At 66.3% G+C, this 55,472-nt stretch carries 55 protein-coding genes and 1 pseudogene (2 of these 56 cut by a window edge); 28 read left to right on the top strand and 28 right to left on the bottom strand.

All coding sequences use genetic code 11. The annotated features are described in order from the left end of the window. Both AUL36_RS04790 and AUL36_RS04785 read left to right on the top strand, forming a co-directional pair. A protein-coding gene (locus tag AUL36_RS04790; RefSeq protein WP_062218539.1) for an ABC transporter ATP-binding protein crosses the window boundary here: on the top strand, positions 1-843 show its 3' portion. The gene continues 189 nt to the left of window position 1, outside the view; only the last 843 of its 1,032 coding nucleotides appear in the window; its start codon lies off the left edge, out of view; the stop codon is at positions 841-843. Next, positions 836-1,882, top strand: a complete 1,047-nt coding sequence (locus AUL36_RS04785; RefSeq protein ID WP_062218537.1) for an ABC transporter ATP-binding protein — start codon at positions 836-838, stop codon at positions 1,880-1,882. Before AUL36_RS04790 ends, AUL36_RS04785 begins: the two co-directional genes overlap by 8 nt. A 33-nt stretch (positions 1,883-1,915) precedes the next feature. Here the strand turns inward: AUL36_RS04785 and AUL36_RS24525 are convergent. The 5 genes and pseudogenes from AUL36_RS24525 to AUL36_RS04765 form a co-directional block, all read right to left on the bottom strand. Next, positions 1,916-2,116 (bottom strand): annotated as a pseudogene (locus AUL36_RS24525) (type II toxin-antitoxin system HicA family toxin). Next, entirely contained in the window at positions 2,116-2,361 is a 246-nt protein-coding gene (locus AUL36_RS04780) for a DUF1902 domain-containing protein (protein ID WP_062218601.1), read from the bottom strand. The pseudogene AUL36_RS24525 and the gene AUL36_RS04780 overlap by 1 nt, the downstream one beginning before the upstream one ends. Positions 2,362-2,439: 78 nt before the next feature. Further along, entirely contained in the window at positions 2,440-3,231 is a 792-nt protein-coding gene (locus tag AUL36_RS04775; protein ID WP_058601373.1) for an ATP-binding cassette domain-containing protein, read from the bottom strand. Positions 3,232-3,233: 2 nt separating this feature from the next. Then, on the bottom strand, positions 3,234-4,310 hold the full coding sequence (locus AUL36_RS04770) for an ABC transporter permease (RefSeq protein ID WP_058601372.1): 1,077 nt from the start codon (positions 4,308-4,310) through the stop codon (positions 3,234-3,236). Positions 4,311-4,514: 204 nt separating this feature from the next. Beyond that, entirely contained in the window at positions 4,515-5,540 is a 1,026-nt protein-coding gene (locus AUL36_RS04765) for a sugar ABC transporter substrate-binding protein (protein ID WP_058635272.1), read from the bottom strand. 225 nt (positions 5,541-5,765) lie between these two features. On the opposite strand from AUL36_RS04765, the gene AUL36_RS04760 reads away from it, so the two are divergent. Next, positions 5,766-6,989 (top strand): ROK family transcriptional regulator, encoded by a 1,224-nt coding sequence (locus AUL36_RS04760; RefSeq protein ID WP_306302823.1) that lies wholly within the window; start codon positions 5,766-5,768, stop codon positions 6,987-6,989. A 12-nt stretch (positions 6,990-7,001) separates the two neighbouring features. On the opposite strand, the gene AUL36_RS04755 is transcribed toward AUL36_RS04760, so the two are convergent. The 3 genes from AUL36_RS04755 to AUL36_RS04745 all read right to left on the bottom strand — a co-directional run bounded on the left by AUL36_RS04755 (position 7,002) and on the right by AUL36_RS04745 (position 10,236). Next, positions 7,002-7,442, bottom strand: a complete 441-nt coding sequence (locus tag AUL36_RS04755; RefSeq protein ID WP_244497030.1) for an NfeD family protein — start codon at positions 7,440-7,442, stop codon at positions 7,002-7,004. A gap of 20 nt (positions 7,443-7,462) precedes the next feature. Next, a complete protein-coding gene (locus AUL36_RS04750) occupies positions 7,463-8,476 on the bottom strand; it encodes an SPFH domain-containing protein (protein ID WP_062218533.1) in 1,014 nt (337 codons plus the stop codon). 152 nt (positions 8,477-8,628) lie between these two features. After that, positions 8,629-10,236: a bifunctional metallophosphatase/5'-nucleotidase gene (locus AUL36_RS04745; protein ID WP_062218531.1), complete on the bottom strand. Its 1,608-nt coding sequence runs from the start codon at positions 10,234-10,236 to the stop codon at positions 8,629-8,631. A gap of 190 nt (positions 10,237-10,426) precedes the next feature. Here AUL36_RS04745 and AUL36_RS04740 point away from each other — a divergent pair, with 190 nt between their 5' ends. From AUL36_RS04740 to AUL36_RS04730, 3 genes are all read left to right on the top strand, one after another. Further along, a complete protein-coding gene (locus AUL36_RS04740) occupies positions 10,427-12,607 on the top strand; it encodes a malate synthase G (RefSeq protein WP_062218529.1) in 2,181 nt (726 codons plus the stop codon). A gap of 97 nt (positions 12,608-12,704) precedes the next feature. Continuing rightward, positions 12,705-13,160, top strand: coding sequence for a YqaA family protein (locus AUL36_RS04735; RefSeq protein WP_374700734.1), 456 nt, complete (start codon positions 12,705-12,707; stop codon positions 13,158-13,160). A gap of 223 nt (positions 13,161-13,383) precedes the next feature. After that, positions 13,384-14,052, top strand: coding sequence for a ceramidase domain-containing protein (locus AUL36_RS04730; RefSeq protein ID WP_062218527.1), 669 nt, complete (start codon positions 13,384-13,386; stop codon positions 14,050-14,052). Positions 14,053-14,279: 227 nt separating this feature from the next. Here AUL36_RS04730 and AUL36_RS04725 read toward each other — a convergent pair whose 3' ends face one another. Further along, entirely contained in the window at positions 14,280-15,047 is a 768-nt protein-coding gene (locus tag AUL36_RS04725) for a L,D-transpeptidase (protein ID WP_058601365.1), read from the bottom strand. Between the two features lie 237 nt (positions 15,048-15,284). Between AUL36_RS04725 and AUL36_RS04720 the strand changes: the two genes are divergently transcribed. Then, the gene (locus AUL36_RS04720) at positions 15,285-15,704 is read left to right on the top strand and encodes a MerR family transcriptional regulator (RefSeq protein ID WP_058635176.1); all 420 of its coding nucleotides are present in this window, start codon (positions 15,285-15,287) and stop codon (positions 15,702-15,704) included. A gap of 364 nt (positions 15,705-16,068) precedes the next feature. After that, on the top strand, positions 16,069-17,880 hold the full coding sequence (locus tag AUL36_RS04715; protein ID WP_062218525.1) for an acyl-CoA thioesterase: 1,812 nt from the start codon (positions 16,069-16,071) through the stop codon (positions 17,878-17,880). Between the two features lie 102 nt (positions 17,881-17,982). Here the strand turns inward: AUL36_RS04715 and AUL36_RS04710 are convergent, their stop codons facing one another. From AUL36_RS04710 to AUL36_RS04695, 4 genes are all read right to left on the bottom strand, one after another. Beyond that, positions 17,983-20,334, bottom strand: coding sequence for a putative bifunctional diguanylate cyclase/phosphodiesterase (locus tag AUL36_RS04710; RefSeq protein ID WP_244497029.1), 2,352 nt, complete (start codon positions 20,332-20,334; stop codon positions 17,983-17,985). Positions 20,335-20,631: 297 nt separating this feature from the next. Further along, positions 20,632-20,811: a hypothetical protein gene (locus tag AUL36_RS04705; RefSeq protein ID WP_062218523.1), complete on the bottom strand. Its 180-nt coding sequence runs from the start codon at positions 20,809-20,811 to the stop codon at positions 20,632-20,634. 195 nt (positions 20,812-21,006) lie between these two features. After that, positions 21,007-21,831, bottom strand: coding sequence for an outer membrane protein (locus tag AUL36_RS04700; protein ID WP_058601361.1), 825 nt, complete (start codon positions 21,829-21,831; stop codon positions 21,007-21,009). A 687-nt stretch (positions 21,832-22,518) separates the two neighbouring features. Further along, positions 22,519-23,418 (bottom strand): bestrophin family protein, encoded by a 900-nt coding sequence (locus AUL36_RS04695; RefSeq protein WP_062218521.1) that lies wholly within the window; start codon positions 23,416-23,418, stop codon positions 22,519-22,521. 238 nt (positions 23,419-23,656) lie between these two features. Between AUL36_RS04695 and AUL36_RS23650 the strand changes: the two genes are divergently transcribed. After that, a complete protein-coding gene (locus AUL36_RS23650) occupies positions 23,657-23,815 on the top strand; it encodes a hypothetical protein (RefSeq protein ID WP_156418258.1) in 159 nt (52 codons plus the stop codon). A 92-nt stretch (positions 23,816-23,907) separates the two neighbouring features. Here the strand turns inward: AUL36_RS23650 and AUL36_RS04690 are convergent, their stop codons facing one another. The 9 genes from AUL36_RS04690 to AUL36_RS04650 form a co-directional block, all read right to left on the bottom strand. Continuing rightward, positions 23,908-24,177 carry a DUF2312 domain-containing protein gene (locus AUL36_RS04690; RefSeq protein ID WP_058601359.1) on the bottom strand — a complete coding sequence of 90 codons (270 nt, stop codon included), beginning with the start codon at positions 24,175-24,177 and terminating at the stop codon, positions 23,908-23,910. Positions 24,178-24,252: 75 nt separating this feature from the next. Next, positions 24,253-25,329, bottom strand: coding sequence for an ROK family protein (locus AUL36_RS04685; RefSeq protein WP_062218519.1), 1,077 nt, complete (start codon positions 25,327-25,329; stop codon positions 24,253-24,255). A 97-nt stretch (positions 25,330-25,426) separates the two neighbouring features. Next, positions 25,427-25,873: a DUF1810 domain-containing protein gene (locus tag AUL36_RS04680; protein ID WP_062218517.1), complete on the bottom strand. Its 447-nt coding sequence runs from the start codon at positions 25,871-25,873 to the stop codon at positions 25,427-25,429. Next, a complete protein-coding gene (locus AUL36_RS04675; RefSeq protein ID WP_062218515.1) occupies positions 25,870-26,673 on the bottom strand; it encodes an SDR family NAD(P)-dependent oxidoreductase in 804 nt (267 codons plus the stop codon). The genes AUL36_RS04680 and AUL36_RS04675 overlap by 4 nt, the downstream gene beginning before the upstream one ends. Further along, positions 26,670-27,839 carry a zinc-dependent alcohol dehydrogenase gene (locus AUL36_RS04670; RefSeq protein WP_058601356.1) on the bottom strand — a complete coding sequence of 390 codons (1,170 nt, stop codon included), beginning with the start codon at positions 27,837-27,839 and terminating at the stop codon, positions 26,670-26,672. Before AUL36_RS04670 ends, AUL36_RS04675 begins: the two co-directional genes overlap by 4 nt. A gap of 170 nt (positions 27,840-28,009) precedes the next feature. Next, complete coding sequence (locus AUL36_RS04665) at positions 28,010-29,173, bottom strand: YihY/virulence factor BrkB family protein (protein ID WP_062218513.1); 1,164 nt, start codon at positions 29,171-29,173, stop codon at positions 28,010-28,012. Between the two features lie 135 nt (positions 29,174-29,308). Beyond that, positions 29,309-31,039: a gamma-glutamyltransferase gene (gene ggt, locus AUL36_RS04660; protein ID WP_062218511.1), complete on the bottom strand. Its 1,731-nt coding sequence runs from the start codon at positions 31,037-31,039 to the stop codon at positions 29,309-29,311. A gap of 97 nt (positions 31,040-31,136) precedes the next feature. Next, a complete protein-coding gene (locus tag AUL36_RS04655) occupies positions 31,137-32,141 on the bottom strand; it encodes a M23 family metallopeptidase (protein WP_062218509.1) in 1,005 nt (334 codons plus the stop codon). 97 nt (positions 32,142-32,238) lie between these two features. After that, complete coding sequence (locus AUL36_RS04650; RefSeq protein ID WP_062218592.1) at positions 32,239-33,654, bottom strand: nucleobase:cation symporter-2 family protein; 1,416 nt, start codon at positions 33,652-33,654, stop codon at positions 32,239-32,241. 190 nt (positions 33,655-33,844) lie between these two features. On the opposite strand from AUL36_RS04650, the gene pncB reads away from it, so the two are divergent. The 9 genes from pncB to AUL36_RS04605 all read left to right on the top strand — a co-directional run bounded on the left by pncB (position 33,845) and on the right by AUL36_RS04605 (position 41,553). Further along, positions 33,845-35,149: a nicotinate phosphoribosyltransferase gene (gene pncB, locus AUL36_RS04645; protein WP_058601352.1), complete on the top strand. Its 1,305-nt coding sequence runs from the start codon at positions 33,845-33,847 to the stop codon at positions 35,147-35,149. Positions 35,150-35,285: 136 nt separating this feature from the next. Continuing rightward, a complete protein-coding gene (locus tag AUL36_RS04640) occupies positions 35,286-36,110 on the top strand; it encodes a ferredoxin--NADP reductase (RefSeq protein WP_062218507.1) in 825 nt (274 codons plus the stop codon). Between the two features lie 68 nt (positions 36,111-36,178). Beyond that, positions 36,179-37,021, top strand: coding sequence for an alpha/beta hydrolase (locus AUL36_RS04635; protein WP_062218505.1), 843 nt, complete (start codon positions 36,179-36,181; stop codon positions 37,019-37,021). 27 nt (positions 37,022-37,048) lie between these two features. Then, positions 37,049-37,297, top strand: a complete 249-nt coding sequence (locus AUL36_RS04630; RefSeq protein WP_058601349.1) for an Lrp/AsnC ligand binding domain-containing protein — start codon at positions 37,049-37,051, stop codon at positions 37,295-37,297. Next, the gene (gene kynU, locus AUL36_RS04625) at positions 37,290-38,555 is read left to right on the top strand and encodes a kynureninase (RefSeq protein ID WP_374700732.1); all 1,266 of its coding nucleotides are present in this window, start codon (positions 37,290-37,292) and stop codon (positions 38,553-38,555) included. The genes AUL36_RS04630 and kynU overlap by 8 nt, the downstream gene beginning before the upstream one ends. Then, positions 38,552-39,454, top strand: a complete 903-nt coding sequence (locus AUL36_RS04620; RefSeq protein ID WP_062218503.1) for a dihydroneopterin aldolase — start codon at positions 38,552-38,554, stop codon at positions 39,452-39,454. Before kynU ends, AUL36_RS04620 begins: the two co-directional genes overlap by 4 nt. Positions 39,455-39,679: 225 nt before the next feature. Beyond that, the gene (locus tag AUL36_RS04615) at positions 39,680-40,330 is read left to right on the top strand and encodes an amino acid kinase family protein (RefSeq protein ID WP_058601347.1); all 651 of its coding nucleotides are present in this window, start codon (positions 39,680-39,682) and stop codon (positions 40,328-40,330) included. 18 nt (positions 40,331-40,348) lie between these two features. Beyond that, complete coding sequence (locus AUL36_RS04610) at positions 40,349-41,185, top strand: urease accessory protein UreD (protein ID WP_062218501.1); 837 nt, start codon at positions 40,349-40,351, stop codon at positions 41,183-41,185. Positions 41,186-41,250: 65 nt separating this feature from the next. After that, the gene (locus AUL36_RS04605) at positions 41,251-41,553 is read left to right on the top strand and encodes an urease subunit gamma (protein WP_019998062.1); all 303 of its coding nucleotides are present in this window, start codon (positions 41,251-41,253) and stop codon (positions 41,551-41,553) included. Positions 41,554-41,625: 72 nt separating this feature from the next. Here the strand turns inward: AUL36_RS04605 and AUL36_RS04600 are convergent, their stop codons facing one another. After that, positions 41,626-41,844 carry a hypothetical protein gene (locus tag AUL36_RS04600; protein ID WP_062218499.1) on the bottom strand — a complete coding sequence of 73 codons (219 nt, stop codon included), beginning with the start codon at positions 41,842-41,844 and terminating at the stop codon, positions 41,626-41,628. A gap of 299 nt (positions 41,845-42,143) precedes the next feature. Here AUL36_RS04600 and AUL36_RS04595 point away from each other — a divergent pair, with 299 nt between their 5' ends. Then, positions 42,144-42,713, top strand: coding sequence for a HupE/UreJ family protein (locus AUL36_RS04595; protein WP_058601344.1), 570 nt, complete (start codon positions 42,144-42,146; stop codon positions 42,711-42,713). Position 42,714: 1 nt separating this feature from the next. Then, positions 42,715-43,020, top strand: coding sequence for an urease subunit beta (locus AUL36_RS04590; protein ID WP_062218497.1), 306 nt, complete (start codon positions 42,715-42,717; stop codon positions 43,018-43,020). A 94-nt stretch (positions 43,021-43,114) separates the two neighbouring features. Here the strand turns inward: AUL36_RS04590 and AUL36_RS04585 are convergent, their stop codons facing one another. The 3 genes from AUL36_RS04585 to AUL36_RS04575 all read right to left on the bottom strand — a co-directional run bounded on the left by AUL36_RS04585 (position 43,115) and on the right by AUL36_RS04575 (position 45,422). Beyond that, positions 43,115-44,107, bottom strand: coding sequence for a GGDEF domain-containing protein (locus AUL36_RS04585; RefSeq protein WP_062218496.1), 993 nt, complete (start codon positions 44,105-44,107; stop codon positions 43,115-43,117). Between the two features lie 220 nt (positions 44,108-44,327). Further along, positions 44,328-44,795: a hypothetical protein gene (locus AUL36_RS04580; RefSeq protein ID WP_156418257.1), complete on the bottom strand. Its 468-nt coding sequence runs from the start codon at positions 44,793-44,795 to the stop codon at positions 44,328-44,330. Positions 44,796-44,969: 174 nt separating this feature from the next. Further along, positions 44,970-45,422 (bottom strand): hypothetical protein, encoded by a 453-nt coding sequence (locus AUL36_RS04575; protein ID WP_062218492.1) that lies wholly within the window; start codon positions 45,420-45,422, stop codon positions 44,970-44,972. A gap of 117 nt (positions 45,423-45,539) precedes the next feature. Between AUL36_RS04575 and ureC the strand changes: the two genes are divergently transcribed. The 8 genes from ureC (at position 45,540) to AUL36_RS04535 (ending at position 52,203) form a co-directional block, all read left to right on the top strand. After that, positions 45,540-47,252 (top strand): urease subunit alpha, encoded by a 1,713-nt coding sequence (ureC, locus tag AUL36_RS04570; RefSeq protein WP_058635155.1) that lies wholly within the window; start codon positions 45,540-45,542, stop codon positions 47,250-47,252. A 17-nt stretch (positions 47,253-47,269) separates the two neighbouring features. Continuing rightward, positions 47,270-47,788, top strand: coding sequence for a DUF29 domain-containing protein (locus tag AUL36_RS04565; RefSeq protein WP_244497028.1), 519 nt, complete (start codon positions 47,270-47,272; stop codon positions 47,786-47,788). 33 nt (positions 47,789-47,821) lie between these two features. Next, positions 47,822-48,316, top strand: a complete 495-nt coding sequence (locus tag AUL36_RS04560; RefSeq protein ID WP_062218488.1) for an urease accessory protein UreE — start codon at positions 47,822-47,824, stop codon at positions 48,314-48,316. Then, positions 48,291-49,007 carry an urease accessory protein UreF gene (locus AUL36_RS04555; RefSeq protein WP_244497027.1) on the top strand — a complete coding sequence of 239 codons (717 nt, stop codon included), beginning with the start codon at positions 48,291-48,293 and terminating at the stop codon, positions 49,005-49,007. The genes AUL36_RS04560 and AUL36_RS04555 overlap by 26 nt, the downstream gene beginning before the upstream one ends. Continuing rightward, positions 49,004-49,669: an urease accessory protein UreG gene (gene ureG / locus AUL36_RS04550; RefSeq protein ID WP_058601335.1), complete on the top strand. Its 666-nt coding sequence runs from the start codon at positions 49,004-49,006 to the stop codon at positions 49,667-49,669. Before AUL36_RS04555 ends, ureG begins: the two co-directional genes overlap by 4 nt. Next, positions 49,666-51,003 (top strand): 8-oxoguanine deaminase, encoded by a 1,338-nt coding sequence (locus tag AUL36_RS04545; protein WP_062218484.1) that lies wholly within the window; start codon positions 49,666-49,668, stop codon positions 51,001-51,003. The genes ureG and AUL36_RS04545 overlap by 4 nt, the downstream gene beginning before the upstream one ends. A 123-nt stretch (positions 51,004-51,126) precedes the next feature. Further along, entirely contained in the window at positions 51,127-51,426 is a 300-nt protein-coding gene (locus AUL36_RS04540; RefSeq protein WP_058601333.1) for an alkylphosphonate utilization protein, read from the top strand. A 99-nt stretch (positions 51,427-51,525) separates the two neighbouring features. Next, entirely contained in the window at positions 51,526-52,203 is a 678-nt protein-coding gene (locus AUL36_RS04535) for an HAD family hydrolase (RefSeq protein WP_202814738.1), read from the top strand. Positions 52,204-52,294: 91 nt separating this feature from the next. Here the strand turns inward: AUL36_RS04535 and AUL36_RS04530 are convergent, their stop codons facing one another. Both AUL36_RS04530 and AUL36_RS04525 read right to left on the bottom strand, forming a co-directional pair. Continuing rightward, positions 52,295-54,904 (bottom strand): membrane-bound PQQ-dependent dehydrogenase, glucose/quinate/shikimate family, encoded by a 2,610-nt coding sequence (locus AUL36_RS04530; protein ID WP_082655557.1) that lies wholly within the window; start codon positions 54,902-54,904, stop codon positions 52,295-52,297. A 130-nt stretch (positions 54,905-55,034) separates the two neighbouring features. Then, positions 55,035-55,472: the end of a phosphatase PAP2 family protein gene (locus tag AUL36_RS04525; RefSeq protein ID WP_082655555.1), read on the bottom strand. The gene runs 492 nt beyond the window's last position; only the last 438 of its 930 coding nucleotides appear in the window; its start codon lies off the right edge, out of view — the gene reads right to left on this strand; it ends in the stop codon at positions 55,035-55,037.

Genomic DNA, 55,472 nt, shown 5'->3' with positions numbered 1-55,472 from the left:
GCCAAGAACGGGCGCACCGAAGGCGCGGCGAAGCTGGAGGGCACGGACCTTCTGACGCTGCGCGCGCGCGATCTCGACCGCGTGCGCGGGCGCGACATGGCCATGGTCTTCCAGGACCCGATGACCGCTCTCAACCCGGTCTTGAAGATCAAGCGGCAGCTGGCCGAGACGCTGGAAGTCCACAAGGGCCTGAAGCGCCGCGCGGCGGAAGCCGAGGCGCTGGCGATGCTCAAGCGCGTCGGCATTCCCGACGCCGAGCGGCGCATCGAGCAATATCCGCACGAATTGTCGGGCGGCATGCGCCAGCGCGTCGTGATCGCCATGGCGCTTCTGTGCCGGCCCAAGGTCATCGTTGCCGACGAGCCGACGACGGCGCTGGACGTGACGATCCAGGCGCAGATCCTCGACCTCTTCGCGGAACTGACGGGTGACAAGACGGCGCTGGTTCTCATCACGCATGATCTCGGCGTGGTGGCGGGCGTCGCCGATCGCATCGCCGTCATGTATGCCGGGCGCATCGTGGAGGAGGGGCGCGTGGAGGATGTTTTCGCCGCGCCCGCCCATCCCTATACGGCCGCACTTCTGGGCTCCATCCCGCGTGTGGATCGGGACGCCGGGGCCGTCGAGCCCATTCCCGGCCGCCCGCCCAACCTGATCCGCCCCCCATCCGGCTGCGCCTTCCATCCGCGCTGCACCTTTGCCGTGGACCGCTGCAAGGCCGAGCGCCCGCCTTTGGAGCGTGTGGCGCGCGAGGGCGCGGGGCCGCGCCGGGCCGCCTGCTGGCGCGCCTTCGTGGACGCCGCCAAGGGCACGGCCGCGCAAGGAGACCTCGCCCATGTCTGAGATCAAGACGGAATTCCTCGACGTTCGTCATCTCTCGACCGAGTTCAAACTGAAGGGCAAGGGCTTCTTCCCGAAGGTCCAGACGGTGAAGGCCGTGCGCGACATATCCTTCACGGTGCGGGAGGGCGAGACGCTCGGCATTGTCGGCGAGTCCGGCTGTGGCAAGTCCACGCTCGGCCGTTCCATCCTGCGGCTGGTCGAGCCGACCGCCGGTCAGGTCGTCTGGCAGGGGCGCAATCTCGCCGAACTCTCCGAGGCCGAGATGCGCCGGGCCCGGCGCGACCTCTCGATCATCTTTCAGGACCCGATCGCCTCGCTCGACCCGCGCATGACGGTGGGCGAGATCATCGCCGAGCCGCTGCGCGTCGCCGAGCCCGGCCTGTCGCGCGCCGAGCGCCGCGCGCGGGTGGAAAAGGTCATGGGCGAGGTCGGGCTGGTCTCCGACATGATCAATCGCTACCCGCATGAATTCTCGGGCGGGCAGGCGCAGCGCATCGGCATCGCGCGCGCCATCATCACCGAGCCCAAGCTCATCGTCTGCGACGAGCCGGTCTCGGCGCTCGATGTCTCGATCCAGGCGCAGATCGTCAATCTTCTGGCGGACCTGCGCCGTAGGCGCGGCCTGACACTGCTCTTCATCAGCCACGATCTCTCGGTCGTGCGCCTCGTCTCGGACCGTATCCTCGTGCTTTATCTCGGCCGCGTGGTCGAGGAGGGGACGCGGGCGGAGGTCTTCGAGAACCCGGCGCACCCCTATGCGCGGGCGCTTCTCTCGGCCGCGCCGATCCCGGACCCGGCCATCGCGCGCACGCGCAGGCGCACCGTCCTGCAGGGCGATCCGCCGTCACCCGTCAACCCGCCGTCCGGCTGCGCCTTCCGCACGCGCTGCCCGATTGCCGAAAGCGTCTGCGCCGAAGTTCCGCCGGACCTGACCCCCGTCTCCGACACGCACCGCGCCGCCTGCCATTTCGCGGGCGAAGAGGCCGCCCAGCGGATGAAGGCGAAGGAAGCGTCGGGGCTGGTGGCTCTGGCGGGGTGAGCGCGGAGCCGAAGGCCATCGAAGCTTGATGCCTTAAAACGCCTTCGGCAAACCCGCCTGCTTCAGGATGGCGTTGGCCGTGTGCCGACTGGCGACGCCGACTTGCACCGGAAACGAATGGTTCGTGACCGGACTATGCTAGATTTCGTGGCTGCCCTTCCCCTGTCGCAGGAGATAGCAACCTGCCGCCAGAAGGAGGTGGCGAAGGTCTCGGTCGAAGGTTCGGGGTGCCATCAAGCTGCCGCGGCATGAGACACGATATCCTGCAGGACGCTCAATTGCAGGAAGACGGAGGACGGGTCGAGACCCGGATGATTGTCCGGCAGGAGATCGGCGGCCATTTCCGACAGGCGAACCAGAAGAAGGTCGAGGCTTTCGGCTTCCGCCGTCATGGGAACGGCATCGCAGGTGCCGACCCACACATCCGCCTCTTCGTCCCGAAAGGCCGTTACCGTGAAGATGGTCGGGCGCTGGCTCATGGTGCGATCCTCATGAAAACGGCTCCGAAGATAGAAACTTCGGAGCCGCAATCCTAGAGCCGTTCCGTCGTCGGGCGATCAGGCCGCCATCATCTCCGCTTCCGGCGTCTTCGCGCCGGTCATCAGCGCCACGGCGTCGGACATGGAGATGGACTTGGGGTCCACCACGCAGAGGCGCTTGGACAGGCGGTGGATGTGGATGCGGTCGGCGATCTCGAAGACATGGGGCATGTTGTGCGAGATGAGCACGATGGGGAGGCCCCGCGAGCGCACTTCGAGGATGAGGTCGAGAACCTTGCGCGATTCCTTCACGCCGAGCGCGGCGGTGGGCTCGTCGAGGATCAGCACCTTGGAGCCGAAGGCGGCGGCGCGGGCGACCGCCACGCCCTGGCGCTGGCCGCCCGAGAGCGTTTCCACCGCCTGGTCGATGTTCTGGATCGTCATGAGGCCGAGTTCGGAGAGCTTCTCACGCGCGATCTTGCGCATCTTGGGCTTGTCGAGCATCCGCAGCCATTGGCCGAGCGGGCCGGTGCGGCGGATTTCGCGCCCCAGGAACATGTTGTCGGCGATCGAGAGGGCCGGCGACAGCGCGAGCTGCTGGTAGACCGTCTCGATGCCGGCGTCGCGCGCGGCCTGCGGGTTGGCGAAGGAGACCGGCTTGCCGTCGAGCAGGATCTCGCCGGCGTCCGGCGTCACCGCGCCGGACAGGGCCTTGATCAGGGTCGACTTGCCGGCGCCGTTGTCGCCGATCACGGCGAGGATTTCGCCGGGATAGAGGTCGAAATCGGCGTTGTCGATGGCCACCACGCGGCCATAGCTCTTGCGAAGATTGCGGGCGCGCAGGACGGGTTGGGTGCCGAGATGGGACATGGTCAGGCCGATACCTTCCGGATCCACTGATCGGCCGCGACGGCCAGAATGATGAGAGCGCCCACGGTGAGGCGGGTCCATTGCGGGTCGGTGCCGTAGATGCGCAGGCCCATGGCGAAGACGCCGACGATGAGAGCGCCGACCAGCGTTCCGATCACCGAGCCGCGACCGCCGAAGAGCGAGGTGCCGCCGATGACCACCGCCGTGATCGCCTGGATATTGGCCTCATAGCCCGAGGTCGGCGAGACGGAGCCGATGCGCCCGATCAGGGCCCAGCCGGCGAAGGCGCAGATCAGCCCGGATACGGCGTAGACGGAGATCAGAACCTTGTTGGAGCGGATGCCCGACAAGCGCGCCGCGTCCTCGTCGTCGCCAATGGCGTAGACATGCCGGCCCCAGGCCGTGTTGTTGAGGATATAGTAGAAGAGCGCGACGAGCAGCAGGACGGAGACCACTGCATAGGTGAAGACCGCGCCGCCGATCTGGAACGTGTTGCCGAGGAACTGGAGAAGCGGAGCGGCCGCTTCCACGTCCTGTGCACGGATCGTGGCGTTCTGCGTGTAGATGAAGTTCACGGCCTCGAACACGAACCACATGCCGAGCGTCACGATAAAGGGCGGCAGGCGCACCTTGGCGACGAGAACACCGTTGATCGCGCCGCACAGCGTGCCGACCGCGAAGCCGATCAGAAGCGCGAGCGGGGCGGGAACGCCGTTCACCACGGCGAGATTGCCCATGATGACCGAGGACAGGACCATAATCGCGCCGACCGAGAGGTCGATGCCGGCGGTCAGGATGATCAGCGTCTGCGCGACGCCGACGATGCCGACGATCGCCACCTGCTGAAGGATCAGCGTCATGGTGAAGGCGTTGAAGAAGCGCCCGCCGATCAGCGATCCGAAAATGCCGATGCCGACCAGAAGCACGATCACCGGCACCATGGTCGGGTTGCCGTGCAGGAAATGCTGGAGATGCTGAAGGGGCGTGCGCTTGTGTCCGCTGAACTCGGCGACGCGCGTGTCGCTCTTGTTCAGCTGGGACTCGAATTCGCTGCCCTTGGGAGTGGTCGTCTCGCTCATGCGCCAAGGCCTCCGGAAGGGTGTGAGATCGCTCGAAGCGGGGCTAGCGCCCCGAGCCCCCGCTATCCTTCAAGACGCGTCCCGAATCGAACGGGACCGAGCGCCTCGACTGATCCGGGGCACGCCGTCAAAGGAGGAGGGGACCAAGGGGCATCGGCCCCTTGGCAAAGGTTGCGGGGGGAACGAACGCCCCCCGCGATGGGCTCAGCCCCAGCAGGCCTTGGACGCGGCTGCCGAGTCCATGGACTTCACGCCGTCCACCGGCTTGTCGGTGACGAGATCGACGCCCGTGTTGGTGATGTCGAGACCGGCCGAAGCTTCTGGCTTCTTGCCCGATTCGGCGAAGGTCTTGACCGCCTCGACGCCCATCGCCGCCATTTTCAGCGGATACTGCATGGAGGTCGCGCCGATGACGCCGGCCTTGACGTTGGCGATGCCGGGGCAGCCGCCGTCCACCGAGACGATCGTCACCTTGTCGGCGACGCCCAGGCTCTTGAGAGCCTCGTAGGCGCCGGCGGCGGCCGGCTCGTTGATCGTGTAGACGAGGTTGATCGAAGGATCCTTCTGGAGAAGATTCTCCATGGCCTGACGGCCGCCTTCCTCGTTGCCGTTGGTGATGTCGTGGCCGACGATGCGCTTGTCGCTTTCGTCACCGACGATGGCCTTGTCCTTCACGTCGATGCCGAACCCTTCCATGAAGCCCTGGTCGCGCAGGACGGCGACGGAGGGCTGCTGCGGGGTGAGGTCGAGGAAGGCGATCTTGGCGTTGGCCGCTTCCGCGCCCATCTTGGCCTTGGCCCACTGGCCGATCAGCACGCCGGCTTCGTAATTGTCGGTGGCGAAGGTCGCGTCGGCCGAGTTCAGCGGCTCCAGCGGCGTGTCCAGCGCGATCACGATGAGGCCCGCGTCGCGCGCCTTCTTGACGGCGGGCACGATGCCCTTGGTGTCGGACGCGGCGATCAGAATGCCCTTGGCGCCGCCCGCGATGCAGCTTTCGATCGCCTGCACCTGGCTGTCGGAATCGCCGTCGACGCGGCCGGCATAGGACTGCAGCTTGATGCCGAGTTCCTTGGCCTTGGCCTCGGCGCCTTCCTTCATCTTGACGAAGAACGGATTGGTGTCGGTCTTGGTGATGAGACAGACAGTCATCGGGCTCTGGGCCGAGGCCGAGCCGGACAGCGCGAGAAGACCGAAGGCGCCCACGGCGGCGGACGCAAAGAGATGACGCAGATTCACCAGAAACCCTCCCGAGAATGACCAGCCGCTCTCCGGGCTGGCCCGAACCGGCCTCCTCGCCGTGTTCGAATAGCCGGATCAGACACGATCTCGAACGGGCTGTCAATCAATAACTCACCGAGATTTATTTATTGACAGTTCGGCAAGGTCTCCGTCATGGTCGCGTCACGAACCCGCAGGGACAGGGCGGGCGTCGACGGGGAGGGTCGACAGGTGGTGATGGAAATGTCGACGTCGGTGGCAGATAGCCGGACGGCCGAGCGGGACGAGTCCCTTCGAGGATCGAACCAGGCGGGGCTACGCGCTCATAACGAGCGCGCCGTGCTGTCGCTCATCCGCCGCCATGGAGAATTGGCGAAGTCCGAGATCGCGCGTTTGTCGCGCCTGTCGCCGCAGACGGCCTCCGTGATCATGCGCTCGCTGGAAGCGGACGGGCTGGTTCTGGCGGGCGAGCCGCGGCGCGGGCGCGTCGGCCAGCCCTCGGTCCCGATGCGTCTCAACCCGGACGGGGCCTTCGCCTTCGGCCTCAAGCTCGGTCGGCGCACCAGCGAAATGGTGTTGATGGATTTCGTCGGCCGTGTGCGCGAAAGTCGGGCGATTCTCTATCGCTTTCCGCGCCGCGCCGAGGTGATGCGCTTCGTGGAGGAGGCGAGCACCGAGCTGCGCCAGTCGCTCGGCCCGGCCCTGCGGCGGCGCATTGTCGGCCTGGGCGTCGGGATGCCCTACGAGATCTGGTCCTGGGCGGAAGCGAACGGCGCGCCGCCCGGCGAGATGGACGAGTGGAGCACGGTGGATTTCGGCGCCGAGCTGGAGCGCGCCACCGGCGAAGCCGTGTTCATCGCCAATGACGTGACCGCCGCCTGCGGCGCGGAACAGGCCTTCGGCACGGACGTCTCGGCCAATTTTGTGTATTTCTTCGTCGGCGCCTTCGTGGGCGGCGGCATCGTCATGGACGGGGCGCTGGTGCCCGGCCGGGTCGGCAATGCCGGCGCGCTCGGCTCCATGCCCGTGCCGACGCGGCTCGGCGAGCGCCGACAGCTCATCCATGTCGCCTCCGTCCATGTTCTGGAGCGCATGGTGGAAGCCTCCGGGCGCTCGGCGGTCGAACTCTGGCGGCACGAGGCGGACTGGACGGGGCTGGGGCCGCTTCTGGACGAGTGGGTCGAAACCGCGGCCGAAGGGCTCGCCTATGCGATCGCCTCATCGCTCGCGGTTTATGATTTCGAGCGCGCGGTGATCGACGGCAGTTTCCCGCCGCCTGTGCGCGCCCGTCTCGTGGAGGCGACGCGCGCGGCCTTGGAGCGCTTCGACTTTCAGGGCCTCCAGCCGATCGCGGTCACGGAAGGCTCGATCGGCCGCTCGGCGCGCGAGGTCGGCTCGGCGAGCCTGCCCTTCTTCGCCAAGTTCCTGCTGGATCACCGGGTGCTTCTGGCCGAGCGGTAAGCGCCGCTGGGCTCAAGCGGGTGTCTTTGGCTCCGCCGGCCGCACGCGCAGGATCGAGCCTTCCGCCGCCTCGATCACGACCGGGGCGCCGGCGGCGAGGTCCGGCCCTTCGACGCTCCACCAGCCATCGTCCACCGCGACGCGCCCGCGCCCGTTGCGGATCTCCTCGCTGACCACGGCCCGCCGCCCGACAAGCCGCGCCGTGCGCTCGTTCAAAGGCGCCTCGCCCGCCGGCTTGGCGCGGCGACCATAGAGGCGATGGCCGAGAAGGGTGGCGACGCCCGTCACCAGCGCGAAGCCGATCCATTGGCTCTGCCAGCTGAAGGCGGGCAGCCAGAGCGCGTTGATGCCGATGACCAGCGCGCCAATGCCGGGAAACAGGAGATAGACACCCGGCAGGAGAAGCTCTCCCATGAGCAGCGCGAGGCCCGCGATCAGCCAGGCATAGCTCAACGTGAACCCATCCATTCCGGTTACGCCCCGGCGCGTGGGGGAACGGTGGCGGGCGGACGCCGCGTGCTGGCCTGCGGCACGGCGGAGGCAGGCGCGGCGTCGGGAAAGCTCGCACGGGCCAGCTCCGCGATGCCGCCGATCGAGCCGATCAGCGAGGAGGCTTCGAGCGGCATGAAGATGACGCGCTGGTTGGGCGCGGAGGCGATCTTGGCGAGCGCCTCGGTGTAGCGCTGCGCCACGAAATAATTGATCGCCTGCACGTCGCCCGCCGCAATGGCTTCGGAGACCATGCGCGTCGCCTTGGCTTCGGCTTCCGCCAGTCGCTCGCGCGCCTCGGCTTCGCGATAGGCGGCCTCGCGCTTGCCTTCGGCTTCCAGAATCTGCGCCTGCTTCTCGCCCTCGGCGCGCAAGATCTTGGCGTTGCGCGCGCCTTCGGCCTCGAGGATTTCGGCCCGCTTCTCGCGCTCGGCCATCATCTGCCGCGCCATGGAATCCACGAGATTCTTCGGCGGGTTGATGTCCTTGATCTCGATGCGCGTGATCTTGATGCCCCAGCCATGGGCCGCCTGGTCCACCACGCGCAGGATGCGCTCGGAGATCGTGTCGCGGTTGGACAGGAGGTCGTCGAGGTCCATCGAGCCCATGACCGAGCGCAGATTGGTCATGACGAGATTGAGAATGGCATATTGCAGGTTCGACACTTCGTAGGCTGCCGAGGAGGCGTCGAGGATCTGGTAGAAGGCGACGCCATCGGCCGCGACGGAGGCGTTGTCGCGAGTGATGACCTCCTGCGTCGGAACGTCGAGCACCTGCTCCATCATGTTCATCTTGTGCCCGATCCGCTCCACGAAGGGCGTGATGAGGTTGAGGCCGGGCGTCAGCGTGCGCACATAGCGGCCGAAATTCTCGACCGTGTAATTATAGCCCTGCGGCACGATCTTCACCGTCGAGGCGAGCACGAAGAGCACCGCCACGACGACAACCACGACCAGAATGCTGCCGGGTCCGAACCCGAGTTGCGCCAAGCCGTCCATCTCGCCTCCTTCATCAGTCGAAGTGGAGATTAGTCCCTGACGCCGCCGGGTCGAGCGAATTCCATGCGCTGGTGGAAGAAGCAACCCGCGCCAGCAGGCCGGAGCACCGGCGCGGGTTCCCTCATGCTGCGATGCGCCTGAGCGCGGTTTGCCTACTCGACTTCGTGGATGCGCCCGTCCGTGTAAGGCTTGTAGGCCGTGCCTTTCGCCTGGAGATAGGCGATCACGGCGTCCTCCATGTTGGGGCCGTAGTCGTAGGCATTCTGAGCCTTCTCGGCGAAGACCTTGTAGCCGTCGCCGCCCTGGCGCAGGAAGTTGTTGGAGACGACCGTATAGGTGGCCGCTGGGTCGATCGGCACCCATTCGCCGGCGGCATTCTTGACGCGCACGGCCTTGACGCGATCGACGCCCGCCTGCCCCTTGCGCGACCAGTCGAACTGGAGGCCCGCCACCTGCGGGAAGCGGCCGGCGCCGTCCTCCACCTGGCTGACGCCGTTTTCCAGCGCGGCCTTGATGTCCGCCCCGGTCAGCTGGAAGGTCGCGATCGTGTTCTGGAAGGGCAGGACGGTGAGAATCTCGCCCATGGTCACGTCGCCCGCGTCGATCGAGGCGCGCACATTGCCCCCATTGCCGATGGCGATGGTGACGCCCTGATCCTTTGTGCGGTCGAGAAGCGCGTCGGCGACGAGATCGCCCATGGCGCATTCGGCCTTGCGGCAGACCTCGCGCGCGCCGTCGATCGGCTCCGCCGTCTGGGCCACGACCTTATTGCGGATCTCCGCCAGCGGCTTGGCGAGTTCTGCGACCCGCGCCACGAAGCTCTCGTCCTCCGGCACGGAGGCATCGAGCAGGATCGGCGCGCCCTCGGCTTTGGTCACATGGCCCTGGTCATCGAAGGAGACGTCCAGCTTGCCGAGATATTTCGAATAGGCATAGGCCTGCACGATCGGCACCTTGCGTCCGTCCGGCCCCTTCACCAGGGTCGGGTAGGGGCCGGCGGCCTTGGGGTCGGTGGAGGAAAGAAGCGTGTGCGAATGGCCGCCGACGATCACGTCTAGGCCCGGCACTTCGGCCGCGAGGCGCTTGTCCACCTCGTAGCCGGAATGGCTGAGAAGGATGATCTTGTTGACGCCCTCCTTGGTCAGTTTCTCCGCCTCGCGCTTGGCCGCTTCCACCGGATCGGTGAAATTGATCGACTTGCCGGCCGCCGTCAGCTCCTGATTGTCGCGCGGGGTGAGGCCGATAATGCCGATCTTCTCTCCGTCCTTCTCGATGATGGTGGAGGGTTTGATCAGCTTGGCGAGTTCGGGCTCGCGCGACAGATCGGCATTGGCCATCAGCATCGGAAACTTCACCGCGCTCGCGAAGCTCAGCGCCACTGGCACGCCGTCGTCGAACTCGTGATTGCCGACCGCCATGGCTTCGAAGCCGAGGCGGTTCATGAACTCGGCCGAATCCTTGTCCTTGTAATAGGTGTAGAAGAGCGAGCCCTGGCTCTGGTCGCCCGCATCCAGCAGGAGGACCGGGCGGCTGCCGGCCGCCTTGCGCTCGGCCTCGATGGCGGAGGCGATGCGCGCGATGCCCCCGAAGCAGCTCTTCTCGGCCGCTTCCTTGGCCGAGCAGGGACCGTCATATTTGTTGATCGGCTCCACGCGGCTGTGGAAATCGTTGATGTGCAGGATCGTCAGGTCGAATGCCCCGGCGGGCAGGGCGGTGCCGACGAGAAGAATCGCGGCAAGGCCGAAGAGGGACGATTTCATGGGCAAGCCTTCCTCATGGATCGGAGCGGCGCCGGGACGCGCCGCCCAGCATGTTTCCCGACCGGCACCCGGTTTGGGAAGCCCGTTCCCTGCCATGTCTTGATAAAGTCCGTTTGACAGCGGCCCCTCGCATGGCCGACACAGCTTGCCGACCCGTCTTTTTCGACGACGCATGCGAGGGGAGCGCCGTATGAGCGATTATGTCGAGCTTCATGGCCTGAAGGTTTCGTCCATCCTCAAGGAGTTCGCCGAGACCGAGGCGCTGCCCGGCACCGGCATCGAGCCCGACCGCTTCTGGCAGGCTCTGGCCGATCTTCTGACCGACCTGACCCCGCGCAATCGCGAGCTTCTGGCGCGTCGTGACGCGCTTCAACTCCAGATCGACGCCTGGTGCCGCGAGCACAAGGGCGCGGCGGTGGACGGCGCGGAGGCCGAAAGCTTCCTGCGCGAGATCGGCTATCTCGTGCCCGAAGGGCCGGCCTTCTCGGTCGAGACGGAGAATGTCGATCCCGAGATCGCGACCAAGGCCGGCCCGCAGCTCGTCGTGCCCGTTCTCAATGCCCGCTTCGCGCTGAACGCGGCGAATGCGCGCTGGGGCTCGCTCTATGACGCGCTCTACGGCACGGACGCGATTTCCGAAGAGGACGGTGCCGAGCGCGGGCGCGGCTACAATGCCAAGCGCGGCGCCAAGGTCGTGGCCTGGGCGCGCGCGTTCCTCGATCGCGCCGTGCCGCTGAACGGCGCGTCCTGGACGGACGCCAAGAGCTTCGAGATCGAGAATGGCCGGCTTTGCGCGCGTCTGGGCGACGCGCGCCTCGTGCCGCTGGCCGAGCCGCAGCAGTTCGCCGGCTATCGCGGCGAGGTCGGCCAGCCGACCGCGCTGCTCTTCAACAACAATGGCCTCTATCTCGAAATCGTCATCGACCGGACCTCGCCGATCGGCAAGACCGATCACGCCGGGATCAGTGATGTCATCCTCGAAAGCGCGATCACGACGATCCAGGACTGCGAGGATTCCGTCGCGGCCGTGGACGCCGAAGACAAGGCGGCCGTCTATCGCAACTGGCTGGGCCTGATGAAGGGCGACCTTCAGGAGACCTTCCAGAAGGGCGGCGAGACCGTCACCCGCCGCCTCGAGGACGACCGCGCCTATACCGCGCCCGATGGCTCCGCGCTGACGCTGCCCGGCCGCTCGCTCATGCTGGTGCGCAATGTCGGCCACCTCATGACCAACCCCGCCGTGCTCCTGTCCGATGGCTCGGAAGCGCCCGAAGGGCTGCTCGACGCGCTCTTCACCGTCACCATCGCCCTGCACGACTTGAAGAAGAGCGAAGGGCTGCGCAACTCGCGCGCCGGCTCGGTCTATATCGTCAAGCCCAAGATGCACGGGCCGGACGAGGTGGAGTTCGCCGACGAGATCTTCGCCCGCGTCGAGGCCGCGCTCGGCCTTCAGCCCAACACGGTCAAGATGGGCATCATGGACGAGGAACGCCGCACCACGGCCAACCTCAAGGAATGCATCCGCCGCGCCCGCAAGCGCGTGGTCTTCATCAACACCGGCTTCCTCGACCGCACCGGCGACGAGATGCACACGTCGATGGAACTCGGCCCGATGATCCGCAAGGGGGACATGAAGGCCTCCACCTGGATCAAGGCCTATGAGGACCGCAACGTCGACACGGGCCTCGCCTGCGGCCTCAAGGGCCACGCGCAGATCGGCAAGGGCATGTGGGCCATGCCCGACAAGATGGCCGCCATGCTGGAGCAGAAGGTCGGCCATCCCAAGGCGGGCGCGAACACGGCCTGGGTGCCCTCGCCCACGGCCGCGACCCTTCACGCCACGCATTATCACGAGGTGGATGTCGCCGAGGTGCAGGCCAAGCTGGAGGGCCATCCGCGCACCCAACTCACCGACATCCTGACCATTCCCGTCGCCGTGCGCCCGAACTGGACGCCGGAGGACGTGCAGGCCGAACTCGACAACAATGCGCAGGGAATTCTGGGCTATGTCGTGCGCTGGGTGGATGCCGGCGTCGGCTGCTCCAAGGTGCCCGACATCAACAATGTCGGCCTGATGGAAGACCGCGCGACCTGCCGCATCTCCTCGCAGCATATCGCGAACTGGCTGCTGCACGGCGTCGTGAGCGAGGCCCAGGTGGTCGAGACCATGCAGCGCATGGCGGCCGTCGTGGACAAGCAGAACGCGGGCGATCCGGCCTACCAGCCGATGGCGCCGAATTTCGATGGCTCCATCGCCTTCCAGGCCGCGCTCGATCTCGTGCTGAAGGGGCGCGAGCAGCCGAACGGCTATACCGAGCCCGTCCTGCATCGCCGCCGCCTCGAAAAGAAGGCCGAGGCGCGCCGCGCCTAATCCCTGGCCGGGCCTCCCGCCCGACTCCTACATTTCGCCAAGACCCGGCCGGCGGCCTCTCGCCCCCGCCGGGTCTTGTCCTGTCCGGCCACGCCCCATGTCCGCGATGATCACCGAAGTCTGGCCCTATCTGGCGCTCTTTTCCTCCGCCTTCATCGCGGCAACGCTGTTTCCGGCTTCGTCCGAGGCGGTGTTGGTGGGGCTTCTGGCGAGCGGAACGGGGCAGCCCATAGCCCTCGTGCTGGTGGCGACCGCCGGCAACACGCTGGGCGCGGTGGTGAATTGGCTCTGTGGGCGCTCGCTCGCGCATTACCGGGGCCGAAGCTGGTTTCCGGCCGATGGCCCGCAATTGGCGCGGGCCGAGCGTTGGTTCACGCGATTCGGTCTGCCTTCGCTTCTCTTCACCTGGCTGCCGATCGTGGGCGACGCGCTGACGGTGATCGCCGGACTTCTGCACGTGCCGCTACGCTGGTTCGTGCCGCTCGTGGCGCTCGGCAAAGGCGCGCGCTATGTCGTGCTGGCCTTGGCGACGCTGGGCCTTTGGGGCGGCTGACCGCTCGGCAACCATCGTCGCTCCCAAGGCATCTAACACAACCTCATTGGGGCGGCTGGCCGTTTTTCGCCAGTCCATAGAGCCTGAGATTTCTCCTGCCTTTCGGACTGCAGGGAGGGCTTTGCCCCGCCATCAGGACGGGCTGCGCCCTGCACCGACGAACGAAAAGCCCTCGACCATCCTCCACGCGTCGGCTTTGTTAAGTGCTTCAGAAGGAGGCGGCATGGACTGGACCACCCCGATCGACGCCTATTGCGAGCGGACCAGCGCGGCTTTCTGGTCCGAGCCGGTCAACGCGCTGACCAATCTCGCCTTTCTTCTGGCCGCGCTCTGGGCCTTCCGGCGCTGGCGGGCGAGGGGCGGAGGCGAGCGGGCCATGCTGGCTCTGATCGGGCTCGTCGGCGTGATCGGTGTCGGCTCCTTCCTGTTCCATACCTTTGCCAACCGCTGGTCGGCTCTGGCCGATGTCCTGCCCATCGCGCTCTTCATCTTCGGCTTTTTCACGCTGGCGCTGCGGCGGCTCGTCGGCCTGTCCTGGCCGCTGACGCTGCTGGGGCTTCTCGCCTTTGTCGCCTTCGACCAATTCGTGGCACCCTTGGCCGAGCCGCTTCTCGGATCGTCGGAAGCCTATCTGCCGGCGCTACTGGCGCTCTACGGCATGGCGCTCTGGTTGATGGGCATTGGCCGAAAGGCGTCGGGGCTAGGACTTTTGAGCGCCGGCGCGGTCTTCACACTCTCGCTTCTCTTCCGCATGGCGGACGGGGCGGTCTGCCCCTCTTGGCCCTTGGGCACGCACTTCCTCTGGCATGGGTTGAACGCGGTCACGCTTGCGCTCTGCCTGCGTGTTGGGATGGCGCATGAGAGCCGCGCGACGGCGCAAAACCCAGCGTGATTCGGCTTGCAAGCCTTCGCGCGCAGAGGAGGCCGGCTGCGGCGCGGGCAGCGGAAACGCCGTCCGCTGCCCCGAGCGCGAGACACCCGGCAGCAAGGGGAACCGTAGCCTGAACAGCCCGGCGCGTCGGGCAAGGCGGGCTCCGAGACCAGCCGAGAGCGCATAAAAAAGGCCGGGCGCTTCCCCCGAAGCGCCCGGCCGGAGCGGTCCCCCGCTCTTGAAACTGTTTAGCTCTGCGGTGCCGCGCGGCGGTGATCTTCCAGCGTTTCCTTGCCCTGGAGCACGATCACGCGGGCATTCATCGGAACGCGGTCGTAGAGATCGACGATGTCCTGGTTCATCAGACGGATGCAACCCGACGAGACCGACTTGCCGATCGACCACCATTCCGGCGTGCCGTGCAGACGGAACAGCGTGTCCTTCTTGCCCTGGTAGAGATACAGAGCGCGCGCGCCGAGCGGGTTGTTGAGGCCCGGATTCATGCCGACCTCATTGCCGTAAGGCTTGAGTTCGGGGCGGCGCGCAATCATCTCGACCGGCGGAAACCACTTCGGCCAGTGCTGCTTGTCCTTGATCTGCGCTTCGCCGGACCAGGCAAAACCGGCCTTGCCGACGCCGATGCCGTAGCGCATCGCGGTGCCCTGCGGCTCGACCACGTAGAGGAAGTGGTTGTTCGTGTCGACGACAACGGTGCCGGGCTCCAGCCCTTCGCCATTGTAGACCACGCGCTGGCGCAGGAACTGTGCGTTGATCTTGTTCGCCGGGATTTTCGGAAGCTTGAAGCCGCCATCCTCGAAGGAATCATAGGCCGTCAACTCGACCGGGCCGAGCGGACCGCCCGACTTGATCTCTTCCGTCGGTGCGACATAGGCCTGGGCCATCGGCGCGACTTTGACGATGGAGGCGCGCTGCTGCTGCGTGGTCGTGCAGGCACCGAGGGCAGCCATGGCGGCGAGGCAAACGCCGAGGAGAAGCGGATTCGAGCGGGTCTTCATGAAACGTCCGGTGCAGGCTGCGGGGCGGGCGGGCAGATCATGTCGCAAGCCCCGGACAAGCAATCCCATTGAGGGTGCCCGATCCGTACGCCTCCGACCCATGTCTGGCAACGTGAAGATTAGACCGGTGCGTGGTTAAGAATTCATTGTTGCGGTGCGAGCACAGTTGACGATCCACAGGGCGGCGACATGTCTGTGCCGATCCTGTGGATACAGGGTAACACTCCGGGGGTTCGGATGAATATCGGGGAGGCTTCGCGGCGGTCCGGCCTGCCGCCGAAAACCATACGCTATTACGAGGATGTGGGTCTCGTGCGGCCCGCCCGCGCGGCCAACGGCTATCGCGACTATGGCGAGCGCGACGTGCATGTCCTGCGCTTTCTTCAGCGCTCCCGCTCGCTCGGCTTTTCGATCGACGAGGCGCGCAAGCTGCTGGCGCTCTATGGCGGAGAGGGGAGCCAGCGCGACGAAGTCCGCCGGCTGGCCAGTCGGCGCCTGATCGAGATCGACCGTAAGATCGAGGAACTTCAGACCCTTAAGCGCTCGCTCGCCTCCCTGACGCAGGATTGCGAAAAGGGACGAGGCCCCGATTGTCCGATTCTGGACGAGATCAGCGGTGAGCGCGTTCGCCTGCCCACGCGTTTGACAGGGGTCTAGAGGCAGGCCGACCAACGGCCAAACCGGCTCGACCAAAGTGGGTCCTGTCTCACGGGCTCGGCGAAGATCGATCAGGGCTGTGCTCTCAGGTTGTGGGTGCGGAAACCTGCCCGTTTTCTCACCGTGACGATGCTTGTTTGCGCAGGCGCGATAGCGACGATGCGGTCATCTGTCTGGAAATATTGATGCGAAAGGCGTTCTATTTCAACCGCACAATAAATGATCGCCCGGGTTATTGTGGTGCGCGCCGGGTGCTCACCCAATCGGGTGAAAATTTATCTGGATGGCTGATCAAAAATCATTGACGAAATGCGTCCAAACGCAGACGTTTTGATTCAGAATTTACGCGTCCAAGGCGAATATCATGCCCCATTCCGCCCTCCGTACGTCTCTCGGTTGGGTTCCGACGATTGCCTTGTCCTGGTTCTGGGGGCTCGGCTTCTTCTACGCGATCCATGTGACGCGAACCTATGGCTGGACGGGGTTCTTCGCCTTCGCGCTGGCCAACGCCTCGGGCTTCTTTCTGTTCGGGTGGGTTCTCGGCCGGCCGGGGCGCGATCCAGTAATGCTCTGGCCCCGCCTTCAAGGGCCGTTCACCGGCCTTTTCCTTCTGGCCCAGATCGCCGCCGTCGCGGTGAGCCTTCAGGCCTTCGTCGCCTATCTCGCGCCGCTGGGCGGAGTTCCGGCCATGGCGCTTCTGGCGGGGCTCGTGGTTCTGGCCGCTTGCGCCATCGGCCACGCCGTTTCGATCGGCATGATCCGACGCCTTCATGCCCTGTACCTCCCGTTGGGTGTCGGCGCGGCGCTGGTCGCCCTCGTCACGCTGCGAGGGGGAGGTCAGCCGCTTCTCGGGGCGATCGACGGGCTGGATGGCCGCTTCTTCGGTCTCGTCCTGCCGACGCTGGTGGGTTTTCTTCTCGGACCCTGGACCGATGCGCAGCAATGGCAGCGCGCGGTGGAAATCCGCAAGGCCGGCGGCTCGGTGAGGCTGGCTTACGGACTTGGGGCGGCCCTGTTCTTCGGGCTTCTGCTTCTCAATGCCGGGCTCGCGGTCGCGGCCGGGATGGTGACGCCGCCTGCGGCGTCCTCCGAGTTCTGGGAGTCGGCCTCGGTGGCGGGCGCGCTGGCCGAACGGGGCGGGGGGCTCGCAGGCAGCGCCTTTCTGGTCTGGGCGTCGATCGCGCTCCTATCGACGGTGGACGGCGCTTACGCCGCGCTCCGCTGGCTTCTGGCCGGGGTGACGGCGCGCAGCAGCAGCCCGCTTCTGGCCATCGTGCCCGCCTCGCTTGTTGCCTCGCCGCTCTGGGTTCTGGCGCTGGCCGTCGCTCTCGCTGCTCTTGCGGTGCAGGCGCAACTCCCGATGATCTATCTCATGATGCCCTTCGCCACGCTTCTCGCGGGGCCGGCGGCCTGTCTTCTGGCGCGGGTGCTGGGGCGTCGCGGGCGCTACGACAGCGTCTTGTGCTATCTGATCGGCTTCGCCTCCATGCTACTCTTCGTGATCGGCTATGCCGGGCCGGTGCCCAGCCTTCTCGCGCTCTCGGCGCTTGTCGCACTGATCGGCGCGCTGCCCATGCTGTTGCAGCCCGGCGAGCCTGAAACACAGCCGAGCAAGGCGGACGCGCCTTTGGAGCCGACAAACCAACCGGTTCAGCTCGCGCCGCTTGCGCCTGCGGGCAAGGTCGCCGAGCTTTCGGCCGCGCATGGCTTCGATGGCGACTGGTTCGTGATGCGCATGGTGCCGACCTACGACGACACCAATTCGGTCGGGAATGTCTATTTCGCCAATTACATGCGCTGGGTGGGCAAGGCGCGGGAGCTGTTCTTCAACCAGTGCATGCCCGAGTTCGATCTCGCCTCGACCTCGTTCTATGTGTTGACGCGCTCGTTCCAGCACGACTTCCGCCGCGAGGCGCAGGAGTTCGAGCCCATCATCGTGCGCATCCGCATCGAAACGCACAATCGCAAATTCGTCACCCTCGCGCACGAGATTCATAGCGAGAATCAAGGTCTTCTCGGCCGGGGCTCGCAGTCGCTGATGTTCGTGGACACGAAGGATTATCGTCCGCTCGACATTCCTGCCAGCATCATTCGAGGCTTCCTGCCTTATTGGCCGAAGACCTCCGGCCTGAATGCCCGTGGGGCAGGGGCAGCCAGCCTATCGGAAGCGCTCTAGGCGTTTCCCTGCGAAGGCTCAGTCAGCGTTGACGCTCGGGGCAGCGTTGACGCTTGTGTCAGCGTTGACGCTTGGCGAGGCCTCCGTCGGCGGGCCTCTTCGTCAGCTCACCAACCGCAGATCGGGTGCGGGGAAAGCCGTGCGCACCAGAGCGTTGGCGGCGTCCGCCGTCATGGCGCGGCCGAACAGGAAGCCCTGGCATTCGTCGCAACCGAGATCGATGAGGCAGGCCTGCTGCTCCTTGAACTCGACCCCTTCCGCGATCACCACCATGCCCAGCGCCTTGGCGAGCGAGACGATGGAGCGCACGATGGGCATATCCGCCCCCTCGCCATTGAGATCGGTGACGAAGCTGCGGTCGATCTTGAGTTTGTCGAAGGCGATGCGGCGCAGATAGGCCAGACTGGAATAGCCGGTGCCGAAATCGTCCAGCGCCAGACGCACGCCCAGCGCGCGCAGGCGCGCCAGCTTGGTGTTGACCTGAGCGGCCGCCTCCAGAAGCACGGATTCGGTGATCTCCAGTTCCAGCCTCGCAGGCGACAGGCCGAACGTCTGGAGCGCATCTTCCACGTGTTTCGGCACGTCGGTATGGCGCAGCTGGATGGGCGAGAGATTGACCGCAATGCCGATTTCCTCGGGCCAGTTGGCGGCCGTGCGACAGGCCTCGCGCAGCGCCCAATTTCCGAGAGGCATGATGACGCCCGTTTCCTCGGCGATCGGAATGAACTCCGAAGGCGGCACCTCGCCGCGCTTGGGATGGTTCCAGCGCAAAAGCGCCTCGAAACCGCAGATCGCGCCGGAGCGGGCGTGGACCTGCGGCTGGTAGTGAAGCTGGAACTCGCCCCGCTCCAGCGCCCCGCGCAGGTCCGCCGCCAAGGCGCGCTGGCGAACGAGGCGCTCGTCCATCTCGGCCTCGTAGAAACGATAGCCGTTGCGGCCCTCGCTCTTTGTTCGGTACAGCGCGAGATCGGCGCGCCGCACCAGATCCTCCCCGCCGTCGCAAGGCGAGACCGCGATGCCGATGCTGACGCCGATGCCCAGATGAATGTCGCCCAGACGGCAGGGGCGGGCGATGGTGGCGAGGATGCGCTCGGCCAGCCGCGCGACGGCCCGACGGTCGCCATTGTCGTAAAGCACCATGAACTCGTCGCCTGCGAGCCGCGCGACGAATGTGTGGGGTCCGACAAAGCTGCGCAACCGGTTCGCCACTTCCCGCAGCAGCGCATCGCCCACCGCATGGCCGAACGTGTCGTTGGCGTTCTTGAACTCGTCGAGATCGAGACACATGACCGCGAATCCGCTCGACTCGCCGCGCGCCCTATAGCTGTCCAGCGTCTGCTGAAACAGGGCGCGGTTCGGAAGGTCTGTGAGTGGGTCGTGCGTGGCGAGATAGGAGAGATGCTCCTGCGAGCGCCGCTGCGCCGTGATATCGGAGCCCACGCCCCGATAGCCCGCAAAGGCCCCGTCCTCGTCCTCGATCGGCTTGCCGCTGAGGCTCCACCAGCGCTCTTCGCCCGAAAAGCGCAGGCGGATCGCGACGCCATGGAACTCGCGCTTGTCGGCCATGGTCTGGAACAGGGCCGCCAGCTCCTTTTCCTGCGGGTTTGCGCCCGCCGCGCCGAACAAGCGCGCCATGGTCAGCCCGTGCAGGACGGTTTCGGGCAGGTCCAGCACTTCCGCCAGCCGGGGCGAGACATGCTGCATCCGCAACCCGGCGTCGGTTTCCCAAAGCCAGTCGCTGGCATGAGCCTCGAAATCGTTGAGCAGGAGATTGGTCAGCTCCTGCTGGCGCGTCAGTTCGATTTGGGTGAGGACGCGCTTGGTCACGAGGCGGCGCAGATGGAACATCGCCGTGAAGATGAAGAGCGCGTAGAAGGCCAGAAGAACCGCGACATAGAGATTGACCGGCTCGCCCGTCATGGCGAGCGCCAGGAACGAGCCGCAGACGATCGGCCCGACATAGGCCATCGAGGCACGGGGCACGGTGGCCAGACACATGCCCGTCGCGATCAGCCCGGCACAGGTGGAGGCGATGAGAAGCCGACCCTGCATATCGCTTTGCGCGAAGAGCACCACTGGCACCGATGCCAGAAGCAGGCCGGCGAGAAGCGCCGTCGCCGTCATCGCCTGACGAAACCGATGGGTGATGGGCTGCGCGTCGCCGCGCCCACGCCAGCGCCAGCAGCTCTCCAGCGTCAGGATGGCCAGCGCGACGCTGCCGATCTGAAGGCCGAGGAGATAGACCCCATAGCCGCTACGCCAGTAGAGAACGATGATGACCTGAACCACCATGAAGGCGGTGATAGCCGTCAGCGGTGCCAGGCGCAGCGCGAAATCCACGCGCTCGGTCTGCACGCTGTCCGGCAGGGGGCCGTCGCGCGCGTCGCGCGGATCGAAATCGATCAGAAACGCAGCGAGCCGCCGGAACGGGGTCATCCAGTCCAATCGGTTCATTGGTGTCCACTCCGCACGCTTTTGGGAAGCCGTGCAGCCTCGTGTCTCGCTCGCCTTCGCGCCCCGTCTGTTTGATGCAAGAGGAACCAAACCGGATCGGGACCGCATCGGCGGCCTTTCAATTGCAGAGGTCTAACGCGCGAGGCAACGCTTGGACGACTGGTAAGGTGGACACCCCTAAATCGTACTGAATGCTCTCTTAACGGCAGGTAACGAAATGCGCTCATTCTAGCTCGCCGATGCCCTGGGGCAGAAAGGCGCGTGAGGCCGTGAACCAACGTATCGCGTCGGGGCCGGTCAGTGAAGGCGCGCGGGGCGCGAGCCGATAATGTCGAGCGCCACCATGCAGGCGTCGAGAAAGGCCTGATGCGGCAGGTCGGGATGCGTCTCACGGAAGAGCTGTGTCAGCTCGTCCGGATCGTCCGTCTCTTCCGACAAACGAAGCACCGTGATGATCGGATCTTCGTCCGATGCCATGTATTCCCTCCGACCCCTATAAGGACTGACTTATAGCCAGAGAGCGGTTTGAAAAGTCCTTCGGCGCGCAAGGGCTCTGCGCGCCATCGCCGCGCGCGCCGTCAACGCTCTGTGACAACACGAAAAGGCCCGCCACGGCTTTCGCCGGGCGAGCCTTTCGAAGGGGATCGTGTGGGGAGCGCGATCCCCGCCGTATCAGTTGAAGCGGTAGGAGAGCTTCGCCGTAACGGTGTGGAAGTCGAAGTCGCCCTGGCTCCGGAAGTCGGTGAACTGGCCGGGCACCACGGCGGCGGCCGCGCCGTCGAACGGGCCGCCGTTCAGGCGAGTGAAGGAGCCGCTGTCACCGAGATTGGTGTAGAGATATTCGGCGCCGAAGGAGATGTTCTGCGTCACCTTCACTTCCATGCCGCCGCCGACCGAGTAACCCCACTCGTCCTCGTTCGTGTTGACGAGAGCCGGGAAGGCGGCGGTGACGGCCGGGCTGTTGGTGCCGAAGCGATAGTCCACCTCGCCATAGGCGAAGCCGCCCGTGGCGTAGAGCAGCGCGCTTTCGGTGACGAGGTAACCCGCGCGCAGGCGGCCGGTCACGAGATAGTCGAGGCTGCGCTCGGCGGTGTAGACGGCCGGCGTGTTGGAGAAGGCGCTGGCGCGCTGGGCGATGTCGAGCGCGTTGATGTCGGCCAGAGCGCCGACCACGAAGTTGCCGGCCTGATAGTCGTAGCCGATATGCGCGCCGCCGATGAAGCTCGACTGGAACTCGGTCGAGAAGTTCGAGCCGAAGGCGTTGGTCAGGAAGGTCGCGCCGGCGCCGGTGAAGTTCGGCACGATGGCGAGATTGTCGCCATTGTCCGGGTTGAACGCGCCGCCGCCCTGAACGCCAAGATAGAGGCCGGTCCAGTTGACGACGGGCGCGACGGCGATGGGCGCGGCCGGCTCCTGATACACGACGTCGGCGGCCAGAGCCTGCGAGGCGAGGCCGAGCGTGGCGGCGGAAGCGAGAAGGAGGGCGATGGTCTTCATGGCACAGGCTCCAGTTGCAGGGAGGCTCTTTCGGCCTCTCGTATCAGAGGGGCATGAGCGACAGGGAAGCTCGAAATCTCCCCGGCTGCTCGTGCCGTTGTGCTTCAAGATGACAGCTTATCTCCCCCGCTCAAGAGGCCGCTCGTGGGCATTTTCTAAGTGTTGCAGGAGAGTGACGTGTATTGTCGCGTCAATCCTTGGATGATGACTGCGACAACCTGTCAGTTTGAGGCGGTCAGGAGGATGAAAAGACCGAGTTTGCCGGGTTTGTCTCTCGGGAATCTACGAGAGATTACGCCGCTATAACGGTTTCGTGAGATGAGCTTGTCGCGGGCGCGAAAGTGTCTTGAAGCTTGTGGTTGCAATGCGGTGGATCGCAACAACACGAAAAGCCCGCTCCCCCAACGGGACGCGAGCTTTGCAAGGGAATGGCCCGTGAGTGAGCAGAGCCCGCTTAGCTGATGGCGGATGGAGCGCCCGATATCAGCGCGCGTTGCGCGGCTTGGGGCTCTTGTCGCCCGAAAGCTGAAGCGCGACGGAGACGAGCACCGCGAAACCGCCCATGGTCAGGATGAAGGAGAACAGGGTCGTGACGATATCCATGGCTCGAACCTTCGCTCGTATCGGAAGGTTTCAGAAACCATGCGCGCGGTTAACGAAAGCTTTCCGCGCGCCCTGCTATTGATCCTACCAAAGCACATGGTTAACCGGGCGCACGGGCGGCGGCACGTCCGGCTCGCCGCACAATTGCTCCAGATCGATCTGGATCGTGCGGCAGATCGAGGTCAGCGGCACGTCGTGGGCGCGGTTCTCGAACGGGTCCTGCAGATCGCCGCCGATCCGGTCCATGGCCAGCATCATGAAGCCGACGATGGTGGAGGCGAGCGGCGTGTAGATGCCCAAGCTGTCGACGAGGCCGACCGGCAGCAGGATGCAGAAGACCTGCACGAAGAGCGTCGGGAAATAGGCGTATTCGCGCGGCAGCGGCGTGTTCTTGATCCGCTCCATACCCCCTTGGGCATTGCTCATATCGACCAGCAACTGCTCGATCTGGGTGCGGCGGATCGAGTCCATCCAGCCTTGGCGCATCGCGTCCGACAAGAGCGCGGCCGTTTCGTTGAGGATGACATTGGGCACATTGGCGGCGGATCTCAGCCCCTCGGCCTCGCCTTCCCCCAGAAAGGGACGGATTTCCTCGAGCGCGGGCTGGCGGCGCAGATGGCAGCGCAAGGCGTTGACATAGGCGACCTGCCGCATAACGAGCGCATGGCGCAGGTCGTGGCTTTCCGGCCGCTTGTCGATGAGGTGGATCACCGCCCGGCCATAGGAGCGCGAGGCGTTGACCATGGCGCCCCAGAGCGTACGGGCTTCCCACCATCGGTTGTAGGCATTGTTGTTGCGAAAGCCGAGGAACAGCGCCAGCGCCGAGCCCAGCAGCGTCATGGGCAGGATCGGCAGTTCGAACTCGGGATGGGGTAGATAGACATAGGCGAGCGTGACGAGGACGTCCCAGACCAAAAGCAGGGCGAGCGGCCAGCCGATGTAGCGCAGCATTCGGGGCAGGCGGGCGGATTCAGGCAGGACCATAGGCGTTTCCTTGTCGTTAGCCGGGCAACGACGAGGGTCGGCTGAGGTTGCACCGCAACAAGGGGCGATGGCGGGCGATGAAGGGCTCGACCTACGGCAGGCGCCTCGGGCTGTTGACGCCTTATCTTGCTGTTAGGTCTCGGGATTTTTACGAAATGGAAAGGATTTGTCGGGCCGCCAGGGAACCCCAGCCATCATCACGCGATTATTGACCTGACGATTTCATGGATGGACGCCCATGCGCAGCCGCAGCCCTTTTCACGTTCGCTTTCTTCGATACGGCCTTCTCACCCTCAGCCTGCTCTTTGCCGGCGGCATCGTTTTTCTGGGCGTGACCAACATGACCAAGGTCGAGGCCGATCCGCTGGTGGATTATCGCCCCGTCTCGCAGAACTGACATCGCGGCATGAGAAAGCCCTCCCCGCCGGCGGGCGGAGAGGGCTTTGGAGGACGAGGGGCGCAGGGCAATCTAGCCCGCGCCGCCGGGGTTCAGGCCGCCTTGGCGGTCTCGGCCGGGGCCTCGTCCATCGCGCGCAGATAGAGGTCGAGCAGCGTTTCGTGTTCGTCGCGCTCGTCCTTGTCCTGCTTGCGCAGCTTGATGATTTCTTTCAGAATCTTGACATCGAAGCCTTCGCCCTTCGCCTCGGCGAAGACGTCCTTCTTGCCTTCCATCAGATCCTGGATTTCCTGATCCAGCTGTTCCACGCGCTCCACGAACGAGCGGATGCGGCTTCCGCCGATCCCAACCGTGTCCGACATGGTGACTCCTTCTTGAATGAATGAGCGCACTATCGCCGGCAGATGTAATCACTTCCTTAATCGTAGCGGCAGGATTCACTGCTCGAATGCAGCGTGGTTTCGGAAGGCGACATTGCCGAGCCCGGTGCCAATCGTCACCGCCGCCCAGCGCGAGACCTCCCGCATCGAGGGCGCTTCGCTGAGGCCCTGGATGACAGCGTCATTGTGAAGAAGCACCACGCTCGGCTGCCCGGCGAGCAGAGGCACGGCACGCCGGATGCGCTCAGGAAGAAAGAACCCATCCTCGCTCCAGTCCCCCGGCAGGTTCTGCACGCCGCTTGTGATCGCGCCGTCCGGGCGGATCAGGCCGGGGCAGGCCAGACCGATCACGGGCGAGAGACGCAGCCCGTGCCGCTCCGCCTCGCCGGCCATGTCGCGCAGCAGGGCGGCGATGTGCTCCACCATCTCGTCCCGGCTCGGCGTCTCGTCGGCATGGCACCATTTTTCGCGGGCGACGACGTCCGGCGCGCCAACGCCGCTCGGCAACGACACGAGGCCGCAGCGAAGATTCGTGCCACCGATATCGACGGCCAGAAACCCGTTGCCCTGCGCCAGAAGCTCGGGCGGCGCGGCATAGGCCCAGCCGATCATGCCGCCATCATCGGGCTCGTGGCTGAGCGGGGTGAGAGCGATATTCCAATCCGCCTCGCGGAGATGGGCCTGGGCGCGCCGCAAGACCTCCTGTCCGATCTCGGCCGATTGCAGCCCGCCGCCGCAGACGATGCGCTGCGTGCCGCGCCATGAGGGCGTCTGCAGGAAGCGGATGAGCGCGTCGGTCAGGTCGCGGGAGAACTCGGCGAGGGCGCGCTCCAGCGTCTCCGCCTCGGCCGCTTCATTCGGATGCCGCGCGGGGCCGCGCGAGGCTTCGTCCAACTCGTCGCGCTCCAGCTCTTCGGTCGGCTCCTCGCCGAAGGGCTTGGCGCCCCGGCCGGACAGGCGCTCGCGCCATTCGTCCAGAAGCTCGCGAAAGGCGGTCTCGCTGGCCTTGTCGCCGACGAAGCCGTCCTCCTCTCGCAGGTCGAGACTGTAGCTTTCAACGCGCAAGGAGGGGAGGTCGGCCGCGCCGTGAGGGATGTCGTCCGACGGGAGAGGAAGGTCCAAGCTGTCGGCCATCGTCTCTTTCCTCATCCTTGCTTCATGAGGTCACAATGGCGAAGGCGCGCCGGGGTTCGCCGGCTCGGCCCTCTCTCGCGGCAACGTGAAGCACCCGTCAGCCCAGCCGCCTCAGCGTTTCCTCGTCCGCCTCGCCGCCGAAGAAGCGCGCGAGCGCCTCCTCGAAGGGCTGCGCCTCCTCGCCCTCCGCCGCCTCGCGGAACAGCGTCAGGGAGGAGCGCAGCTTCATGTCGTCGGGCGAGCCGAACAGAGCGCGGGGTGAGGCGACGCCCGACGCCATGGCCGCCGCCACGGCCTCGCGCAGCCGGGAGCCCAGCACGGGATGGCCGAGATAGGCGCGCGCTTCGGCCAGCGAGCGGATCGCGTAATGGCGCGCCGTTTCGCTGCGCCCCAGCCCCGCGAGTTGCGGAAAGACGAACCACATCCAATGGCTTTCCTTGCGCCCGCGTCGGAGTTCGGCGAGGGCTCGGGCCTGTGTCGTCTCCTGCGCCGAGAGAAACCGGCCGAGATCGAACGGGTCGGCTTCAGGGCTCGCGCCGCTCATGTCTTGGCCGAGCCCGGTTCGGCCAGCTTGCGGTTCATCTCCGCCAGCATCGGGGCAGGCGTGACATTGGCGAGCGCGGCCTGAATCTTGTTCGACCATCCGCTCACCACATCGCCCTCGCCCTTCTTCAGCGCCTCATAGCCGGTGCGCGCGACCTTGGCGGGGTCTTCCTTCGGCATATCCCGCGCCATGCTCGTGTCCAGCATGTCGCCGCGCGCGAAGATCTCCGTGTCGGTCGGCCCCGGCATCAGACAGGACACCGCGACACCCGTGCCCTTCAGCTCGTTGCGCAGCGCGAAGGAGAAGCTGTTCAGGAAGGCTTTCGTGCCGTTGTAGACGGCCATGAAGGCCCCCGGCATGAAGCCGGCGATGGAGCCGGTGATCAGGATATGCCCTTCGCCTCGCACCCGCATCGCGTTGCCGACGTGATGGATCAGCGCCAGCGTGCCGGTGATGTTGGTGTTCACCATCTCCAGCGCGCGGTCGAGGTCCTGATCTAGGAAGCCCTTGCCGAGCGCCTGGCCCGCATTGGCGAAGAGAGAGTGCACCGGGCGCTCTCCAATGGCGGCGGCGAGCTGGCCGACGCCTTCCAGGCTGGAGAGATCGGCGGTCACGGCCTCGACCGCGACGCCCGAGCGCCGCAGCTCGGTGGCCACCGTCTCGATCTCGGCTTCGTCGGCGGCGATGACGAGATCGAACCCGTCGGCCGCGCAGAGACGCGCCAGTTCCAGCCCGATGCCGCTGGACGCGCCGGTGACGACGGCGAGCGGACGGCTCTGCGAATCCGTGGTCTCGCTCATGGTTTCAGCACCACCTTGATGCAGGAATCCTGCTTGTCTCGGAAGGTCTTGTAGAGATCCGGCCCGTCTTCCAGCGTGCCCGTATGCGTGATCACGAAGGACGGGTCGATCTCGCCCTTCACGATGCGCTCCATCAAAAGCGGCAGGTAGCGCTGCACGGGCGTCTGCGCCATGCGGAAGGTCAGGCCGCGATTGATCGCCGAACCCATCGGGATCTTGTCCACGAAGCCGCCATAGACGCCGACGATCGAAACCGTGCCGAAATTGCGGGTGCAGTGGATGGCCTGACGCAGCACATGCGGCCGGTCGGTGCCCATGAAGGTCGCCTGTTTCACCCGGTCGATCAGCGAGTCGAACGAGGCCATGCCATGCGCTTCGGACCCCACCGCGTCGATCGAGGCATCCGCGCCGCGCCCGTTGGTGAGATCCTGAATGCGGTCGTAGATGTCCTCGTCCATGAAGTTCAGCGTGATCGCGCCGCTTGCTTGGGCCATCGCCAGACGCTCGGGCACCGTGTCGATCGCGATGACGCGCTCGGCACCCAGCAGGAACGCGCTCTTGATCGCCATCTGGCCGACCGGGCCGCAACCCCAGACGGCGATCGTGTCGCCCGGCTGAATGTCGCAGAAATCGGCCGCCATGTAGCCGGTCGGGAAAATGTCGGAGAGAAACAGCACCTGCTCGTCGGTGAGTCCGTCCGGCACCTTGATCGGCCCGACATCGGCATAGGGCACGCGTAAGTATTCCGCCTGCCCGCCGGGATAGCCGCCCAGAAGATGCGAATAGCCGAACAGGCCGGCGGGCGAATGGCCCCAGAGCTTCTCGGCCTTGGCCTTGTCCGGGTTGGAGCGCTCGCAAGCCGAGAAGAAGCCGCGCTTGCAGAAGAAGCACTCGCCGCAGGAAATGGTGAAGGGCACGACCACCCGGTCGCCAACCTTGAGGTTTTTGGTGCCCGAGCCGACCTCGACGACCTCGCCCATCGTCTCGTGGCCGACGATATCGCCCGAATGCATGTCGGGGATCACGCCGTCATAGATATGCAGATCGGAGCCGCAGATGGCGCAGGACGTCACCTTGATGATCACGTCCTGTGCGTCCTCGATCCGGGGATCGGGCACGCTTTCGCAGCGGATGTCGCTCTTTCCGTGCCAGGTCAGCGCTTTCATGGAAATCTCCTCTCAGGCTGCGGGGGAGGGCGCTTGGCGATGTGGCCCGGCTCGTTCGAGGGATCGAAGCGAAGCCGGGCCGCCGTTGCGCTCTCTTCAAGCTTAACCGGAGGTTTCGAAGTCCAGTTCCTGAGAGTTCGTTTGGGTGGCGAACGACACCGAAGGCAGTATCAGCCCTTCGTCTCGCCCAGCGTGTCGGCCATGGTCGCGCCGCGCTGGCCCATGGGGCGGGCGGCGTGGGTGGTGGAATCGATCGCCGTCTGATGCTCCATCTCGGCGTTCAGCTCGGCCCCGATCAGTACCACGATGGTGGAAATCCAGATCCAGGTCATGAAGCCGATGGCCGCGCCGAGCGAGCCATAGGTCTCGTCATAGGAGCCGAAATTCTGGGCGTACCAGGAGAAGAGCAGGGAGAACAGGACCCAGAGCGCGGCGGCGAACAGGCTGCCCGGCGCGATCCAGCGCCAGCGCGCGGCCGAGCGGCTGGGGCCGACGCGGTAGATGATCGAAAGCCCGAGCGCGAAGAGCACGAGCAGGATCGGCCAGCGCAGAACCAGAAGCACGGTTTCCAGACTGCCCAGATGCAGAAACTCCAGGACGATCGGCAGGACGACGACGCCCGTCAGCGCCACGATGAGCGCGACGATCGTGCCGAGCGTGAAGCCGAGCGTAATGAGAGTCAGCTTGATGAAGCCGCGCTTTTCCTCTTCCTCGTAAACGATGTTCATGGCGTCGAAGAGCGTCTTCATGCCGGCATTGGCGCTCCAGAGCGCGACGCCGAGGCCGAAGATCATGCCGAAGCCCAGCTTGGCGCTTTCCTGCGAGGTGATGCGCTGCAACTGCTCGCCGATGATCTGGAGCGCGCCGCCGGGCAGAACGCCCTGAAGGCCCTGCAACTGATCGCGCACGCTGGCCGGATCGCTGAACAGACCATAGATCGAGATGAAGGCGGTGATGGCGGGAAACAGCGCCAGGAGCACGTAGAAGGTGACGCCGGCGGCGACCAGCATCAGCCGGTCGTTCGAGAATTCCTCATAGGTGCGCCAGAGAACGTCCTTCCAGCCTTTCGCCGGAATGGCCGTCGGCTTCTGGGCGGCGCGCCCGTGCGCGCTGTCGCCCATGGCCACCGACGTTTTCCCGCCCTGGCCCGAGGCCGGATCGTCGGACCAGGCGGCGGAGGCGTCCTTGCCGCCGGCCTCGCCCGGCCAGCCGCGCTCGCGCGCCCCACCCGACTTGCCGGCGATGAAGCCCAGGACGGTCAGCGCGCCCGCCGAGGCGAGGCCGAGGATGATGTCCCCTGTCGCCGAATGTTTCCGCTGCGTGTCTCCGCTCATCGCCCTTCGCGCCCCTCGCTGCTCTTCCGCGAGGCCGGCGCCGCTTCGCCGCCCTCAGAAGGGCAAACGCGGCGAAGCGGCTTTGCGATCCTCAGGGGGCGAAGTCGTGGCAAAAGGATGGCGGCGTGCGGGGCGTCAGTAGCCGATCGCCGCCCCCGCGCCGGCCCGCGCGTCGATCGCCCCGAAGAAGCGGTTGGGGCTCTGCGGATCGCGCTTGCCCAGACTCGGGCCGCCGACGAGGATGCCCGCCGCTTCGCCCCAGACCGGCCAGTTCGGGTCTTCGCGCACCACATGGCCCTTGGCGGCGAGAAGTCGGATCGTGTCGGGCGAGAGGGCGCGGGGTTCCATCGTGATTCGGTCGGGCTGCCATTGATGGTGGATGCGCGGCGCGTCCACCGCTTCCTGAATATCCATGCCGTGATCCACCACGTTCATGATGGCTTCCGCGACGATGGTGATGATGCGCGAGCCACCGGGCGAGCCGATCACCATGACGGGCTCGCCCTTCTGCGTGATGATCGTCGGGCTCATGGAAGACAGCGGCGTCTTGCCGGGCGCGATGGCATTGGCCTCGCCCTGCACCAGCCCATAGAGATTGGGCACGCCCGGTTTCTGCGTGAAATCGTCCATCTCGTTGTTCAGGAGAACGCCCGTGCCGGGCGCGACCACGCGCGCGCCAAAGGCGCCGTTCAGCGTGTAGGTCACGGCGACGGCGTTACCGTCCTTGTCGATGATGGAATAATGCGTCGTCTCGTGGCTTTCCGCTCCGACCGGCTTCATCGCGGCCGAGACACCGGCCCGGTTGGGATCGATGCGCGCGCGCACCTTGTCGGCATAGGCTTGCGAGAGCAGCGTCTCGGTCGGGTTCTTCACGAAATCGGGGTCGCCCAGCGCCGAGTTGCGGTCCACGAAAGCCTGCCGCATGGCCTCCGCCATCAGATGCACCGTCTCGGCCGAGCCGTAGCCGGTATAACTCAGCGGATAGGCTTCCAGAATATTCAGGATTTCGCAGATCACCACGCCGCCGGAGCTGGGCGGCGGCGAGGAAATGATCTCGTAGCCGCGATAGTCGCAGCGGACAGGATCGAGTTCGCGAACCTTGTAAGCCTCGAAATCGCTCCGCTCCAGAATGCCGCCATGCGCGGCGCTGGCCTGCGCGATGGCCTCGGCCGCCGCGCCCTTGTAGAACCCGTCCGGTCCGCGTTGGGCGATGGCTTCCAGCGTGCGGGCGAGGTCGCTCTGCAGCAGCCGCTCGCCCGCGCGATAAGGCTCCGTGCCGTTCTTCAGGAAGATCGCCGCCGCCGCCGGGTCCTTGGCAAGATCGGCATTTCCCTCCGCGAAGCTCGCGACATCGCCGGGCGACAGCTCGAAGCCGTCGCGCGCGAGGCGGATCGCGGGGGCGAGCAGCGCCGCGCGGTCCTTGGTGCCGAACTGCTCGCGCGCATGTTCGAAGCCGGCGACCGAGCCGGGCACGCCGACCGCGAGATAGCCATCGGTCGAAAGGGCTGGAACCGGATCGCCCTTGGCATCCAGATACATGTCCTTGGTGGCCTTGCCCGGCGCGCGTTCGCGAAAGTCGATGAAGCGCGTGGTGCCGTCCTTCAGGCGCAGCGTCATGAAGCCGCCGCCGCCGAGATTGCCGGCGGTCGGATAGACCACGGCGAGCGCATAGCCGACCGCCACCGCCGCATCCACGGCGTTGCCGCCCGAGCGCAGCACCTCGACGCCGATCTCGGACGCGAGGCGCTGGGCGGTGACGACCATGCCATGCTCGGCGGCGACCGGGGCGGGGGAGGCGGCTCCCGCCGGAAAGACCGGCAGAACCGTCAGGCACAGAAGCAGGGAAAGGCGGGTCCGACGAAACATGGCGCGTCTCCTGACCGAAAGCCGCGCGAGACCGGGCGGCGTCGGCGCACAGACTGCGTCAGCCCCGCGCGCTTGTCACGCGCGAAGCCGGGGCCCGTCAGCGGATTTCGATGCGCTGGGTTCGATGCAGAAGCGCGGTTCCGTCTCGCTCCACCGCGACATCCAGAACCCAGGTGCCCGGCGTGGGCGGGCGGCGCAGGCCCGCAAGGCCGGAATAAACGGCCTTGTTGCGGTCCAGCGGTTCCGTCAGCGTGTCCAGAACCTTGGTCCCGGCGGGATCGGTCATCTGGAAACGCACGCGGTCTCCGCCATGGAGATTGGCGAACCAGCCCCAGCCGACCGTCATCGTCGCATTCGCGCCCGCCGTCGGTGGCGGGCCGTCACTGGCAAGCTTATCGTAATCCAACACCTCGCCGGCCAGCCCCATGGCGAGAAGCTGCGTCGTCGGCCGCGCAAGAAGCTCCGCCGCCTCCGGGGTAAAGAGCGTGGCGCGCTCCGTATCGTCAGCGAGGCAGCCGCCGCCGACCGCGCGGCCGGAGATGGGGTCGATCTTGGCGCCGTTGCGGCGCACCGAAAGGTGGACGTGCGGAAACTCGGCGAGCCCCGACGAGCCGATCTCGCCAAGTGTTTGACCGGCCTCCACACGCTGGCCCGGCTTCACGCGCACGGAACCCCGCCGCATATGGCAATATTGCGTTTCCAAGCCTTGGCCGTGGTCGATCACGACGCCATTGCCGCATTCGACGGATTGGACGGCGTCCCGCAATTCCTTCGTGTTGGCGAGCCGATCCGGCATCCCGTCGCGCCCGCCCCGCACCGTGCCGCCGAGAGCGGCCACGACCGGCACGCCGCGCTCGATATCGCGCATGGAGAGGACGCGAATGTCGATCCCGTCATGCCCGTCATAGGCCGCCGTGCCGCAGAACGGGTCGCTGACGCCGGGGCCGGGGTCCATGTCCGGCAATTGCTGGACGAAACAGTCCTGCCCGATGGCGCAGGCGACGGGCAGTTGCAGTCGCCTCGTCTCGTCGGCCTCGGCCGGCGGGGCGGAAAGGGTCAGCCCGGTGAGAAGGCCGGCAAGCGCGAGGCGGCGAAGCGACATGGCGGGCGGTCCTTGCCTAGGAGTTCGCCCGGCTTGTCGCATGGCGCAGGCGCACCCGTCGAGGCTCACCCGCCCGTGTCTTCGATCCATCGCCGGCTCAGACGTGCTCGGACGCCCCGGCCACGCCGGCGGACCGGGTGCGCGCCACATCCGCCCCGTCCAGCCGGTTGAAGAAGAGGTTGAGGAGGACCGAGGCGATGGCGGCGAGCAGGATGCCCGATTCCAGAAGCGGCTGGAGGGCGCGGGGCATGTGGTGGAAGAAACCGGGCGCGACCAGCGGGATCATGCCGAAACCGATCGACAGGGCGACGATGAAGAGATTGCTTCGGTTGCTGCGGAAGTCCACGGCGGAGAGAATGCGAACGCCCGTCGCGGCCACCATGCCGAACATCACGAGCCCCGCCCCGCCGAGCACCGTGACCGGCACGGCCTCCACCAGAGCCGCCATTTTCGGGCTGAGGCCGAGAGCGAGCAGGATGACGCCGCCCGCCGCCGTGACGAAGCGCGACTTGACGCCCGTGACGCCGACGAGACCGACATTCTGCGAGAAGGACGTATAGGGGAAGGTGTTGAAGATGCCGCCGATCAGCGTGCCGACGCCATCGGCGCGCAGGCCGCGCGTGATCGACTTGCGGTCGAGCGTCCGCTCGGTCATCTCGCCGAGCGCCAGAAACATGCCGAGCGACTCGATCATCACCACGATCATGACGAGGCACATGGTCAGGATCGGCACGAGATGAAATTGCGGCCAGCCGAAATGAAAGGGCAGGACGAGGCCGAACCAGGGGGCCGCCGCCACCTTATCGAAATGCATCGCGCCCAGCATCGTCGCCACCGCCGCGCCCGCCACGATGCCGGCGAGAACCGCGACATTGGCGATGAAGCCGCGCCCCCAGCGCAGGATCGCCAGAATGACGAGGAGCACGAAAGCCGCCATCAGCAGTCCCTCCGGCGCGCCATAGGCGGGATTGGCCACCTGCACGCGCTCGCCCGTTTCCAGCACCTTCGGCAGGGTCGGCAGGCCCCCGCCCGCCCAGTTGATGCCGACGCGCATCAGCGAGATGCCGATCACGAGAATGATCGAGCCGGTCACGACAGGGGGAAACAGCGGCAACACGCGCCCGACCACGGGCGCGACGAGAATGCCGAACAGGCCCGCCGCGATGACCGAGCCGTAGATGCCGAGCAGCCCGACCTCCGGCAGCGCGCCCATGGCGAGCATCGGGCCGACCGAGGCGAAGGTGACGCCCATCATCACCGGCAGGCGAATGCCCGTGCCCCAAAGCCCGAGGCTCTGGATCATCGTGGCGATGCCGCAGGCGAAGAGATCGGCCGAGATCAGGAAGGCGACATCCTCGGGCGGCAGTTGCAGGGCACGCCCGACGATCAGCGGCACGGCCACCGCACCGGCATACATGACGAGCACATGCTGCAAGGCAAGCGGAGCGAGTCGCCCGGCGGGGAGGCGCTCATCGACCGGATGAGGGGAAGAGGGCGGTGGGGTTCGGGCCATGCGAGGGCGCTCCATGCGATTCACGGCCGGAGTAGATCACGACTTTCGTCAGGATTGTGCAAGTTATTTGATCATGCGCATGAAGCGGGCAATGCAGCATAGATAAGCCTGCCGCAGGGTCGGGCTGTCATCGCTCGTTTCGATCGGCTAAGCATCGAAGCCGAAACGAGCGTCATCGGAAAGGGCGGTCATGGTCGCCACGGATATTGCAACGCGAGTGTGGAACCACACGTTCAAGCTCGACCCGATCGTGCGCTCGCTGCTCGACACGGATTTCTACAAGCTTCTGATGCTGCAGATGGTCTGGGGCCTACACCCCAACACGCAGGTCACCTTCCGCCTGATCAACCGCACCAAGACCGTGCGCATCGCCGACGAGATCGACGAGGCGGAGCTGCGCGCCCAGCTCGACTATGCCCGCTCCGTGCGCTTTTCCAAGCGTGAGATGATCTGGCTGGCGGGTAACTCCTTCTATGGCGAGCGGCAGATCTTCCTACCGGCCTTCTTGGAATGGCTGCGCGATTTCCAGCTTCCGCCCTATGAACTCGCCAAGCGGGACGGGCAGTACGAGCTGATGTTCCACGGCCCCTGGACCCACACGATGATGTGGGAAATCCCGGCGCTCGCCATCATCAACGAGCTTCGCTCGCGCGCCGCGATGAAGGATTACGGCCGTTTCGAACTCGACGTGCTCTACGCCCGCGCCAAGGCCAAGATGTGGGAGAAGGTCGAGCGGCTGGATAAGCTGCCGGCCATCCGCATGTCGGATTTCGGAACGCGTCGCCGCCATTCCTTCCTGTGGCAGCGCTGGTGCGTCGAGGCGCTGAAGGAAAAGCTCGGCGATCGCTTCATCGGCTCATCCAACGTCTTGCTCGCCATGGAGACCGATCTCGAAGCCATCGGTACCAACGCGCACGAACTGCCCATGGTCTATGCCGCCATGGCCCGCTCCGACGCCGAGCTTCGCGATGCGCCCTACGAGGTGCTGAAGGCGTGGCAGAGCTGGTACGGTGGCAATCTTCTGGTGGTGCTGCCCGACACGTTCGGCACGGCCTCGTTTCTGGAACGCGCGCCCGGCTGGGTGGCGAACTGGACGGGTTTCCGCCCCGACTCGGCCCCGCCGATCGAAGGCGGCGAAGCGATCATGGCCTGGTGGCGCTCGAAGGGCGTCGACCCGCGCGACAAGCTGCTCGTCTTTTCGGACGGCATGGATGTCGATTCCATCGAGGAAACCTATCGCCATTTCGACGGGCGGGTGCGCATGAGCTTCGGCTGGGGCACCAATCTCACCAACGACTTTCGCGGCGTCGCGCCGGAGGACACGCCCGGCCTCCATCCGATCTCGCTGGTCTGCAAGGTCATGGACGCGGACGGGCGTCCGGCGGTGAAGCTTTCGGACAATCCGGCCAAGGCCACGGGCACGCCCGAATCCATCGAGCGCTATCGCCGCATCTTCGGCACGAAGGCGGAAATTTCGCGCGACGTGCTGGTTTGAGAATAAACGACCTTTTTTTTGGGCCCGGGATGGGTCAGGAGAGGGAGATTTCGTTTGCGGCGCGGTTTCGCGCCGCGATGCCGGTTTGGCTTGAGGTCAGCCGCGCCCCGTTTTGCTTGCTGCCGAAGGGCCCCCGATGAACGCCCCCGTCCAGACTCCGCTCGCGTCTGAAACCGCCGCCTTCCCGATCCCGGCCAATGTCTTCGCCGAGACCGTGACCGAGGTGAAGCACTATACCGACCGCCTCTTCAAGTTCCGCATGACCCGGCCCGCGAGCTTCCGCTTCCGCACCGGCGAGTTCGCGATGATCGGCCTGCCCAATGCCGAGAAGCCGGTCTTCCGCGCCTATTCGATCGCCAGCCCCTCTTGGGACGAAGAGCTGGAATTCTTCTCCATCAAGGTGCCGGGCGGCCCGCTGACCGAGCATCTCCAGAAGATCCAGCCGGGCGACACGGTTCTGATGCGCAAGAAGCCGACGGGCACGCTCGTGCTCGACGCGCTCCTGCCCGGCAACCGGCTTTATCTCTTCTCGACGGGCACGGGTATCGCGCCCTTCGCCGGCGTGATCCGCGATCCCGAAACCTACGAGAAGTTCGATCAGGTCATCCTGACGCATACGACGCGCGAGCTGGCCGAGCTGCGCTACGGGCAGGAACTGGTCGAGTCGATCAAGAGTGATGAGTTCCTGTCCGAACTCGTGGGCGACAAGCTGCTCTATCACGGCTCCGCCACGCGCGAGGGCGAGCACAAGGGCGAGCGCGTCACGACGCTGCTCGAAACCGGCAAGCTCTTCACCGATCTCGGCGTGCCACCGATGGACCCCGCGACCGACCGCGCCATGATCTGCGGCTCCATGGAGATGCTGAAGGAAACGGCCGCCCTGTGCGAGCGCTTCGGCCTCGAAGAAGGCGCCAATTCCAAGCCCGGCACCTATGTCGTGGAGCGCTCCTTCGTCGATTGATGGAGCGCGGGGCGTGACGCGGCCGGTGTCGCGCCCTATTCCTTTCCGAATGCGGGGAGGAGCGCAGCATGACCCATTGGATTCCGGTCGCCGATTTCGACGCGGCCTATGACAATTCGGGCGCCGTCCAGCGCTCCGACACGTTCGTGCCTCGCTGGCAGCGCGAAGCCTCCGCCTTCCGCGATGCGATGGAAGGGCGGCGACGCAGCGAGATCGACCTCGCCTATGGCGCGCATGAGCGCCAGAAGCTCGACCTGTTCCGGCCCGAAGGCCCCGCGCGCGGCCTCGTCGTCTTCGTCCATGGCGGATACTGGAAGGCGCTCGACAAATCCGTCTGGTCGCATCTGGCGCGCGGCGCGGTGGAATCCGGCTTTGCCGTCGCCATGCCGAGCTACCGTCTCGCGCCAGAAGCACGCCTGACCGAAATCGCAGAGGATGTGGCACAGGCGATCGCACTGGCCGCGCGTGGCATTGAGGGCGGCATCCGGCTCGTCGGCCATTCGGCGGGCGGGCATCTCGTGGCGCGCATGGTCGCCGCCGGCTCGCCTTTGCCCGGCCCCGTCCTGGCGCGGGTCGATCGCGTCGTGCCGATCAGCGGCCTGCATGATCTCAGGCCGATCCGTCGCACCCGCATGAACGATACGCTGCGCATCGACGCGGCTGAAGCGCTGGCGCAAAGCCCGGCGCTGCTTGAGCCTCTTCATATCTGCCCCATCCATGCCGTGGTCGGCGCGGCGGAACTGCCCGAGCTTCGCCGCCAGACGCATTTTCTGGCCTCCGCATGGTCCGGGCTGGGTGTTCCGGTGGAAGCGGCGGACATTCCCGATCGGCATCATTTCGATGTGATCGAAGACTTGGCTCTGTCGGGCTCGCAGATGACGAGAGTTTTGACCTCAGGCGCTTCTCTCTGATAGCTCAAGCGCTCTGGAGACACCGTGATGCAAGCGATTTTTGTTCAGTTCAAATGTCGGCCCGGTACGGCTTATACCGTGGCCGACGATCTGGTTGAGAGCGTCGAGGAGATTTCGGAAATCTACTCGACCTCGGGCCAATACGATCTTCTCGCCAAATTCTATCTGGAAGCCGGGCGCGACATCGGGCACTTCGTGACCGAGAAGCTGCAGACGGTGGATGGCGTGGTGGATACGTTCACCACCGTCGCGTTCAAGGCGTTCGGCCGTGGCTGATGTGATTCCCGCTCTCTCCGATCTCTGGACCGAGCGCGCCGAGGCCGCCGACCACGCCGACAGGCTGCGCCCCTTGCGCGCCCTGTTCCATCTGCCGGAAGGCATGACCTATCTCGACGGCAACTCGCTCGGCTGCCTGACCTATGGCGCGCGAGCCCGGTTGCGCGATGTCGTCGACCGCGAATGGGGAACGGGGCTGATCGCCTCCTGGAACCAGGCCGGCTGGGTCGACCTGCCCGCGCGCGTCGGCGCGCGCATCGCCCGCCTCGTCGGGGCGGAGGAGGGGGCGCTTGTTGCCTGCGACTCGACCTCGGTCAATCTCTTCAAGGTTCTGGCGAGCGCCCTGGCGCTGCGTCCGGGCCGTCGCGTCATCGTGTCGGAGCGCTCCAACTTCCCGACCGATCTTTATATGGCCGAGGGGCTCGCCAGTCTTCTGAACCAAGGGCACGAGCTGCGTCTCGCCGATCATGCCGACGAGATTCCGGCCCTTGTCACGGACGAGACCGCCGTCCTCATGCTGACGCAGGCGAACTATCGCACCGGCGCGCTGCACGACATGGCCGCCCTATCGCGTCTGGCGCATGAGCGCGGCGCGCTGGCGCTGTGGGATCTCGCGCATTCGGCCGGGGCTCTGCCGGTGGATCTCGCAGGCGACGGGGCGGATTTCGCGATCGGCTGCGGCTACAAATATCTGAACGGTGGCCCCGGCGCGCCGGCCTTTCTCTATGTCGCGCCGCGTCATCAGGCAGCCGCCCGCCAGCCGCTGTCGGGCTGGTTCGGCCATGCCGCGCCCTTCGCTTTCGAGGCGGGCTACCAGCCGGCGTCGGGCGTCACACGCTTCCTGACCGGCACGCCCTCGGTGCTGGCGCTTTCCGCGCTGGACGCCGCACTGGATGCGTTCGACGGCGTGGATATGGCCGCGTTGCGCGAGAAGTCCGTGGCGCTGACACGCTTCTTCATCGCGGCCGTGGAGGCGCTCTGTGCCGGGCACGGGCTGCAACTCGTTACCCCGCGCGAGCCCGCGCGGCGCGGCAGTCAGGTGTCCTTCACGCATCCGGCGGCCTATGCCCTGTGTCAGGCGCTGATCGACGAGGGCGTCGTCGGAGACTTCCGCGCGCCCGACATTCTGCGCTTTGGCTTCGCGCCTCTTTACAACAGCTTCGCCGACGCGCTTAACGCAGCGATAACCATCGCCGAACTGCTCGCTTCGAAACGCTACGAGGACGAGCGCTTCCAGCGCCGGAACACCGTGACATGACGCTTTCCAAGCCTTGCCGCCTCGCCATCGCCGTCCGCTCGCCCGAAGAAGCGCGCCGCGCGCTCGAAGCGGGCGCGGATTATGTGCTGGCGCCGGCGCGGCGGGACAGGGTGCCCGGCCAGATCATCGAGCGGCGGGTGGAGGGCCAGCCCGAGCTGTACTTCGCCATGGCCGGCGACGTCACGCTCCCGGCCGACCCTTTGCGCGTCGCCCGGCTGGAAGCGCCGGACGAGTTCGTTGCCGTGATGCGTGGTGGCTATTCGGTGATTCTGCTCGATCCGGACCGGGCGCTTCTGCGCGCCTTCTCGCTGGAAACGCTGGCCGAATTCCAGCGCGCGTGCCGCGAGGCGGGCATGGAATGCTGGTTCGGCGGTCGTCTGGAGCTTCCCGACATTCCGCGCCTTCTGGTGCTCGGGCCGGAAGCGCTGGTGTTCGAGGAGGCCGATGCCGAAACGCTGGCGCTCGGCCGGCGTATGCTGGACGCCCCGCCCGCCACCTTGGCGCCGGAGCGCGGTGCTACACCGGAGCGCAGCGCGGCGGAGACGGATCGCATCTTCGTGCGCGGTTTCACGCTGCCCTTCCGCGTCGGGGCCTATCGCTTCGAGCGCGACCGCACGCAGCGGCTCCGCTTCACGGTCGAGGCGGAAATCCGCCGCCCGAGCCGCGTCCCGCGCGAGGTCAGCGAAGTCTATTCCTACGACATCGTGACGGACGCGATCCGCCGCCTGGCCGACCAGGGACATACCGATCTGGTGGAAGCACTGGCCGAAGACCTGGCCGCCGATCTGTTGCGGGATGCCCGATTGTTGTCGGTCGAGATCCAGGTGGAAAAGCTCGATCTCGGCCCGGAAGCCGTCGGCGTCGCGATCCGTCGCTATCGCGACGAACGCACGATCTAACCTTCCGCAGCCGGGCTGCTCAAGATCTGGCCTTGCCCGAATCGGCGGCCGCGCTCGCTCGCCTAGGCGGAGCCATCGCGCCCGCTATGCGTTGGACGGGATGCAGCTATTTGCATTTTATGTGACAGGGAATCACGAAACTTTGCAAGACTGCTAAAACGTGTTCAAGCTGCGCATGAATGAGGCTCTTTTGAGCCACGCTCAGAAAATCGAGGGAGAGAGGCGATGACGAAGCCCATGCTGATCGTGAAGTTCGGCGGAAGTTCGATTGCCACGCCCGATCTGCGCAAGTGGGTCCAGTCCATCGAAAAGACCGGACGCCCGCTGGTCATCGTGCCGGGCGGCGGACCCTTCGCCAACACCGTGCGCCAGTTTCAGACCCGCATCGGCTACGATGCGGAAGCGGCCTACCGCATGACGCTGCTGGCCATGGAACAGTTCGGTCATGCGCTCGTGGCGCTTGGCGAAAAGCTGGTGCCGGCCCGCACGCTGGAAGCCATCGAATCCGCGCAGGCCCGTGGCCTCGTGCCGGTCTGGATGCCCTCCGACATGATCCTGTCGGGTCGCAACGCCGACGACACCTGGAGCGTCACGTCGGACAGCGTGGCCGCCTGGCTGGCCGCGCAGGTTCCCGGCTCGCCGCTCTGTCTCATCAAGCAGATCGACGTTCCCGCCGGCTCCAGCCTCCAGGCGATTTCGGCGGCCGGCGTGGTGGATGCCTGCTTCGTCGCGCTTCTTCACGGCTCGACTCGGGTCTATGTCGCTGGCCCGTCCGACCTTGCCATGTCTGGCCGCCGCTTTGCCGAGGGCGTTCTGCCCGGTCGCGAAGTCTCCTCCGAACAGCCGCACGGCGCGTTCGCGGAAGCCGCGCAGTAAATCTCGTCTTCCTTTTCCATGCTGGTCGATCTCTCTCGCGAAGCCGGCGACGTGCCGCCTATGCGCGCCCAGCGCGCCCAAGGCGAGGCGCGCGCCACGTTCGGCCCCGCTGGCCCGCGCGGCGAAACGCGGTTGCGGCATCTGCATCAGGCCGGTGCGCTCAAGCTGCGCTTTCCCCGCGTGGCTGAGGCCGAGGCGGTGCTGATCAATACGGCCGGTGGCCTGACGGGCGGCGACGCGCTGCGGCAGAGCTTCGAAGTGGAGCCAAGCGGTGCGCTGCGCGTGACGACACAGGCCTGCGAGCGCATCTATCGCTCCACCGGGGCCGACGCCCGTCTTACGACGCGCCTGACCGTCGCGCCGAATGCGGCGCTGAGCTATCTCCCGCAGGAAACGATTCTGTTCGACGGCGGCCGGCTCAGCCGCAGTCTCGATGTGGATGCCGCTTCCAGCAGCCGGCTCCTTTTGTGCGAAAGCGTCGTTCTGGGGCGTGAGGCCATGGGCGAGAGCGTGACGACGGGCGCTTTGCGGGATCGATGGCGTGTGCGCCGCGAGGGGCAACTCATCCTGGCCGACGATCTCAAGCTGGGTAGCGACATCGCCGAACTCACCGGCCGAAACGCTTCGCTCGGCGCGGCCCGGGCCTTCGCGACCGTGTTCTGGCAGGACGAGCGCGGGGAGGGCGTGCTGTCCGCCTTGCGCGAGGTGCTGGGGCCGGAAGGCGGCGCCAGTCATATCGACGGGTTCGGCATGGCCCGGCTCGTCGCGCCCAGCTATTATGCGCTGCGAAAGCGGCTCGTGCCGGCGCTGGCGCTGCTTTCGCAGGTCGGCCTTCCCCGCGTATGGTCGCTCTGACGAACCACTTGCCTCCGATTCGGCTGGAACAGAGTGCTCGGGACCATGGATAGGAGATCGCGTCGATGAACCTCACCCCTCGCGAGAAGGACAAGCTTCTGATCGCCATGGCCGCCATCGTGGCGCGCAAGCGTCTGGAGCGAGGCGTGAAGCTCAATCATCCCGAGGCCATCGCGCTGATCACGGATTTCGTGGTGGAGGGCGCGCGCGACGGGCGCTCGGTGGCCGATCTCATGGAAGCGGGCGCCCATGTCATCACTCGCGATCAGGTCATGGAGGGCATTGCCGAGATGATCCATGACGTGCAGGTCGAGGCGACCTTTCCCGACGGCACCAAGCTGGTAACGGTGCACGAGCCGATCCGCTAAGCGGTTCGAAGGCGCAGCGTTCGCTGGCTGGATAGGGTCAGATCGGGCGACGCGCCGTTGTGCCTGACGCGTTCATGGTAAGGGCGCTCTCAAAGCCGCCATCTGGCTGCCCGACGCTTGGGGCAGGAAGCGGAACGTGCCGGCGGCGCGGGAATAATAGGCCGGACCGCTGATGCCGTTCATCGTCACGGTGCGCACGCGGAAGGGCTCCGATACGCCGGCCGGCGAGGCGAAGCCGAGCCCAGCGGTCAAAACCGTCACGATCATGGAAAGGGCTGCGATCCGCTTCATCGGGTTTCGAGGTCCTGTCTCGGGCGCGGTTCTCAGTCCTCCGCTCCCTTTGCGCTGATCCTAGCGCGGGAGGATTTCTCTTCGGTGACGGCGCTCCCTCGCATTTGAAACACTTGCCCGGATGGTCAATTGTCCGTTTTCGAGGCAGGGGCATCGTCTGCCTTTGACATTGGCGCGGCGCGCTTTCATGCTGCTCTCCAGACTGGAGCATCGCGTTCTTGCGGGGATGGAGCGTCCATGCGAAGGGCGGTGCGGCGCGACCGAAACCGGGCGCCTGTCGACCAAATGAGGGACAAGACATGTTGAGACTGATCCTGCTGACCGCCGCCGCGCTCGGCACCGCCACGGCCCCCGCCTTCGCCCATCTGGACCCGGCCGCGCACGGCTCGTTCATGGCAGGCGTCAGCCATCCCTTGTTCGGGGCCGATCACATCCTCGCCATGGTGGCGGTGGGTCTCTGGGCCGCGCTGATCGGCGGCCGCGCTCGATGGCTGGTACCATCGGCCTTTGTCGGCACCATGCTCGTGGGCTTCGCGCTCGCGCTCTCGGGCGTCTCGCTGCCCATGGTCGAACCCGCCATTCTCGCTTCCGTCGTGGCGCTGGGGCTCCTGGTCGCGCTCGCGGTGCGCCTGCCCGTGGCGCTGTCGGCCGTTGTGGTCGGCCTCTTCGCGCTGTTCCATGGCTACGCCCATGGCGGCGAATTGGGCGGCGCGGGTGCTGCGAGCTTCGCGATCGGCTTTGCGCTCTCCACCGCCGTCTTGCATGGCGCGGGTCTTCTTCTCGGCCGCGCGCTGGGTGGCGCGGGTCTCCTGCCGCGTCTTCTGGGCGGCGCCACGGCCCTCGGTGGCCTCGTTCTCATGGTGGGCTGATATGATCCCCGGCGAAATCATCGTAGCGGATGGCGACATCGTTCTGAATGCAGGGCGCGAGGCGATCGAGCTTCACGTCGCCAATACGGGCGACCGGCCTATCCAGGTCGGCTCGCACTATCATTTCGCCGAGACCAACGGCGCTCTGCGCTTCGACCGGGAAGCCGCGCGCGGCTACCGGCTCGACATCGCGGCCGGAACGGCCGTGCGCTTCGAGCCCGGCCAGTCGCGCGACGTGCGCCTCGTGCCGCTTTCGGGCGAGCGCCGCGTCTTTGGCTTCAACGGCCGGGTGCAAGGCGCGCTCTGAAGCGGACGACCTCAGCTCCAGAAACAGGAAAGGCGCCGCGAGGCGCCTTTTTCATGATGCCCTATCTTCGCCAAGCGCGGCCGGGACAGAGATGTCAGGCGGCGACCTCGTCGTAAAAGGCGCGTTTGGAGCGGTACATGCGCCGGTCCGCACGGGCTAGCAAACTTTCCATGGTCTCGCCCGGCATCCGCCAAGCCGCGCCGATGGAGAAGTTCAAGGGGGCAACGCCGCCGCTCGCATTCTCCGCTTCGACGCCGCGTGTGAGGGCGTCCAGAAGCTGGCCCCATTGCCCTTTCTCCGCACCCTGCACCAGAACCACGAACTCGTCCCCACCCATGCGCGCCGACCGGCAGCAGGCGGGCAGGCTGGTGGAGAGAACGCGCCCCATCTTGCGGATGAGATCGTCGCCGGCCTTGTGGCCGAAATGGTCGTTCGCGTCCTTGAGGCCGTTCAGATCGATCACCGCGATCGCGACCGGCTCAGCACATGTTTCCAGCCGCTCCATTTCATCGGTCAGAAAGGTTCGGTTGAAGAGACCGCTCAGCGGATCGTGCGTGCGGGCGAACTCCAGTTGCCGCCGCGCCTGCTCGCGGTCGGACACGTCCTCGACCGAGATCAGATACCGGCCCCAGCCGGTTTCATGGCCGGGAAGAAGACGCCCGTTATAGCTGACGTCGAAGGGCAGGCCCTTCACCGTGTAATTCCTGGTGACCAAGCTCGCGCGCAAGGCCCCGTCCCACAGCTGGCAGATCACCTCGACGAAGGAGGCGATCTGATCCGGGCCGAAGATGACGCGGATATGGGCGAAGAGGTCCGCCTCGTCGGCGGCATCATAAAGGCGAAGCGTTTCGGCGTTGACGCTCACGATCCGAACGAGGGGAACGAGTTCCTCCACTCGCGTCGCGTCGCCGGCCAGATGGGCACGCAGATCGCGAATGCCGCCCGCGCGCCATTGATCGAGCCGCGCCTTCAGAAGGCTGAGATCCTGAACCCAAAGGGATGTCGGGGCGCAGTTGAAAATCGCCAGAATGTCGTCGGGGCTGAGACGGGGCGCTGGCGCAAGGGGAGGGGCTGCATCCTTCGTCATGATCCCCCTGCTACGTCCCGCTTTCTCGAACCCGTTTCGACATGGAGCGTGGCTCAACGTCCGGTCGGAGGCGAGATGCGCTTTAAGGGGATCATACAATCGAACGTATACCCGTTCGAGTGGATTCGATGCGCGCATGGATAGAGGGTTGGCGAAAGATGAAGAGGGCGCTGCCCACGGCGGGGGCTGACCGGTCGGGTGGCCAGCCCCCGTTCTTCGATCAGTTGCCGTAGCGATCCGGCGTCGCGTTCGGGCCTTGGCGCAGCGCGCTGCGGATCGAGGGCAGATCGACGTTCACCTTGGGGATCGGGATGTTGTAGAGCGCGGCGGGACCAGTTCCGGCCGTGCTCTGGAACGTGCCGCCGCCCAGGGCCGAGCCGGTCGAATTGCCGATCGTGGAGGCCGCGCCGAGATTGCCCGAACGCGCGGCGGCGTCCGCGTTGACGGAGTTGATCGTGGCCGAGCCGGCGGTCGCGCGCTGCTGGGTGGAGGTGCTGCTGGAGCCGACGCCGCCCGACGAGCCAAGCGAGTTGGTGGCCCCGCCGAGGCTGGGCGTCGAGCTGCCGCCGCCTGCACTCGCTCCGGAGCTTCCGCCGATGCCGCCGCCTCCGATGCTCTGGGCATGGGCGGGAAGGGCGAAGGACAGACCGGCCGTAAGGGCGATCAGGGACCAGGAAAAAGAACGCATCGCGTGGCCTCGTTCGAAAGGTCGGGCAAAGCCCGGCGCGAAAAAAAGCGAATCGGACAATCCGATCCTTTGTCGAACAACAGCAAAGCCGCTTTCGCGTTCCCGCTCCAGCGCGGCAGCCCTCGCACTCTCGAGAAATGTCAAGTCTGGTAAACGCTTCCGCTCCTTCGTGACCTATCGGGGAGCCTTGCCGTTGGGCACGATGCGCGCCCGGCGCGGCGGCGAGATGGGCCGTGTCACCCCGCTCTTGTTGATCACCGAGCCGTCCGAGCGCGCGAAATCGCCGGCGCGGCTGGAATCCAGAGCGGGGCGCCCTTCGCCGGCGCGAAGGCGTGTCGAACTGCCGTCCGCGTCCGGCTGTGGAATGCGCGGTGTCAGATAGGAATTGTCGTAGTCGCGCCCATAGGCGCGTTCCTCTACCGTATCCCCGAAGACGCGGGCGTTCGGGATGGCGAGCGGCGCGCGGGTTTTCGGCGCGCCGCCGATTCGCGCGCCCGACATAGAGGAGCCGACCGGCGTGCCCGGCGGGCCGGGGTCGAAGGGCTGCGCGAAAGCGCCTGAAGCGCTCAGAAGCGAGGCACACAGGGCGAGAACCGGAAGCGGTGCGGGGCGCGGAAAACGTGTCATGCTTCCAGAACGCGCAAATTGGCGAAAAGCTCAAGTTTCCCGCAGCCGGTGGCAGACAATCCGCCGCGATCCGCTTAATCTGCCGCAACGCGAAAGACGCCTCAGGAGTCCCGACCCATGCCCGCATCCATCAGTCGCTCCACCTATGCCGCGATGTACGGGCCGACCGTCGGCGACAAGGTGCGGCTGGCCGATACGGACCTTTTCATCGAGGTGGAGCGCGATCTCACCACCTACGGCGAAGAGGTAAAATTCGGCGGCGGCAAGGTGATCCGCGACGGCATGGGCCAAAGCCAAGCGAGCCGAGCCGAAGGCGCGGTCGATACCGTCATCACCAATGCGCTGATCGTCGATCACTCCGGCATCTATAAGGCCGATGTGGGCCTTCGGGGCGGGCGCATCCACGCCATCGGCAAGGCCGGCAATCCGGACACGCAGCCGGGTGTCACGATCGTCGTCGGCCCCGGTACGGAGGCGATCGCGGGCGAGGGCAAGATCCTGACCGCCGGAGCCATCGACAGCCATATCCATTTCATCTGCCCGCAGCAGATCGAGGACGCCCTGTTCTCGGGCGTCACCTGCATGGTCGGCGGCGGCACGGGGCCGGCGCACGGCACGCTCGCCACCACCTGCACGCCCGGCCCCTGGCATCTGGCGCGCATGATCCAGTCGCTCGACGCTTTCCCCATGAACTTCGCGCTGGCCGGCAAGGGCAATGCCTCGCAGCCGGGTGCGCTGGTCGAGATGATCAAGGCCGGCGCGGCAGCGCTGAAGCTGCACGAGGACTGGGGCACGACCCCGGCCGCGATCGACTGCTGCCTGACGGTGGCCGACGAGCACGACGTGCAGGTGATGATCCACACCGACACGCTCAACGAATCGGGCTTCGTGGAAGACACGGTCGGCGCCTTCCGGGGCCGCACGATCCACGCCTTCCACACGGAAGGGGCGGGCGGTGGCCATGCGCCCGACATCATCAAGGTCTGCGGCCTGCCGAACGTCCTGCCGGGCTCCACCAATCCGACCCGGCCTTACACGATCAACACGCTGGAAGAGCATCTGGACATGCTCATGGTGTGCCACCATCTCGACCCGTCCATCCCCGAGGACATCGCCTTCGCGGAGTCGCGCATCCGCAAGGAGACCATCGCGGCCGAGGACATTCTCCACGATATCGGTGCCTTCTCGATCATCTCGTCGGACAGTCAGGCCATGGGCCGTGTCGGCGAGGTGATCATTCGCACCTTCCAGACCGCCGACAAGATGAAGAAGCAGCGCGGCCGCCTCTCCGGCGAGACCGGCGACAACGATAACCTGCGCGTGCGCCGCTATATCGCGAAGGTCACGATCAACCCGGCTCTGGCGCAGGGCATGGGCCGAGAGATCGGCTCGGTGGAAGTCGGCAAGCGCGCCGATCTCGTGCTCTGGGATACGGCCTTCTTCGGCGTGAAGCCCGCCATGGTGCTGCTCGGCGGCACGATCGTCGCAGCCCCCATGGGCGATCCCAACGCCTCCATCCCGACGCCGCAGCCCGTGCATTATCGCCCGATGTTCGGCGCCTATGGCAAGGCGGTCGGCGCGTCCGGCGTCACCTTCGTGTCCGCCGCCGCCATGGCGGACGGGCTGCGCGACAAGCTCGGCTGCGAGAAGACCTTCCTGCCCGTCGAGAACACGCGCGGCGGGCTGACCAAGGCCTCCATGATCCTCAACGATCTGACGCCCCATATCGAGGTCGATCCCGAGACCTACGAGGTGCGCGCCGATGGCGAGCTTCTGACCTGCGAACCCGCCAAGGTGCTGCCCATGGCGCAGCGCTACTTCCTGTTCTAACTCTTGGGGGGCCTGCCATGGCGCAGCCGAAGGAGAAGCAGGACATGGGGCCGGTGTTTCAGACAGGCGGAACGAGCCGGTCGCGTGCTGGCCGGCCGACGCTCTACGATCGCGATTTCTTTCTTTGGACGCGCCAGCAAGCTCAGCTCCTGCGAGAGCGGAGCGCGGATGCCTCCGGTCTCGACACAACAAGACTCGCCGAGGAAATCGAGGATTTGGGCTCGTCACAGCAAAGCGAGATCGAGAACCGGCTGTGCGTTCTCCTGGCTCATCTTCTGAAATGGCAGTTTCAGCCCTCGAAGCGCTCCAATAGCTGGCGGGCGACCATCGCCGAACAGCGGATGCGGATCGCGCGCCGTCTGCGCCAAAGTCCGAGTCTGCGATCCTATCCGGCCGAAGTGCTGGAGGAGGAATATGCTCTGGCCCGTTTGAGCGCGGTCGCAGAGACGAACATGGCTTTGGAGACCTTTCCGCTTTCCTGTCCGTTCGGGATCGACGACATTCTCGATCCGGACTTTTTCCCTGGGGTCGATTGACCTTTCGCCTTCAAAAGTAGCGAGTTCATCTGCGTGATCGAGGCCAATAGCATCATCGAACGCGGCGCCTTTATCGGGGAGGCCGCCGACACCATCACGCTGGACGAGGCGCAGCGTCATCGCCGCCGCATGGCGATGGTCAGCGACCACGGCATCGCCTTCCTGCTCGACCTCGCCGAAGCTCGCCTCCTGCGCGAGGGGGACGCCATCACCCTGTCGGACGGGCGTTATGTCGTGGTGCGGGCCAAGCCCGAGGAGCTTTATGCGATCGAGGGGCGCGACGCCGTGCATCTCCTGACGCTCGCCTGGCAGCTCGGGAACCGGCATCTGCCCTGCCAGATCGAGGCCAAGCGCATTCTGGTGCGCCGCGATCATGTGATCCGCGACATGCTCCTGGAACTCGGCGCGCATATCCATGAGGTCGAAGCGGCCTTCGATCCGGTCGGCGGCGCCTATGCGACGCCGGGCGCAACGCCCCATTCGCACGGGCATACACACGGCCATGACCATACCCACTCCCATGGCTGAGGGTGACGGGCGAGGTGGGTCGGGCGAGGGCTCGGAGGGGCTCGCCGCGCTGGCGCGCCTCCTCACCTGGACTTCGCCGGCCTTCCCGATCGGGGCCTTCGCCTATTCGCATGGGCTGGAAGCCGCCATCGCGCACGGACAGGTGCGGGATGGCGACGCGCTCTTCACTTGGGTCGAGACGCTGCTGCTCCATGGCAGCGGCTGGAACGATCTCGTATTTCTGGCTGGAGCGCACCGCTTGCGCGGGCCGGGCGCAGGCACCGACTGGACCGATTTAACCGAACTCGCCCGCGCCTCCGCCGGCTCGGCCGAGCGCCGCCGCGAAACGCTCGACCTCGGCCGCGCCTTCGCGGAAGCCGCCGCGCCCTGGGGGGCGGAGCCCGAAGGGGAGGCGGCCGCCTATCCCGTGGTGCTCGGCGCGCTCGCCGCGCGCGAGGGCGTCTTGCTGCGCCCGGCGCTTCTGGCCTTCGCCCATGCCTTCGCCGCCAATCTTGTCAGCGTCGCCGTCCGCCTCGTGCCGCTCGGCCAGCGCGAGGGCGTGCGCGTCATGCGGCGGCTGGAACCCGTGTTCGAGCTGGCCACGCAGAAGGCGGCTATTTCGACCCTGGATGATCTCGGCTCGGCCGCGATCCTCTCCGACATCGCGGCGCTGCGCCACGAAACCCTGCAACCGAGACTGTTCCTGACATGAGCGATCCAACCCCGACCCCGAGCCTCGCCCCTCGCCGCCGCAACGGCCCGCTTCGCGTCGGCATCGGCGGCCCGGTCGGCTCCGGCAAGACGACGCTCTGCGAAAAGATTTGCCTCGCCGCGCGCGACCAATGGTCGATTGCCGTCGTCACGAACGACATCTACACGACCGAGGATGCCGAGGCGCTGGTGCGTCGGCAGGCGCTGTCGGCCGATCGCATCCTGGGCGTCGAGACGGGCGGCTGCCCGCACACGGCGATCCGCGAGGACGCCTCGCTCAACCTCCGCGCCATCGCGACGCTGAACGCGCGCCATCCGGACCTCGATCTCATCCTCGTGGAATCGGGCGGCGACAATCTTGCCGCGACCTTCTCGCCCGATCTGGTCGATCTCTCGATCTACGTGATTTCCGTCTGCCAAGGCGACGATATCCCGCGCAAGGGCGGGCCGGCGATCACGCGCTCCGACCTTCTCGTCGTCAACAAGACCGATCTCGCCCCTCATGTCGGGGCCGATCTGGAGCGTATGAAGGCGGACGCCGCCAAGGGGCGCGGCGCGCTGCCTTTCGTCTTTGCCGACCTCTCCCGCCGCGAGGGCCTTGCCGCCATTCTGGACTTCCTCGCCCGCACCGGCGGCCTCCAGCCACTGCGTGAGGCCGCATGAGCCGGCTTTTCCTGAAAGACCCGCTCGCCGTTCTGGAGCCGGCCGCCGCCGGCGGCATCGTGGTGGAAGACGGGCGCATCGCCGAACTCGTGCCCTCGGGCGGCGCGCCCGCCGCCCCGGTGGACGAGGTGTTCGACTGTTCGCGCCACGTCGTCCTGCCCGGCCTCGTCAACACGCATCATCATTTCTACCAGACGCTGACGCGCGCCCATCCGAGCGCGATCGACAAGGAGCTTTTTCCCTGGCTCCAGGCGCTCTACCCGATCTGGGCACGGCTCGATGAAGACAGCTTTCGCCAGTCCGTCCGCCTCGCACTGACCGAGCTTTTGCTGTCGGGCTGCACCACGGCGGCCGACCACCATTACCTCTTCCCGAAAGGGCTGGAGCGGGCGATCGATATCGAGGCCGAAGAGGCCCGCGCCTTGGGTATCCGCGTGACGCTGACGCGCGGCTCGATGAACTTGAGCCAGAAGGATGGCGGTCTGCCGCCCGATAGCGTGGTGCAGGACGAGGACGACATCCTCGCCGATTCCGAGCGCCTGTTGAATGGGCTGCATGATCGCTCGGACGGGGCCATGGTGCAGATCGCGCTCGCGCCCTGCTCGCCCTTTTCCGTCACCAAGAGCCTGATGCAGCAAAGCGCCGCGCTGGCCGAGCGCTTCGACTGCCGGCTTCACACGCATCTCGGCGAAACCGAAGACGAGAACCGCTTCTGCGAAGCCCGCTTCCAGTGCCGCCCGGTGGATTATCTGGAAGAAGTCGGCTGGATGGGGCCGCGCACCTGGCTGGCGCATGGCATCCATTTCACCTCGGAGGAATGCCGGCGGCTCGGCGCGCACAAGGTCGGCGTCTGCCATTGCCCGACCTCCAACGCCGTGCTCGCCTCGGGCTTCTGTCCCGTCTCCGAACTGGAAGCGGCGGGCAGTCCGGTCGGGCTCGGCGTCGACGGCTCGGCCTCCAACGATGGCTCCAACCTGATGGAAGGCGTGCGCCACGCCCTCATGCTCGGCCGGCTGCGCACCGGCTCGGCCTCCGCGGTCACGGCGCGCGATGCCTTGCGCTATGCCACATCGGGCTCGGCGGCCTGCCTCGGGCGCGCCGATATCGGCCGCATCGCGCCGGGGCTCCAGGCCGATCTCGCGCTCTTCACGCTGGACGAGCTGCGCTTTTCCGGCGCGCATGATCCGATCGCGGCGCTGGTTCTGTGCGGCGCGGCGCGGGCGGACCGGGTCATGGTGGCGGGGCGCTGGCGCGTTCTCGACGGACAGCCGGTCGGGATCGACATCGCGAGGCTGCGCGCCGAGCACGGCGCGGCGGCGCGCCGCTTCGCCTGACGCGGTATTGGACAGAATGTCGCAGGTCGTCTAATCGCTGGATCATCCGCCGCAATCGGATGGTCTCGTCAGATGCGAGCCTATCGGCTTGCGGCGGCCTGCCAACCACAAGCGAGGCGCGCGATGAGCGACGACGATTACATCTATGACGAGGCGACGGGCGAATGGCGTCCGGCCTCCGAAATGGCGACCACGGCCAGCGCCCGGACGCAGGTGCGGGACGCCGCCGGCAATGTCCTGGCCGATGGCGACAGCGTGTCGCTGATCAAGGATCTGAAGGTAAAGGGCGCGGGACAGACCCTGAAACAGGGCACGGTGATCCGCTCGATCCGCCTGACCGACAACCCGGAAGAGATCGACTGCCGCCACGAGAGCATCAAGGGCCTCGTCCTGCGCACGGAGTTCGTGCGCAAGCGCGGCTGATCGGGCAGCGGCGGCGCTTGCGAGAGCGCCGTCCCTCTCTTGCAAAAGCGCGCGCACCCTGAAAAGGGAAGCCCTTCCAGAGCCGGAAGGAACGCGCCTTTGACCCCGAACGAAGCGACCCCGAACGCCTCCACGCGGCCGGCCGCCGTCATCTTCGACATGGACGGGCTTCTGTTCGACAGCGAAGTATTGAGCCGCGACGCTTTTTTGGCGGCGTCGTCCGAGGTCGGCCATGTTGCCACGCATGACGACTTCCTCGTCATGGTCGGCCGCCCCTGGACGATCAACCGGGTCTATCTCCAAGACGTCTTCGGCGAGGCGCAGGACATCGAAGCCTTCGGCGCGGTCTGGCGGCGGCATTACGTGGCCTTGAAGGCGGGTCTGGCGCTGAAGGCCGGCGTCGTGGAACTGCTCGACCATCTCGACGCGCTGAAGATCCCACGCGCCATCTGCACGTCGTCCCCGCATGAGGACGTTGCCTTCAATCTAGCGCTGCATGGTCTGGCATCGCGCTTCGATGCGGTGATCGCGAGCGGCGACTATGCCAAGGGCAAGCCCGCGCCCGACCCGTTCCTGCGCGCGGCGGAAGTCCTGGGTGTCGATCCCGCCGCGTGTCTGGCGCTGGAGGATTCCCAGAATGGCGTTCGCGCGGCGGCGGCGGCCGGGATGCGCACAGTGATGATCCCCGACCTGCTGCCCGCGACCGACGAAATCCGCGCCCTCTGCCGGATGGTAGCGGCCGATCTGCACGAGGTCCGCGCGCACTTGGCGGCTTGAGACCTCAAGAGACGGCTCGTGTGATCTCTGAAAAACAAAAGGCGGCGCGCGAGACCATCGCGCGCCGCCTTTTTCATGCCCGTCGAGCGACCTACTGTTTCGGCAGCGCGTAGGCGATCACCGAATCGCCCCGCTTGGTGCCGAGCGAGCCGTGGCCGCCGGCCACCACGAGCAGATACTGCCGCCCGTCCGCGCCGCGATGGGTCATGGGCGTCGACTGGCCGCCGGCCGGCAGGCGCGAGCGCCAGAGTTCCTGACCCGTCGTCACATCATAGCCGCGCACGTAATAGTCCAGCGTACCCGACAGGAAAGCGACGCCGCCCGCCGTCATGATCGGCCCGCCGAGATTGGGCACGCCCATCTCGAAGGGGATCATCGGGAAGGGGGCGGCATCGCGCACCGTGCCGTTCTTGTGCATCCAGACCGTCTCGCCCGTGGTCAGATCGACGCCTGCGACATTGCCCCAGGGCGGAGCCTGACAGGGCAGGCCGAGCACGGAGGTGAAGGGGCGCAGATTGATCGCATAGGGCGCGCCGAAATTCTCGTTCAGCGCCGGCAGCGCGCCTTCGGGCTTTTGCTGGTTCACCACCAGCGTTTCGTCCTTGGGTCGCGGAACGAGCGTGGACAGGAAGGCCAGATGCGCGGGCGTGCCGAACAGGACGGCGCGCTGCGGATCGACCGCCACCGAGCCCCAGTTGAAGACGCCGAAATTGCCCGGATAGATGATCGATCCCTGAAGCGAGGGCGGGGTGAAGCGGCCGTCATAGCGATAGGAATGGAAGGCGATGCGGCACAGGAGCTGATCGAACATGGTCGCGCCCCACATGTCCTTCTCGCGCAGCGCCTTCGGATCGAAGCTCGCCTGCGAGACCGGCTGCGTCGGTGCCGTATGGTCGGGCGCGACCGCGCCGCCCGGTGCGCGCTTCTCGGTCACGGGCAGAACCGGCTGGCCCGTGCGCCGGTCAAGCACGAAGAGTTCGCCCTGCTTGGTGGGTTGGACCAGCGCGGGGACTGTCTCGCCATTGATCGGCAGATCGATCAGGCTCGCCTGCGCCGGCACGTCATAATCCCAGAGATCGTGATGCACGGTCTGGAAGTGCCAGCGGGCCTGACCGGTGCGGATGTCGAGCGCAACCACGGCGGAGGAATAGCGCTCCACGTTTTGCGAGCGATTGGCGCCCCACTGGTCCGGCGGCTGGTTGCCGAGCGGCACATAGACGAGGCCGAGCTGCGGATCGGCACTCATGATCGACCAGGAATTGGGCGAGTTCGGCGTATAGGTCTGCCCTTCCGGCAGGGGCGTCGTCTCGTTCGGATTGCCCGAATCCCAGTTCCAGACGAGCTGGCCGGTCGAAATGTCGAAGGCGCGGATGACGCCCGAAGCTTCGGCGGTCGAGACGTTGTCCAGCACCGTGCCGCCGACCACCACGAGATTGTCCATCACGATGGGCGGCGAGGTGGAGTAGTAGGAGCCCGGATTGACGTTGGGCATGCTGGTCCAGAGATCGATCTGACCGTCGCCGCCGCCGAAATTCGAGCAGACATGGCCGGTTTCCGGATCGAGCGCGATCAGGCGCGCGTCTGCCGTCGGCATGAAGAGCTTGGCGTCGCAGACTGCCGTCTCGGCGCTGGCGGTGGCCACCGGCAGGCCTGGGTCGGCCGCGCCGCCCTCCTGACGCGCGGGCGCGCCCTCTGTCGGCGCGCCGGACTGCCTGCGCTCTTGCGGCGCGGTGAGGCCGCCTTGGGCGGACAGCTCGGAGGCTGTGCCAGCCGGCGCGTTCGGGTTCTCGGCCGTGGCTTGTGTGGGAGCAGGCTGCGCGGCGGCAGCGGGCGCCGCGCCCGGCGGCTGATAGGCGAGGCCCCGGCAGGTCAGGTGCTGGAGCGCGAGTTCGCCCTGAATGCGCGGATCGTAGCGCCAGACCTCTTCGCCGGTCGTCGCGTTCAGCGCGATGACGCTCTGGTGCGGCGTGCAAAGATAGAGCCGCTCGCCGATCTTGAGCGGCGTCACCTCGAACGTGGTTTCCTTCGGATCGCCGGGCTGCGGCTTGTCGCCCGTGTGGAATTGCCAGGCTTCTTCCAGATCGGAGACATTGGCGGGCGTGATATCGGCGAGCGGCGACCAGCGCTGCCCGCCTTGGGTGCGCCCATAGGCCTGCCATTCGCCGGCCGGAATGCCCTGCGCATCGCCCGCGACGCGCGTGCGCACGCCCGGCAATTCGCCTTCCGTCCGGTGCAGATCGACGAACCAGGAGGTGGCCGCGACCGCGACGGCCACGACGAGCGAACCCGACAGCATCGCGCCTGTGCCGCTGAGGGCCGAGGGTGCGGTGGGATGGCGGCCATCCAGCGCGTCCGCCACCGAGCGTCGGCCGAGTTCACGTGTCACGACGGGCAGGAGCAGGAGCCCACCCAGAATGAACACGACGTCGCCGCGCGCCGCCAGCGGCCACCAATCGAAGCCGACCTCATAGAGCGCCCAGATCAGCGTGCCGACGACGAGCGCGGCATAGACCGCAAGGGCCTCCGGCTTGCGCCGGTAGAGAAGAAGCGCGGTGACGAGGAACAGAACGGAGGCGACGACATAATAGGCCGACCCGCCATGCGTCAGCAGCCAGACGCCGCCCGCAAGCAGCGCCGCGCCGCAAAGGGCGAGGATGATGGCCATGGCCAGAATGAAGGGGGGAGGCGTGCGGCCGGGCATGGCGGTTCCTTCGCGGCGACGATGCGAGCCAAATGTCGCGCCGCGAGGGGCCTTCAAGGCGGAAAGACAGCAGAGATGACGATAAGAGCTTTAATTGTTCGGCCCCTTACCTCGACGCGCTCGGCCGCATTCAAACGACCGCGATGCGTGTGCCGCCAAACTCGCTGCGTTGGTGCTGAAGGCAAAGCTTGTTGACGATGGCAATCGTTGCCGCTGCGATGCCAATGCCGGCGATAATGTCGGCGAGGTAATGGCCGGCATGTGAAACGGCCGAAACCGTCATGAGAATGTTGAGCAGAAGGAAGGGATAGCGCAGCGGACGGATGGGCCACATGGCCCATGCGCAAAGCATCGCTACGGCGGCATGCACCGATGGAAACGTCAGGATGCCCATCATCCGCGCCATTGAGAAGACGAAGGCTGGGTCGTTACGAACCGCGTGAAACTGCTTCAGGAAGGCGAACCCGAAATGTGCATTGATGTGCGTGAGGGATTCCGCTGTGCTGCCGTAAGACGTGTAAGTTCCCAGGGCCGGATACCAGACGGAGATCAGGCTGGAGGCGAAGCA

The organism is Aureimonas sp. D3 (genome assembly GCF_001463805.1).
In the GTDB taxonomy this organism is placed as follows: Bacteria; Pseudomonadota; Alphaproteobacteria; order Rhizobiales; family Rhizobiaceae; genus Aureimonas; species Aureimonas ureilytica_A.
The sequence above is the reverse complement of the archived record's forward strand: the minus strand, read 5'-3'. Positions and strand labels throughout refer to the sequence as shown.

Bases quoted from the DNA above. Each gene is read 5' to 3' on its own strand.
- AUL36_RS04785 (WP_062218537.1), top strand. From the start codon at position 836: ATGTCTGAGATCAAGACGGAATTCCTCGACGTTCGTCATCTCTCGACC.
- AUL36_RS04780 (WP_062218601.1), bottom strand. From the start codon at position 2,361: ATGAGCCAGCGCCCGACCATCTTCACGGTAACGGCCTTTCGGGACGAA.
- AUL36_RS04775 (WP_058601373.1), bottom strand. From the start codon at position 3,231: ATGTCCCATCTCGGCACCCAACCCGTCCTGCGCGCCCGCAATCTTCGC.
- AUL36_RS04770 (WP_058601372.1), bottom strand. From the start codon at position 4,310: ATGAGCGAGACGACCACTCCCAAGGGCAGCGAATTCGAGTCCCAGCTG.
- AUL36_RS04760 (WP_306302823.1), top strand. From the start codon at position 5,766: ATGGAAATGTCGACGTCGGTGGCAGATAGCCGGACGGCCGAGCGGGAC.
- AUL36_RS04750 (WP_062218533.1), bottom strand. From the start codon at position 8,476: ATGGACGGCTTGGCGCAACTCGGGTTCGGACCCGGCAGCATTCTGGTC.
- AUL36_RS04745 (WP_062218531.1), bottom strand. From the start codon at position 10,236: ATGAAATCGTCCCTCTTCGGCCTTGCCGCGATTCTTCTCGTCGGCACC.
- AUL36_RS04740 (WP_062218529.1), top strand. From the start codon at position 10,427: ATGAGCGATTATGTCGAGCTTCATGGCCTGAAGGTTTCGTCCATCCTC.
- AUL36_RS04735 (WP_374700734.1), top strand. From the start codon at position 12,705: ATGTCCGCGATGATCACCGAAGTCTGGCCCTATCTGGCGCTCTTTTCC.
- AUL36_RS04730 (WP_062218527.1), top strand. From the start codon at position 13,384: ATGGACTGGACCACCCCGATCGACGCCTATTGCGAGCGGACCAGCGCG.
- AUL36_RS04725 (WP_058601365.1), bottom strand. From the start codon at position 15,047: ATGAAGACCCGCTCGAATCCGCTTCTCCTCGGCGTTTGCCTCGCCGCC.
- AUL36_RS04720 (WP_058635176.1), top strand. From the start codon at position 15,285: ATGAATATCGGGGAGGCTTCGCGGCGGTCCGGCCTGCCGCCGAAAACC.
- AUL36_RS04715 (WP_062218525.1), top strand. From the start codon at position 16,069: ATGCCCCATTCCGCCCTCCGTACGTCTCTCGGTTGGGTTCCGACGATT.
- AUL36_RS04710 (WP_244497029.1), bottom strand. From the start codon at position 20,334: ATGAACCGATTGGACTGGATGACCCCGTTCCGGCGGCTCGCTGCGTTT.
- AUL36_RS04705 (WP_062218523.1), bottom strand. From the start codon at position 20,811: ATGGCATCGGACGAAGATCCGATCATCACGGTGCTTCGTTTGTCGGAA.
- AUL36_RS04700 (WP_058601361.1), bottom strand. From the start codon at position 21,831: ATGAAGACCATCGCCCTCCTTCTCGCTTCCGCCGCCACGCTCGGCCTC.
- AUL36_RS04695 (WP_062218521.1), bottom strand. From the start codon at position 23,418: ATGGTCCTGCCTGAATCCGCCCGCCTGCCCCGAATGCTGCGCTACATC.
- AUL36_RS23650 (WP_156418258.1), top strand. From the start codon at position 23,657: ATGCGCAGCCGCAGCCCTTTTCACGTTCGCTTTCTTCGATACGGCCTT.
- AUL36_RS04690 (WP_058601359.1), bottom strand. From the start codon at position 24,177: ATGTCGGACACGGTTGGGATCGGCGGAAGCCGCATCCGCTCGTTCGTG.
- AUL36_RS04685 (WP_062218519.1), bottom strand. From the start codon at position 25,329: ATGGCCGACAGCTTGGACCTTCCTCTCCCGTCGGACGACATCCCTCAC.
- AUL36_RS04680 (WP_062218517.1), bottom strand. From the start codon at position 25,873: ATGAGCGGCGCGAGCCCTGAAGCCGACCCGTTCGATCTCGGCCGGTTT.
- AUL36_RS04675 (WP_062218515.1), bottom strand. From the start codon at position 26,673: ATGAGCGAGACCACGGATTCGCAGAGCCGTCCGCTCGCCGTCGTCACC.
- AUL36_RS04670 (WP_058601356.1), bottom strand. From the start codon at position 27,839: ATGAAAGCGCTGACCTGGCACGGAAAGAGCGACATCCGCTGCGAAAGC.
- AUL36_RS04665 (WP_062218513.1), bottom strand. From the start codon at position 29,173: ATGAGCGGAGACACGCAGCGGAAACATTCGGCGACAGGGGACATCATC.
- ggt (WP_062218511.1), bottom strand. From the start codon at position 31,039: ATGTTTCGTCGGACCCGCCTTTCCCTGCTTCTGTGCCTGACGGTTCTG.
- AUL36_RS04655 (WP_062218509.1), bottom strand. From the start codon at position 32,141: ATGTCGCTTCGCCGCCTCGCGCTTGCCGGCCTTCTCACCGGGCTGACC.
- AUL36_RS04650 (WP_062218592.1), bottom strand. From the start codon at position 33,654: ATGGCCCGAACCCCACCGCCCTCTTCCCCTCATCCGGTCGATGAGCGC.
- pncB (WP_058601352.1), top strand. From the start codon at position 33,845: ATGGTCGCCACGGATATTGCAACGCGAGTGTGGAACCACACGTTCAAG.
- AUL36_RS04640 (WP_062218507.1), top strand. From the start codon at position 35,286: ATGAACGCCCCCGTCCAGACTCCGCTCGCGTCTGAAACCGCCGCCTTC.
- AUL36_RS04635 (WP_062218505.1), top strand. From the start codon at position 36,179: ATGACCCATTGGATTCCGGTCGCCGATTTCGACGCGGCCTATGACAAT.
- AUL36_RS04630 (WP_058601349.1), top strand. From the start codon at position 37,049: ATGCAAGCGATTTTTGTTCAGTTCAAATGTCGGCCCGGTACGGCTTAT.
- AUL36_RS04620 (WP_062218503.1), top strand. From the start codon at position 38,552: ATGACGCTTTCCAAGCCTTGCCGCCTCGCCATCGCCGTCCGCTCGCCC.
- AUL36_RS04615 (WP_058601347.1), top strand. From the start codon at position 39,680: ATGACGAAGCCCATGCTGATCGTGAAGTTCGGCGGAAGTTCGATTGCC.
- AUL36_RS04610 (WP_062218501.1), top strand. From the start codon at position 40,349: ATGCTGGTCGATCTCTCTCGCGAAGCCGGCGACGTGCCGCCTATGCGC.
- AUL36_RS04605 (WP_019998062.1), top strand. From the start codon at position 41,251: ATGAACCTCACCCCTCGCGAGAAGGACAAGCTTCTGATCGCCATGGCC.
- AUL36_RS04600 (WP_062218499.1), bottom strand. From the start codon at position 41,844: ATGAAGCGGATCGCAGCCCTTTCCATGATCGTGACGGTTTTGACCGCT.
- AUL36_RS04595 (WP_058601344.1), top strand. From the start codon at position 42,144: ATGTTGAGACTGATCCTGCTGACCGCCGCCGCGCTCGGCACCGCCACG.
- AUL36_RS04590 (WP_062218497.1), top strand. From the start codon at position 42,715: ATGATCCCCGGCGAAATCATCGTAGCGGATGGCGACATCGTTCTGAAT.
- AUL36_RS04585 (WP_062218496.1), bottom strand. From the start codon at position 44,107: ATGACGAAGGATGCAGCCCCTCCCCTTGCGCCAGCGCCCCGTCTCAGC.
- AUL36_RS04580 (WP_156418257.1), bottom strand. From the start codon at position 44,795: ATGCGTTCTTTTTCCTGGTCCCTGATCGCCCTTACGGCCGGTCTGTCC.
- AUL36_RS04575 (WP_062218492.1), bottom strand. From the start codon at position 45,422: ATGACACGTTTTCCGCGCCCCGCACCGCTTCCGGTTCTCGCCCTGTGT.
- ureC (WP_058635155.1), top strand. From the start codon at position 45,540: ATGCCCGCATCCATCAGTCGCTCCACCTATGCCGCGATGTACGGGCCG.
- AUL36_RS04565 (WP_244497028.1), top strand. From the start codon at position 47,270: ATGGCGCAGCCGAAGGAGAAGCAGGACATGGGGCCGGTGTTTCAGACA.
- AUL36_RS04555 (WP_244497027.1), top strand. From the start codon at position 48,291: ATGACCATACCCACTCCCATGGCTGAGGGTGACGGGCGAGGTGGGTCG.
- ureG (WP_058601335.1), top strand. From the start codon at position 49,004: ATGAGCGATCCAACCCCGACCCCGAGCCTCGCCCCTCGCCGCCGCAAC.
- AUL36_RS04545 (WP_062218484.1), top strand. From the start codon at position 49,666: ATGAGCCGGCTTTTCCTGAAAGACCCGCTCGCCGTTCTGGAGCCGGCC.
- AUL36_RS04540 (WP_058601333.1), top strand. From the start codon at position 51,127: ATGAGCGACGACGATTACATCTATGACGAGGCGACGGGCGAATGGCGT.
- AUL36_RS04530 (WP_082655557.1), bottom strand. From the start codon at position 54,904: ATGCCCGGCCGCACGCCTCCCCCCTTCATTCTGGCCATGGCCATCATC.